Raw genomic sequence first — 57,671 nt, forward strand, 5'->3', positions numbered from 1 at the left:
TACATGTTCGCCGTTGGTCCGCCGATATCGGTGATGACGACCTTTCGGCGGTGATCGTTCTCGAACAGCGTCCGCACTTCGCGCCGTATCGAATCGAGGCTCCTCATCTGTATCGTCTTTCCCTGATGGAGCGAAAGCGAACAGAACGCACAGCCGCCGTAACAGCCGCGATGCGCGGTGATGGAATGTTCGACGACAGCGAGCGCGGGTATCGGCGCGGTGTATCGCGGATGCGGCTTTCGCGTGAACGGGAGATCATACACGGCGTCGAGTTCTTCCGTTGTGAGCGGTATCGCAGGCGGATTGATAAGGACGCCGCGGCCGGCAGCCTCCTGATACAACGGTTTGGCCGAAGAATGACCGTTCTCCGCAACAAGACGGGTCATTGTGAGGAATGCATCCGTATCCTTCGCGACTTCCTCGTACGACGGGAGCACGAGCGCATCACCGATGGATGCACGTTCGCTCGCATTCACCGGCACCGCCGTCCCCCGCACATCGCGTATCGATGCAAGCGGCTTTCCCGCACGCAGCTCTGAAACGATCTCGCCGAGAGGGCGCTCCGCATTGCCGTACACCAGGATATCCGCTTTTGCCGCGAGCAATTGCGGCGGACGTATCTTGCCATGATAATGATCGTAGTGCGCAACGCGGCGCAGGCTCGCTTCAATACCGCCGAGGACCACAGCGACACCGGGGAATATCGATCTGAGCTTGTTCGTGTAGGCAAGCGTCGGGAGATAAGGCCGCCCGAGGGCTTTGCCGCCTGACGCATAGGGGTCATCAGAACGGACCTTCCGCGCTGCGGTGTAGAGCGACACCATGGAATCGAGATTGCCCGCCGTTACGCCGAAAAAAAGTCTGGGCCGCCCGAGGGCGCGGAAATCATCGGCGACATCTATGCGCGGGCGCGGTATGATGCCGACACGCAGATGAAGCGACTCCAGGAACCGTCCGATGATGGCCATGCCGAACGAGGGGTGATCGATGTAATCATCGCCGGTAACGAGCACTACATCAAGCGCATCCCAGCCGCGCGCATGCGCCTCCTCAAGTGTTGTTGGAAGAATATCCATCCGCTGCACGCACTATCGCGTTCGACGCACTGGCAATGACAATGCTCTCACGATATCGTTGACGATAGTTCTTGTCGCGGGCTCATCATGCTCCGCGCTGGCACGCCGGGGCATACGCATACGATGCGAAAGCGCCGATGCAAGGTCCTCGGCAGTGAGCGTTTCCTCACGGAGTATATCCGCATGGCTGAGATCCGCCATTTCCTTTGCATTATAGTACTGATGATCGTCGGTAGCATGCGGGAACGGCACGAAGACGGCGGGGAGAGATGCCACCATGAATTCGCTCACCGTCGATGAGCCGGAACGCGAAAGAGCACAGTCAGCGGCATGGACGAGCATATGCATCTGTGCATGGAATGCGAAGAGGGTTATCCCCGATAATTTCCGGCGCGACACTTCATTCGCGATCACATCATAGTTGCCCCGCCCGGTCACCCAGAGAACGCGCACGCGTGTATCCCGCCTCGACAGGAGGGGATACGCATCGAGGAATATCTCATTGAGCCGTTTCGCACCCTGCGAGCCGCCGGTAACGAGGAGCACACGCGCGTTCACAGGGATGGCGAGCGCCTTTCGTGCGCGGCGTTTCGTCATATGGTAGAAGTCCGCGCGCACGGGGTTCCCGGTGACGATGCCCTTCGCGACATATTCCATCGACTTATTGAACGAGTGATAGACCCCTCTGGCGAAAAGTGCGAGAAAGCGGTTCGCCTTGCCGGGTATCGAATTCTGTTCGCAGATGAATATCGGCACACGGAAGAGCACGCCCGCGATTATCGGCGGCACGGAGAGATACCCGCCGACGCCGATGACGGCGCTCGGGCGAGCGTACACGATATACGAAACGCTTTGGAAGAACGAGATGATTAGTTCCAGAACATGACGCACCTTGCCGATGAAGCCGTACCGCGCGCGCACGATAAGCGTATGATGAGCAAGTCCCTTCGGCAGCATGTCGACATCGCGAGCGCCGACGATAAGCGTCGGTTCGATACCGCGACGCGAGAACTCCGCGGCAAGGGCGATCGCCGGCGTCAGATGGCCGCCCGTACCGCCCCCGGCGATGAATATCCTCATGCGGCCTCCCGTGAAATATTGAGCAGTATGCCCACCATGGCCATGGTGACGATAAGCGAATTATTGCCGTAGCTCACGAAGGGGAGCGTGAACCCCGTCGTGGGAAACACGCCGACGACAACGGCGATGTTCACCAGCGCCTGAAAGGTTATCGAGAATACGATGCCGAACGCGCAGTACTGGCGGAAGGGGTCGCCTACGCGCCGCACGATGCGCATGCCGCGCGCGAGGAACGCGAGGAAGAGAAGCACTATCGCCGTGCAGCCGACAAAACCCATCGTCTGTGCCGCTACCGCGAACACGAAGTCCGTGGTAGCCGCGGGCAAGGTGACGGAACGCTCGAGCAATCCCTCGAAGCTCGAACCGAAGAACCCGCCTAACGCGAACGATTTGAACGATTGCACAAGATGATACCCCTCGCCGCTTTTATGGTCCCAAGGATTGAGGAAGCCGACGATGCGGTACCAGATATACGCCTTCCCGGAAACAATGATGTAGAAGAGCGGTACGGAAAAGAGAACGGTCGATATCAGATACGTCACCGGGACATCAGCGTAGAAGAATATCGCGAATGCGGTAGCCATGATCAGAAGCGATGTCCCCACATCCGGCTCGAGCATGACGAGGAACACCGCCGCTAATGATACGATGAACGGCGGGAGAAAACCCTTTGCGAACGCCGTGACCTTATCGCCTTTGCGCGCGAGTATGCTCGAGAGATAGATGATAAGACCTAACTTCACGAATTCCGACGGCTGCACGTTGAAGAATATAAGATGTATCCAGCGCCGCGATCCGCCCACTTTCTTCCCTATGAACGGCACAAGCACGATAAGAAGGGCGAATATCCCGATGAGTATTATCTGAAAGGATATCGTTTCGATGCGGTCAAGGTCAAAAAATGTGAAGAATATCCCCACGGCGAATGCAAGCGCGATAATGGCGAGATAGCCGGTGAAGAACGCGCCGCTGTTCGCGCGGTATATCGACAGCGCATTGTAGAGGACATTGATGCCGAGTATCATGAGAATGAGGACGATGAGGATGATGCTGATGTCGGGGCGTTTCATGGTAGGTTCACATAATAGCGTGGATCACGGCAAATGCAAGGAGCCTACTCGACCGCCTTCCTCACCGATTCCACATCATGCGCAATGGAAACGAGCGCCCCCTTCTCGTCATAGATGAGCACCGTCGGCACCGAACGTATCTGATGCTCCTCGACGAGCGACTGCGCGCGCGCATCAGTGAGCGCATTGAGCATTTCGCCCTGTATCGGGAGCGAGAGCATGTATGCTTTCATCGACGGACATTTGGGGCAATGCTGCGAATAGAGAAGCGTATACCGCGCTGCTTTTACCGCGGTTGCGGTCGCGCCGGATACCGATACCGTCGACACAGCTGTTGTTGACGGAGCGACAGCGACGATGGTATCGGACGCTACGGACGGCACCTCGTCGCGTATTGCGGAAAGCGGCACCGCGTTCTCCGATGAAAGACCGCTCAAGACCGCGTCATGCGAGAATGCCGGCGCTACGGGGCGGTCGACCTCAAGCGATCCGAAATCCGCATATTCCTGACGTTCCATATATTCGGCGCGTTTGCCGGTGTTCCAGTTCTTTATCGGGCGATAATAGCCGACGATGCGTGAGTACACCTCGGTCTCTTTGCCGCATTCGGTGCATGCGAACTGTTCACCGGCAAGATAGCCGTGGTCCTCGCAGATGCTGAACGTCGGCGTTATCGTGTAATACGGCAGATGATAATTGTACGCTATCTTCTTGACGAGGGCTTTGCATACATCGCGGTCTATCGCCTCGCCGATGAAGCCGTGGAACACGGTGCCGCCGGTGTACTGCGCCTGTATATCGCTCTGCATATCGAGCGCTTTGAAGATATCGGCGGTGTAGCCGACCGGGAGCTGTGTCGAATTCGTGTAGTACGGTGTTCCTTTCGTGCCGGCAGTGACGATGTCCGGATATTTATCGCTGTCGACCTTCGCAAGGCGATACGATGTGCCCTCGCCCGGTGTCGCCTCGAGATTGTAGAGATTGCCCGTTTCTTCCTGATAGCGCACGAGACGGTCGCGCATGAATGAAAGCACTTTCACGGTGAACGCGCGGGCAACTTCGCTCGTAAGGTCCTTGCCGAAGAAATTGAGCGCGCATTCGTTCATGCCGTTAAGGCCTATCGTCGCAAAATGATTGGCGAACGATTTGAGATATTTCCGCGTGTACGGGAATAATCCCTCTTCCATGAGCCGTGAAACGACGGTGCGCTTCGTCTCAAGCGAATCGCGCGCCATGTCCATGAGATTGCCGAGCCGTCCGAAGAATTCAGTTTCATCCTTGCTGAGATATCCGATGCGCGGCAGATTGATGGTAACGACGCCTATCGAGCCGGTAAGCTCATCCGCGCCGAAAAGACCGCCGCCGCGATGCTTAAGCTCGCGCTTGTCGAGCTGGAGCCGGCAGCACATGGAGCGAACGTCGGATGGATTGAGATCGGAATTGACGAAATTCTGGAAATACGGGGTGCCGTATTTACCGGTCATCTCGAACAGAAGGTAAGCGTTTTCATTCTCCCAATCGAAATCGCGGGTGATATTATATGTCGGTATCGGGTACGCGAATCCGCGGCCGTTGGCATCGCCTTCCATCATTGTTTCGAGGAAAGCGCGGTTTATCATGTCCATCTCATGCTGACAGTCGCCGTAGGTGTACTCGGCCTCTTTTCCGCCGACGACGGCTTTGCGCGGTTTCATATCCTCGGGGCATACCCAGTCGAGCGTGATGTTCGTAAAGGGCGACTGCGACCCCCATCGCGAGGGGATGTTCACGCCGAACACGAATGACTGTATCGCCTGCTTGACCGATTCATAGGAAAGCGAGTCCGCCTTGACGAACGGGGCGAGATAGGTATCGAAGCTTGAGAACGCCTGCGCACCGGCCCACTCATTCTGCATGACGCCGAGGAAGTTCACCATCTGCTGCACGAGCGTGAAAAGATGCTTCGCCGGTTTGCTTGAGATCTTGCCGGGGACGCCGCCGAGCCCTTCGCGTATGAGCTGCATGAGCGACCAGCCGGCGCAATAGCCCGAGAACATACACAGATCATGCAGGTGGAAATCACCGCTTTTATGCGCCGCCGCAATATCGGGGGTATAGATATTATCGAGCCAGTAATTGGCCGTCACCGCGCCGGAATTATGGAGGATAAGCCCGCCGATGGAATAATTGACATTGGCATTCTCGTTCACGCGCCAGTCTGACTGCTTGAGATAGCCGTCCATGGTCTTGGATATATCGAGAAGGAGATTCTCCGCATCCCGAAGCCGCTTATGCTGTTCGCGGTACAGGATGAAAGCCTTCGCTACCTTCGCATGACCCTCTTCGATAAGCGTTTTCTCGACGATGTCCTGCACTTCCTCGACGGCCGGTATGGAGTTCTGATGGAATTTCTGCGTCATGAGGGAGATGACCTTTTCCGCAAGCGTTTCCGCCATGCGATAGTCGCTTCCCCCGCAGGCCTTCGCGGCTTTGAATATCGCCTCGGCTATTTTTTGCTTGCTGAAGGGAACAATATGGCCATTGCGCTTTCTAATCTGGACGATCATGTGATTTCCTCCACAGAATTGCAGACATGGCGCGAGACGAACGAGACCCCCGAAGTAACATAATGCCGTCGTACGGGAAATTATGTTAACTCTTACCGGTACCAGTGATTGTATCCAATAGAAATATTCCTGTCAATCCTGTGTTCCGAGAAAAAAGAGCCGATGCCGCGGACATGGGTCGGCGGGCATGCGTTTTATACGACATATTGGACGAACAACGGGAACGGCACCACGTCCCCCGATGTTTTTTTCGTCAGGAAAAGTCCGGAAAATGCCGATATTTCATAGTGTAGCATCATTTCGTCCCTGAAGGAAACAAGCGAACCATGGCGAAAAATCGTACGCGAAAACTGTTTGCCCAGGTCAAAGAGATAGCGAGCCATAAGATATGGCAGGAACTGCTCGGGCTCGCCTTCATTCTGGCGGCGGGCATACTCTTCCTCTCGCTCATAAGCTTTTCCACCGCCGATTCGCCGCTTTTCTCGGCTGCACCCAATAAAATACCCCGTAATCTCGCCGGTGAAGTAGGCATCTCCATAGCGAGCACACTGTACTTCATGCTCGGCATCGCCGCGTTCTTTGCGGTAGCGATAGCGTTCTGGGCAGGGATACATCAGACCTTTCACGGTTCGCTCAAGGGTACGCTCGGCATCGTCGTCGGCGTCATCGTGGCGGCCCTCGTTACTGCAGCGATATTCGACCGCACGCTTGCGTCCAATGAGATGTATTTTCGCGGCGGCATGGCAGGACAGGAGATATCGCGCTTTCTCGCGAGCTATCTCGGTATGGTCGGCTCCTCCGTGCTTTTCGGCTTCATCATCGTGGGCGATATCGTCTTCCTTTTCAAATTCTCGATAAAGGATTATCTCATCGGCATCTACACGAAGGTGAAGGGCACGCCCCAGTCAGCGGTATCGGCAAAGCGTAAAGAAGCGGAGAAGAAGGCAGAGGAAGCGCTCGATGACGCTGCGGATGAAGATGACGCCCCCCGTCCTGCTTCGAGGCAGAAGCTTTCGCCAATGCCGAAGGTCCGCATCGCACCGCCCTTCATACGGCATCGGTCGGTAGGCGAGCTCGGCAAACGCCTTGCCCCGCTCGTCGAGAAAGTAAAGGTACAGACCGTCGTATACAAAAGGAAGAACATCGCCCCGGCGGCGCAGAAAGTACATCGCCCGGCCATGGATATGATACCCCCGTTCGACGTCGGCATATACGAAGAGCAGTTAGACGGCATCATCGACGTGAGCGCCATGAAACCGCGGGAAACCGTACAAGCGCCGAGCATACCGGCCGAAACTGCAGCGGAAGAAAAAACGAGCGATATCGTTGTCAATGAGCTGCCGTCCGCACGAATGCAGGATACACCGCCTGTTGCCATTGAACATAAGGATGTGGCCGCGGATACGGACTACTCTGCGGGATCAGCCGATGATGATAACGATGAAATATCCGACGAGGTGCCGGAAGCGGGAACATCCGTATCGATCGAAGAACCTGCAGAGGAAAAAACGGATGGAACGGGATCGATAGAGATACATTCACCCGCTGCAGATGCAGAGAGAGAAGAAGAGAACGAGCTTATCGCCGAGGTGCGCAACCGTATCGGCTTGGATAACACGCGCGTAGAAACGCTTCCCGAACGCCGTATACGCAATGCGAAGAAGAGCAGCGACGAGGCGGAAGTGACACATGATCTCATACAGACGAATTACGACCCGCGCGTTGTCGACCGCAAATACAAAGGCCCGTCGCTCGATATATTGAAACGCTCCATAGTCGTCAACGACAATGACTCCATGGAATCGATAAAGGCTACCGCAGTACGGCTTGAAAAAACGCTCGCCGATTTCGACGTGACGGCACGCGTGGTCGGCGTTTCACGCGGCCCGGTCATTACGCGCTACGAACTTGAGCTTGAAGCAGGCACGCGCGTTTCGAGCGTGGTCAATCTCACCGACAATATCGCCCTGGCGCTCGCGAGCGAAAGCGTACGGATAATCGCTCCCATACCCGGGCGCTCGGTCATCGGCATAGAAATACCCAACAAAGTGCGTCATGCGGTATTGCTCCGCGACGTGCTTGAGAGCGAGGATTTCCGCTCGGCGAAAGCGGACATACCGTTCGTGCTCGGCAAAGGCATATACGGCAATAACATCGTCGCCGACCTCGCGAGCGCGCCGCATCTCCTTGTCGCCGGCACCACCGGCAGCGGAAAGAGCGTGTGCCTCTCGACGGTCATACTCTCCATGCTCTATCGCTTCCGCCCGGACGAACTGAAATTCATCTTCATCGACAAAAAGCGCGTCGAGCTTTCCATCTATAACGGCATACCCCACCTCATGGCGCCGGTCGTTTCCGATGAGAAAAAAGCGACCGTGGTGCTCCGCCACATCGTCGAGATTATGGAAAAGCGCTACGAGAAGATGGAGAAATTCTACGTGCGCAGCGTAAAGGCATATAACGAAAAGGTGAAGAATCTTGTCGAGGACGGGGAACATGATTTCGAAGGCGAGGCGCTCGAATTCTTCCCGTACATCGTCGTCGTCATCGACGAGCTCCATAATCTCATGATAGTCGCCTCGAAAGAAGTGGAGGACCTCATCTCGCGCCTTGCGGGGATGTCGCGCGCGGTGGGCATACATCTTATCATCGCCACCCAGCGGCCGTCCGCGGACGTCGTTACCGGCGTCATCAAGGCGAATCTCCCCACGCGCATAGCGTTCCAGGTGCCCAATAAGATGAACTCGCGCATCATCATCGACATGGGCGGTGCGGAGCAATTGCTCGGCAAGGGTGATTCGCTCTTCTGCTCGCCGTCGGTGCAGATGCCCGAACGCGTGCAGGGCGCCTTCGTATCCGACACGGAAGTGAAAAAGGTCGTCGATGAAATATCCGCTCAGCTCGACCCGATGTACGATGACGAGGTCATCGCCATGCTCGAAAGCGACGATACCGCAACAGCTGCCGAGGAAGAGACGATAGATGACGTGCTCTGGGAGGATGCGGTATCCATCGTGCTTCGAACGCGGAAGGCAAGCGCGTCATTCCTCCAGCGGCGGATGAAGATCGGCTATAACCGCGCCGCGCGCATCGTGGAGATGATGGAACAGAAGGGGATCATCGGCCCTGAGAACGGGAGCAAACCGCGGGATGTGCTGATGGCGGATAAGACGGCGTAGCTTTCACTCCACCCAATCAAAAGACCGCTTCACCGCCTTCTTCCATGACCGATAAAGCGCATCACGCTTTTTCGTTTCCATCGACGAGATAAATCGCTTATCCTCGCGCCATTGTTTTGCGAGCGTATCCGTATCGTTCCATACACCGACGGCAAGCCCTGCGGCATAGGCGGCGCCGAGCGCAGTGGTCTCGGTCACTTTCGGGCGTATCACCGGGACACCGAGCATATCGGCCTGGAACTGCATGAGGAGTTCATCGCGGACCATGCCGCCGTCCACCTTGAGCAGGGGTATCTTCGCTTTTGCATCCTTGACCATCGCATCGTACAGTTCGCGCGTCTGATACGCGGTGGCCTCGATGACGGCGCGAGCGATATGGCCCTTCGTGGCAAAGCGCGTGAGCCCGGCGATGATGCCTCGAGCGTTCATCTTCCAGTACGGGGCGAACAAACCCGAGAATGCCGGAACGAAATACACATCGCCATTATCGGCGACCGTTCGCGCGAGGGCTTGAATATCCTCGGACCTCTCTATCAAACCGAGATTATCGCGCATCCATTGCACGAGGGCCCCGGCAACGGCTACCGATCCTTCAAGCGCATAGACGGCGGGTGAATTCCCTATCTTGTATGCGGCTGTCGTGATAAGGCCATGCTTCGAGAACACCGGCGTCGTTCCCGTGTTCATAAGGAAGAAACAGCCGGTGCCGTAGGTGTTCTTCGACATGCCTTTCACGAAACACGCCTGCCCGAAAAGCGCCGCCTGCTGATCGCCGAGATCGCCCGCTATCGGGATGGATGCGCCGAACGGGCCGTCGGCCATTGTCATACCGTAAAAATTTTTATCGACTGACGGACGTATCGCTGGGAGCATGGACCGCGGAACATGCATCGCGCGGAGGAGCTCATCATCCCAGGCAAGTGTTCGCAGGTTCATGAGCATCATACGGCTTGCATTTGTCACATCGGTAACATGCGCCCCGCCGTTCACGCCGCCGGTGAGATTCCAGATAAGCCATGAGTCCATGGTGCCGAACAGCGCGTCGCCTTTCTTCGCCGCTTCCTTGACGCCGGGAATGTTCTTCAGCACCCATGCTATCTTCGGTCCCGAAAAATAGGTGGCGATGGGAAGCCCGGTATGCGTACGTATCGTCGCTCCGCCGACACTCTTTTCCAGCGATGCGCATATCGTATCGGTACGCATATCCTGCCAGACTATCGCATTGCAGAACGGCTTGCCGGTGCGTTTGTCCCATATCACCGTCGTCTCACGCTGATTGGTGATGCCGACGGCGGCAATAACCTTACTGGTTATGTTCGCCTTGCCCATCGCTTCGCGTATGACCGTATCAGTGTTCGCGAGCACCTCGAGCGGATCATGCTCTACCCAGCCGGGCTTGGGGTATATCTGTCGATGCTCCTTTTGCGCTGATGCAACAATTGCGCCCGAGTCATTGAAAATGATGGCGCGTGTGCTTGTGGTGCCTTGGTCGATGGAGAGAATGTGATTCATACACTCACCCCATCCCCCGGCCCCTTCCCTTGGCGCAAATCGGCATCCTGCCTCGCGCCAACAGCGGCATCCGTGCCGCACGCGTCTCTCACAGGGAAGTGAGAGAGGGGAAGGGGAGAAGAAGCAAGAGCGCTGATTTTTTTTAATACTTCATCAATATTATTCATTACTTCCTCATTCGAAAAGTGAATGGTGCAAATCCCGAAATTACGCTTCAGCGAGCTCCGCATCCTGTCATACTCTTCCTGGCCGTTATGGATCGAACCGTCTATCTCAACGCATAACTTACATTGAGCGCAATAAAAATCGGCAATAAAGAAATACGCCTTTCCGTCATCAATATACCGAATCGTATGTTGACGAGTGAACTTCATTCCGCCGAGTTTTCTGCCACGCAGATGTTTCCACAATTCCCGTTCAGCGGAAGTCTGTCCAACACGTAATCGCCGTGCTATTACTGTGGATTCTCGTAGCATCATACAATGCCCCTATCTTTTCTTCCCCCTTCCCTCTCTCACTCGTGCAACACTGATGTTGCAGTCGGTGCGAGGCACGGAGGCCGATTTGCACCGATCCCTGTGAGAGAGGGAAGGGGGTGCCGCGTATTTCGCGGCGGGGGATGGGTGAGTGTCTCTACCCCACCCTCTCAATAAATCCCCTCGTTCTCTCCATAATGATGGTCTTATCATAATCCATCGTTGCCACATGGCGCGAGTTCGTGAGCCACACAAGCTCCTTGTCACGTGACGACACACGCTCGTACGTATACGGCGCGCCGTCGACAGGAACGACATGATCATCCTTCGATTTGAAGATAAGTATCGGTTTTCGAATGTCCGCAAGACCGCGTTTGACGATCGATGCCATTTTCATCGTTTCCGCAAGGCCCTTAAGCGGTGTGTGATCGTACCCTATCTCTTTCTGCGTCGGATCCATCATATCGCTCGCTATCGCTTTCACCGCCGGTACGATGAGCTTTAGTATCGGCAGAATGGGGAGCAGCGGATTCTTCAGAATAAGGAGATGATTGACAAGAACGATACCATTGATCTCCCTGTGCCGTTCAGCGAGATAGAGCGAGATCGTTCCGCCCATGGAAAGCCCCGCGATGAATATCCTCTTTGCGCGTCGTTTGAGGAGCGCAAGCGCTGTCTCGGCATCGGCGACCCAGTCCTCCCAGTGCACACGGTTCAAGTCCTGCCAGCGCGTGCCGTGCCCGGAGAGACGCGGTCCCTCTACATTGTAGAATTTCCCGAGATAGTCCCCGAGCGGACGCACGCTGCTCGTTGAGCCGGTGTATCCCTGCAGCACGAGCACGCCGACGTCGGACTTTTTCGTATATGAGAACGGCTCCCAACCCTTCATTAACTCCATGGCTAGTGCTCCGTCCCCGCACTTGTAGGATTGCCCGACTCCGCGACAATGCGCGCCCGATAGGCGATGATGCGCGCGATGATCTCATCGGCGGCCTCACGCGCGATCACCTTTTTCCCGGAGAGCATCGTGATGATGGTGTCCGGCGTCGATTCCATGAATTCGATATCATGGGGATTGATGTATATCTCGCTCTTGTCAAGCCGTGTGATCTTTATCATGGCATAGAACTCCTTTTCCTTGATCTTTCCGGAACCCGATCGGCTTCTTCACTTGATATCGCATTTTGCGACATCAAATTAGCATACACACATCGATTTTTACTATATCCTGCATGTCAAAAAACAGCAACGCCCCCGCCCGTTGGGGCGGAGGCGTTGCTTATGTTATAGTACTTCGAACCTTAGATGAGCGCTACTAGCGCTTGAGCGTGAGTATTTCCTGCAGCATCTGATCGCTCGTCGTTATGCCGCGCGAGTTCGCCTGGAAGCCGCGCTGGGTCACGATCATATCGACGAACTGCTCGGAGAGGTCGACGTTGGACATCTCGAGCGTGCCCGCTTTGATCTTGCCGCGGCCGGAAAGCCCTGCCTCGCCGATATTCGCGCGCCCCGAGTTGTTCGACTCGACGAAAAGCGATTCACCCGCCTTCTCAAGACCGCCGACGTTCGCGAACTTCGCGATGGCGACCTGCGCGAGGAGCTTTCTGTTGCCGTTGGTGTACACGCCGGTCACCTGGCCGTTGTCATCGATGTTAAAGCCCTCAAGCTCACCCATCGTGTAGCCGTCCTGTTCTATCGCCTTCGTTGTCGAGGCCGATTCGAACTGGGTAACGCCGTCAAAGAGGCCGCTCGTGCCGAGATGTAGCTTTATCGACTGCGTCACTTCGCCGTTGGTTCCCGCGTACGAGAACGAAACATTCGCGGAAAGCGCACCGTTATTGAGCGTATCGGCCGTCTGTCCGGCGGCCACCTGATTGTCCGCCACCGCAACGAGCGATCCGTTGTCATTGAACGTAAGATTGATGATATTGTTCTGTCCCGGACCATTATTCCCGGCGACATCGGCCTTCACCGAACCAGCGGTGGCCTTGGGCACATCGACGGTCATCTGCCATTGATTGATCCCGGTACGCTTCATCGTTGCGCGTAATTGGCGCGGGGTGCCGGTATTATCATACGCTTCGATATCGGTCTGATGCGTCTCGTCGGTCTTTCTCAGGTTACAGTGATAGAACACGTTCGCCGTCGCGCGCGCCGGGTCCTTATCGCCGACCGGAATGCGTATATCCGTCGGTGTTGCGGCCGTTTCCACTACCGGACGCCCATCGGCGCCGTTGGCGGACTGCCAGCCCTGCACTTTATATCCATTGGCGGGGTTGAGGAGCGTTCCCTCTTTATCGATGGAGAACGCGCCGTTACGCGTGTAGAACGAGCGTTCGCCGCGCTTCAATATGAACATGCCCTCGCCCATGAGCGCAAGGTCGGTGTTGACACCGGTCACCTGCATGGCGCCCTGCGAATGAATGGTATCGATAGCGGCGACCATCATGCCGAGACCCACCTGCTGCGGGTTCACACCGCCCTTATCCTCGCGCGGCCGCGCCGCACCGGTGAGCGTCTGCGAGAGCATGTCCTGGAACGTCACCCGGCCTTTCTTGAAGCCGTAGGTGTTCACGTTCGCCACGTTATTGCTGAGCACGTCCATGCGTGTCTGATGGTTCTGAAGACCCGAAACTCCGGCATACAGTGAGCGCATCATAAGCGTATCCTCCTATCGAGACCTGATCTATTTATGAACTGCGAGAACGTCTTCGACCTTCGCCGTCGTCGTCATCGCCCCGACCTTCACATTGAGCTTGACCGAATCCTCATCGATGAGGAGCGATGTGACCTCGCCCTTCATCGGCGTGCCCGATTCGCTGATGAAATCAACCGTGCGGCCGAGCATGCCGTAGGCATTGTTCTGTGTATAGGAAGCCTTCATCGACTCAAGGGACTTGTTCATATGCGTCATCTGCTCGAGCGATGAGAACTGCGCCATCTGCGCGATGAACTCTTTGTTCTCCATCGGCGAGAGCGGGTCCTGATGCGACATCTGCACGGTGAGCAGTTTCAGGAACTCGTCGCGGCCCATGCCTTCTTTGGCAGGATCGCGTTTGTACTTGTTGGCGAGATTCACCGCGCCCATTTCTTTCTGAAGCGATTTCGTCTGTTCAAACGACATCTGTGTGTTCAGCTGCATGATGACCGTCCTTTAGATGATAAGATCGAGCGTGCGCCCGTAGAGCGCATACACCGTCTCCGTATCATTCATCGGCACATCCGTTCCTATCGATAACGATTTTTTGGCGAACTCGCGTTCATACGCGGCATAATCCGCCTCGGCATCGTTCTTGAGCGTTACGCTGAACTGCGACACGGTGATGTTCATGTCGCTTAACGACTGTATCACCGAATCGATGTTGCGGTCGAAGATATCCTTCACTGCCGCGCTGTCGACGGTGATATCGCCGACGAGCGTATCACCCTCAAGGGAGAATTTCATCTTCACATCGCCGAGCGCCTCGGGCTTGAGCGTCATCGTTATCTCGCTTTTACCCTCCGACATCATCACCTGCGCGCGATCGACGAGCTGCGGAAGAATATCCTGGAATTTCGCCAATGGCTGAAGCGCTTCGGCCTTCACCTGCGCATTCACCTTTGCATCCGTAACAGGCGTGGTCGCCGGCGTCGTCATGTCCTTCTGCTTTGTGACCGTAAGCTCGGTCGGCTTATCGTTCTCCGTGCGCGGCGCTTCCGCAGTTTCATTCTTTGTCTTTGCTTTTTCAATGCGCTCGCGGGTATTCTTCGTTTCGCCGACGGATGCCTTCGCCTCTTTCACATCATGCACTTCATGTTTCGCCTTCGCGTCCGCCTTCTGTGCATTCTGGGGTGCCGTATATTGTCCTGGCGATTGCACGGTTTTCCCCTCGGTCGCGCGGGACACTTTCGCTTCCTTTGCTTCCATGACGGGTTTTTTCTGCACTTTTACCGTGTTCTGCTGCAAAGCATTCATCACCGCCGCACTTTCCGCGAACGAATGCGTGTGCTCGGCGCTCTTTTTTTCCTGTGAGGCTTTCTTTGCGATCTCTCCGCGGGAAACGCCGCGTTCTGCATGAACGGTCTTTTGCGGCTCTTTTTTCAGTGTTTTTTGTGTAATAGCGATGTCAATGCGTGCTTTCGCGGCTTCGGCCTTATCCGTGGCGGTGCTCGCACGTGCCTCGGGCTTTTCGGCCTTCTCTGCCTCTTTCGATTCCCGAGCCTCTTTGGCGTCTTTTGTATCTTTTTCGCGGGATCTCCGCTCCACCGTCTCGCGTTCCGATCTTTTCGATGCATCGGTACGAGCATTGAGTTCACCCGAAGTATTGGCCGTTTCCTGGCTTTTACTCAGGGCAGCGCTGAAATCGGCGTTCCTTTCCGGTTTCTGCTGCGGCTGCGACGATGCGAAGAATGCGTCGAACGGCGACTGATCGCGTTTTACTGGCGCGAATGCGTACATGTTGCCTCCGAAGTGGAGACTACCCTCATACTCAATTTCGGGATTCCGGGGTTTTACTTGATGCTTTTTTTCCAACTGACATACACATAATACGCCCCCCGCACAAGCGATTCTGATGCTATGAACCGTGCATCCAGATGTGTCGACCCTTCCTGCAAAGCCGCATCGAATACCGCGCTGGGTGAATTTTGTTTTACTTCCATAGTATGCGTTCTGCTGCCGATAGTGAGCGATGCATAGACGAACGGCAGCGCGGTACCGCCCTCGTACTGATATCGCTCGTTCTCGGGCACCGCATCGATACAGTAATCGGCGTTCATCGCGGTGTCGGTCACTCCATTGCCGAGCTCTTTCGGCCAGCGCCTGAGCTCAATGCGGTAGGTCCCCGAACGTTCGACCATTATCTCAAAGTGACCGGTGCCCCCTTTTCCCTGGCGCACCAATCCCTGATTATAGGCGATATGTCCGGTTTCCGCGCGTATATCGTGACAGGTAAGGCATACCTCGCTCCCGTCCGTGCCGATGGGTATCGGTATCTCTTCGTCGAATTGCTTCGATACGATGTCCCACCATCGCTCATACTCGCTGCGGAGCCGTGCAACGACATCGGGATACTTTTCGGCGATATCATATGCCTGTGCGCGGTCGCTCTCCATGGCGTAGAGCTCGCGGCCGTTGATAAGCCGCCAGCGATCGGTCATAACCGATGACTGCTTCCATTTTACCGGCTGTGTGAGCCTTTGCGAATCGGTAACGATGACGCGCTCCCGTGAGCCCGTCTTTTCTCCGGTAAGAAGCGGCTTCACGCTCTCGCCGTGAAAATTCAAACGATCATATTTCGCCGTATCGATGCCGGCAAGATCCATGAACGTCGGCAGAATATCGATATTCGCCGTAAGCGTATCTATATCGCGCGCTTGCGTGAAGCCGCCGCTGGGCCAGCGTATGAAGAACGGCACGCGGTGTCCGCCGTCGTACTCGCTCCCTTTCATCCCGCGAAGACCTGCATTGTTCCCGCCGGAAATATGACAGCCCGTACCATTATCGGTGGTGAACACGAGTATCGTATCATCCTCAATGCCGAGCGCACGGATATGTTCCCGCAACAGCGCGAAATTCTCATCGATATTGGTTATCATGCCGTAGAACGAATCGCGGCCGGTGGGTACTTTCCCGCGATACATATCGCGGTATTTCGGATCGACATTGTACGGCGTATGCGGCGCATTGGGCGTGATGAAGCACAGGAACGGATCTTTTTTATTCCGCTCGATGAATTGCATCGCTTCCGAGAACCATACGTCGGTACAGTATCCATCGAATTTCTTCATCTCTCCGTTCGCGCGGTACGTATCGTCGAAATAATCATTGCCCCAATAGTCCGGTGTATTCGCAATACCGCCGCCGCCGTGCGTTATCACTTCATGGAAACCGCGGTCCTCGGGACGGTAGGGATAATTATCACCGAGATGCCATTTACCGAAGAGCCCCGTGCGGTAGCCGTTCTCCGCGAAAATATCCGCTATCGTCGTTTCATTACCGCGAAGGAGCGACCGCCCGCCCACCGTATGCCAGACGCCCGTCGAGTTCGCGTAATGGCCGGTCATGATGCCGCTTCTGGTCGGTGCGCATGTCGGCCCCACATGATAATTCGTGAACCGAATGCTCTCAGCGGCGAATGCATCGATAGCGGGGGTTTTCAGTACTGGATCGCCGGTACAGCCGAGATCGCCGTAACCCTGGTCATCGGTGAGAACGAAAATGATATTTGGCCGTCGTTTACTCATCCATGCTCCCTGCCGCTGCGCATCACTCTCTGTTGATCGACCGTTTATCCTGTCCGCTCGTCCGCTGCCAATCGGATAATCCTGCATTGGTCGATCTCCCGTTCTCCAGGAACGTGAAGCCGCTGTTCTTTGGCGCGTAGAATTCGTTCTCATCGCCATGATAGTCGGCGATGAAGTGTCCGGCGTTCCGGTGCTCTTTCTCATCTTTCACGAATACATTGATAATTCGAGCACGGGAGTAACCGATGCGGTTCTTGAACAGCGAAAGACCAGACGTAGACATGGCAGACGGCCACCATGCTTCACCGGTGTTCCCCTGTTCCCGCATTTTCATCGGAAAGAGCATATGTTGATGGGTGTGATTGCTGAAGACGGAATCGATAAAAACCATATTTGATGCACCCTCGCTCAGCAGCCCCGTGCTTTGGTCCGCGATGATGCAATTAGAAACGACAAGCCCGATCGACAGTTCGAAATTAAGACCGTAACCGCCATCCTCTATCGTTTCGGTACTGAAACGGTTGCCGCGTATGCGACTGCTCTCGACCATTATCGAATGACAATACACGTCGAACCAGAGCCCGAAGGTCTGATTGCTCGAAAAACTGCAGTTGCGGAATTGCGCATCGCGAAGGCGGACACTTTTATTCCCCGCGATCCCCCATCCCCAGAAGCCGCCGCGTATGCCGCGCCAATTATTGTATTCTGCACATAACCCCTCGACAAGCACGTTCGATGCCCCGCTTATCGCCCCGCCGGTAATACCGTTGCTGATGAAGCCGCAGCCGCGTATCGTGACCGCCGACGAATCGGCGCCGGTATTCATCCCGCCCCAGTTGTTCTGGACGAACGTGCAGCGCTCGACAACGAGATTCGTCATGCCGAGGAATCCGCATGCCATCTCGGGGAACGATGCGTTGCGCGCATGCGTCACCGTCAATCCCCTGACGAGGAGATTGCTGATGTTCTTGAACAGCATAAGCCGATCCCCGCGGTTCAACGGGCGCACAGCTACTTCTATGACATCGTGCGTGCCGTTCGGATCAGCCTTCGTTCTGAGGCAGATCATCCCTGCTGTGTCGTCGATGAAGAATGTGTCGTCACGCGCGGGCATGGCGCTCGCCTGCAGCAATGGTCTCCCATTGACGATGACCATCTCGGAACGCCTGACTATATCCTTCATCTTTACCGTCTCCCACCCCGAGGGCTTCCCCAAAACACTCCAGGCATACGGCCATGGTTTCCGGTACACGCCGTTCTCCCGTTGCCAGCCATTGTTCCATATATCTGCACCGCTTATCATCACTGCACCGATGGCTTCGATAATAATCGGCAGATCGTTCCTCGCCGGCGTATTCGTCATATACACGGAGGCACGATACACACCGGGGCGTATGACCAACCGCGACGGATACCCCGCGGCGTTGATCCGATACAATTCATCAATTCCCCTTTGTATCGAGGCGAACGGGCTCTGTGCGCCGCCCGTGCCGGCATCGTTCCCGGTCGACAGCGCAACATATATATCCTTATACGCATGCCGTTCAAATATCGATCCGTCGGCACCGCGTGCATCAAGATGTGCAATGAGGCAGAAGGCGCACAGGGCGGATGGGATGAAACGTACGATACGCATATAAGTCATTTCAGCGCTCCATGCAAGATCCGATATTCCTTGACTATTATCCTTCAGTAATAGTATAATGGATGATGATTATCGGCAATGATGGGACCATCGATATTCTTAACATTATCACGGATATCCCATGATCGGGGCTGTCGCTATCGATGAAGCGGGAACGGCGACAGTCGATGCTCGCTGGACGAAAAGCTTTTTTCCGTATCCGCATATTCGTCTTTACTATGTCACCGCCGGCGCAGCGTCGATACGGATGCATGTCGGTAAAACAGTGCCGCTCACTCCGGGGAATCTATATTTTCTCCCCGCGTTCCGCATGTTCAGCGCTCATTGCCGTCACACGATGACGCATGCGTATGTACATTTCTCATTTTCATCCCCCGATATGAATTCCCTGCTTTTGAACCATTCGCGCCTGTCTATGCCCGTGGCCGATCCGCGAACGACCGCCGAACGATTTTCCGTGATCATCGCTTCCGGCGGGAATACGATGCTTGCCGCGCGGCTTGCCGGCGAAGGTGCGCTGCTATCGCTCATCGCACCGTTCTTCAGCGATGTGCGATCGAATGAAGGGTCGCGGTTCACTTCGGTACTTTCACATATCGAATCGCATATTGCCGAACCGGTCGACATGGCGACACTTGCCTCGCTTATCCCGCTTGAAACGAATTATTTCTCGAATTTATTCGCCAGGCATTTCGGCATGCCGCCGAAGCAATACATCATCCGGCGGCGCATCGAAATCGCGTGCGATCTGTTGTGGCATACATCGAAGAAAACGAACGAAATAGCCCGCGCAGTTGGATTTTCGAGCGATGTCCATTTCTCCCGGACGTTCCAATCGATAATGCGGACGTCCCCGGGTGATTACCGGCGGTGCTGTTCACGCGAATGATCGGTATGCGGCCAAGAGCCTAGCGGGGCTTGCCTGTCTTTTTCGCCTCTGCAAGACGCGCTTCCAGATACTCGGTCATCTTTTTCATGTTAAGCGTTGTACCCTTCGGCGGACAGTAGCCCACGGGGCTGTCGGGAAGAATGGAATGATCATGGCCGGTCATGCCGACGAATGCGAGTTCCGACGGATTTACAACGATGGACACGCCGTCCTTCGTGAAGACAAGATAATCCGAATCATTGGTGCCGGAAAAATTCCCCGAGCGGTAATCGATGACGCCCTCGCAATGGCAGGTGCCGTGAATGGCGCCGACATCGAAGGTATAGAATTTTGTCCCGCGCACGGATGCGATCGAATTCGGGGTTTCGATCGAAAGCTCATTGTCCACGGCCAGTTTCTTCACCATGGCCCAGACATTTCCCCTGGAAAGATAGAAATTCTTTTTCGCATTGCGTATCGAACGCACATCGAACGATGCATTGTGCTGTATCTCAACGGTGATCACATCGGCGAATGCGATGACGGCAACACCGTTCGTGCCGGTAATGACCGAATCACGCTCATGAACGGCAGAACCGAGCGTGAGCGGCGTTACCTTCCCCGCACGCATGATCGAAGCGTCACCGGCGACAAAGGTCGCCTTCCCCGAGATCAACGCGGCACCCCCGCAGGATAGTGAAAGTAATGCCGCAGCGGCGGCGGCTGTCAATGATTTTTTCATGCGTGACTCCTTGCCAGTACTGTCTGTATTCTACCATAGTCCATGTGCAATTCAAGCGTGCCCACGCACAAAAATCGGCACGTAAGAAAAACCACTAAGGAGCAAAGGCACGAAGAAAGCCGAAAGATCGACCCGTGGGAACGAAGTTGATTATTCATCCAATGGTTGATGTTGTTTTCACGATTTTTCTTTGCGCCCTTTGTGTCTTTGTGGTTGCATTATATTTTTACGTGAAAATATGAGGCTCAGTGTTGTGCCCGATATTTCGCAGGCGGCATACCCGTCTTCTGCTTGAATGCGCGCGAGAAATGATACGGGTCGCGAAAGCCAACCTGTCGCGATACCGCGCGAAGCGTAAGCCCGCGTATCGATAAGAGCGGCTTGCTGTCGCGTATACGCAGATCGATGAGGTGCTGCAGCGGCGAAACGCCGACGGCTTTCTTAAAAAGCGCATGGAGCGTTGCAGGGCTGCCGAGCATACCGAGGGAGCGATTAAGCCGAAAATCCGCATTCCCGATATTCGCTATCAGCATATGTTTTATCGCTTCCACACGCGCGTCCTCGGCCGAATGCGATGCGAGCCGCATGATGTAGCCGATGAAGAGCGAAAGCACATCCATACACACCGGGTTCTTTTCGTTCAGCCGGTACTCATGATAGAGAAGCTCAGCCAAAGAGCGGCACGGCCCATGCGGCGGATCAACGATGATCATTGCCGTATCCCCGGCAACGGCAAAGCCGTCGAACATTATCCACATGCTGTCGTACCCGCGCTTCGATCGCTCACCATGGGCGGCATCGGGCGGGAAACAGCATATCGTGCCCGGCGCAAGTTCGCGGTCACCATCGGAAAGCAGTATGCTCCCCGAACCGCCGGTATAGAGCACTATTTCCCATACATCATGGGCATGCAGGGGGTTCTCACGCCCCGGTGCATGGGTGCGATTGACGGCGATGATGCGTTTCATGGCGACAGCATACCGCATTTGTATCTTTTTTCATCATTTCCATAATTCTCTTCATTGCAGAGGCATGCGCTTCTGTATATACTGATGATACTTCCGGTAAGGAGCGAATGATGGGATCAATAAAGCATTGTTTTCTGGTATTCCTGGCGCTGCCGCTTGCTGCTGCCGTATCCTATCGATATCAGGGCGCGGTCGACTGGGTGGTCACGTGGAAGACGAACGGCACCATCGATATTGAAGCGCGCGACGGCATCGCTGTCCGGGCATCGGCGGGCGTCCGCGGATTCGCCGCAAAGCAGTTCAATTACACGCCGGAAGTGGAAAGCGAGGCATATACCGTATCGCTTACTACCGTCTCGACGATGACCGATGCCTCGCCGGTGCTTTATGTTATGGGGCGCGATGCCTCGGGAAAGACCGTCATGTATCAGAATGTCGGAAAACCGGCGAAAGAGGAACGATCATATAAGATACTGTTCACGCTCAACCGCGCGATAAAGGCGTTCGAGATAGGGTTATCGCTTCCGAACGTGAGCGGCGGCGAGATAATCGTGAAAGACATCGTCCTCGAACAATTCATCCCGCCGGCGGATGCCCTCGCGCAGATAGCGCCGAAGGGGCGGACGCGCTGGGCGGCAACCGCCATCGACCGCACCTACGGGTCGGACGCATTCGATCCGCGGTCACGCGATACGGCATTGAAGCTCCTCGCCTGTGCAGGCGTTCTCGACACGCGCGCAGGGATCACATGGAACAATGTGGAAGCCGAGCGCGGGAAGATAGACCTTACTGATTACAACGATCGCGTCGCCCTTTTCGATCACTACGGGATATCGCTTTCCATCGTCTGTCTCGGCGGTACGCCGTCATGGGCGAGCGGCAAGGTCCCTGAACGAGACATACCTGAGAACATGCGGAAGAGCCTTGGCGCATACAAGGTGGCGCGGTCATATTGGGCGCCGAAGGACTGGAATGACTGGGAGCGTTTTGTCGAAAGCGCGGTGCGTGCCGGCAAGGGGCGCGTGAAAGCGTGGGAGATCATCAATGAGCCCGATCTTCCGAGCGAAGGTTTCATGGGCACGTATGAGGAATACCGCGAGTACGTGAGACATGCGTATATCGCGGCCAAACGCGCCGACCCCGATTGCCGCATATTCCTCGGGGCATTCGTGTCCGGCGAATGGATGCCGCGGCTTTTTAACGACGGCTGGGCGAAATATTTCGACGGCATGTGCACCCACCCGTATGCAAACACCGGTGCCGGTGTGCTCATGAGGAACAATAATGCGCAGTACACTTCGATAGCGCTCGGTGCCCCGAAGGAGACGTGGATAACCGAAGTGGGGTTCCAATTCGGGTGGAAAACAGGTCCCGGACTGGTAACGAGCGAGGAGGAGAAAGCGCGCGAAGGACGCATTGCGCTCGAAGGGCTGGCGAAGCGGTCGAAATTCATCGCCTGGTATACCGCGCAGGAAAAGGGGAATATGTTCGGCTTAAGCCGCATCGAAGCGAATGGATCGCTCCGGCCCATGCCGATCTATTATGAAATGGGGGATATTTCCGGCAGGCTCAAGAAGTCCGGAGGACCGATAGCCGTGCGTGTCGAAGGAACGGGCATCTTCGCGAAGGGGTCGCCATGCTCGGTGAGGCTGACAGTGAAGAATACATCGTCCGCTGCACTCGCGGTGAAGCTTTGGCCGGTGGGATTCATCGATGCGCTCGGCATAGCCAATGACGGACCGAACGCAGCCGATGCTGACGTAACACTTCCCGCCGGTACGGAAAAGGTCATTGAGATGAAATGCACACCGTCCGAGAAGGCGAGCGGGAAATACGCCGTGGGCATCGCCGTCATTTGCGACGGCGGGAATTCGCTCGCGCTCAGTGATATCGAGATAGCGAAGTAGGAGATCATATGCGCGTCATTATCATTATCGCCTGCTGCATTTCATCCGCGTTCGCGGCGGAGAATATCGTACGCGACGGCACGTTTAACGCGGGGGATATTCGTTCGGAGAGCGAAGGGAATACACCGGGCGTGTGGGCGGCATATGTCATCAAGGATGCTGCCGGATCGTTCGCCATCGATGCCGACGGTCGTTCCGGGAATTGCGTGAAATACGTGAAGACAGGCGAGGGAAGCCATAATTTCCATCTGAATCAGGTGATAGAGGTGACACCGAACACCGCCTATGAAATGCGCGCCTGGATGAAGAGCGATGTTCATCTTAAGCCGCTCATCTCAGTCTCCGGCATGAACTGGAAACCGATCGCCACCAACGTGCTCAAACCATCGGGAGAATGGCAGGAGCTTCGTCTCCTTTTTAATTCAGGCACCAACACGCGCCTTCGTTTCGAATGGTTCGCTGGAGCCACCGGCGCCATGTTCACCGGCATCGCCGGGACCAGCCGTCTTGATGATGTTGCAGTCACGGACCTTGCCGGGGAAACGCTCTCGCTCACCGCGCGGGTAGCGGTGAACGATATCGTAAAGTCCGGTATACCCGAGCGGCCCATCGGTGTGTCAGAGAATGTGTTCAATACCTCCGACCGATTTTATCCTGAACGCACGATAAGCCAGGCAAAGACGCTCGCATTGCTCGGCGGAAGGACCGTACGCGGCATGGAGGGCAATATCGGAGATTTTCTCATCTGGTCGGTGCCGCCCTATGATAAACCAGCAATGCGCGCGAGCGCCTATCACCCCAAGCGTGTGTACATGCATCAGTATTTCCGCCCCGACGGCACGCTCGACCGGCCGATGGAATTCGATGAATTCATCGATACCGGCATTGCCGCAGGCGTGAAGGAATTCTTCTATATAATCGGTATCGACGCGCTCAATGCGATAGCCGGCGAATGGGACTACATGCTCCCTGATGTTACGAACGCTATCATCCATGCGGCTGAAGGACAGGCACGGTATGCGAAGTCGCGCGGTGTATCGATGTGGTTCGAGATAGGCAATGAGACCGACCTCAATGACTACAAGGAAAAGAAACTTGTCCCGTGGACGGCGGAGGGATATATCGAAGCATTGAAGCTCATCGCACCGGCGATAAAACGCGGCGACCGCACGGCCAAGGTCGGCGTGAATGCCGGGTTCCGCGAGAACAAGGAGTGGCTTGACCGTATCTTACCGGAAGCGCATGAGCATATCGATTTTTTCATCGCCCATGCCTACAGCCCGCGGGGTACGTATGCGATGGACCGCGTCAATGACGCGATAGCCCGCGCGTCCATTCCTGAAGCGGTGAAAGCGCGCTGGACCATCTGTCTTACCGAGACGAGCTCATACAATCCCGGCTCGCCGATACGCAATGATCTCGCGGAGTCCACACGCAACTTCGTGCGTATGGGTGTGAACCGCCTTCTGCCGCGCGTGACCTATATGCATTTCTGGACCGATCGCGCCGCCGACAATGATTCGATGAGCGGGAAGAACGCTTTCCATCCAAACGGGGGGCTCTTGCCGATGGGACAGGTGCTTTCGGTATGGAACGAACATGGCGGTGAGCGCATGCTCCGCACGGAAACCGAGATACCCGATATGCCGGTGTTCGCAACGAAAAAGAACAATGGTACTGTCAATATATTTCTTGCGAATACCGTCGGTGTACCGGTGCGCTATCTGCTGACCATCGACAACGGCAGGAACGAAGCAGCTGCCTTCGCGTGGACGGGTACGGGGGATGATGATACTGCACCGGTATGGAAGCAGCTTGGCACTGTGCGCGCTGAGAACGGCGTGTTCTCGGTGTCGATACCCGGGACGGGATTTGTCATGCTTTCGTTCAAACAATAGCCGCTAGGCTTAAGCCGTAATAATGCAATTACCGCGTCGGCAGCACAAGCATCGAACATCGCGTGCCGTCGCGGTAGATTCGGTTCGTCTGCGTAACGAAAGCATCGCCGTCCTTCCAGAGCCTGCCCGTCCCGGGGTTCTTCTCAAAGCGCGGATAATTAGACGATGTCACCGCTATGCGTATACGATGTCCTTTGTTGAACACTACGCTTACCGACCAGAGATCGACCTCGATGCGATATACTTTCTCCGGGACAAGCGGTATCGGCTTTTCCAGCGACTCGCGGAGAAGCGCACGCTGCATTCCCTCGGCAATGAGCATGCTCCTGCCGTCGGGGTATACATCGGTAAGGCGCACTGAAACATCGGTGTCGATGGCCGAGGACGAAAGATAGATCACTGCGCGTATACGTCCGGTCGCTTCGAGCGGTTTGTCAAGCACCGGCGATGTATATACCGCCATATCCGCACGGCTTTCAAGGGTACGCTGATCGAAAGGACCGGCCGGCTGCGCAAGATTCTTTCCGCCTTTTGTCGGGCAAGGGTCCTTCGGATCGAAGACGATGGAATCGAACGCATCCGCTTCATTCGGCCGTGACAGCGCTATCGTTCGTGCGCTCAGATAATAATTCTGCGTATTCGTCCACGGCGGCCATGCGTCGGCGCTCTGCCAGCCGCCCGGGGCGTTCACATCATCAACATCGCCCATTGCGTAATAGCGCACCGCGGGAAGCGCCTCAGCATTATTGCTCGCACCTTTGAGATAATGGTCGAACCAATGCATCGTATCGTATTCGGACGGGAATTCCGCTTTTCTGAACGAAAGCTCGCCGCATTTGCCATTGTTGCGGAAACCGCCGTGGGCCCATGGCCCTATCACCAATTTCTGCGTACCGCGTGCGCCCGCCGCACCGCTGTACTGCCTTCCTGCGAATGAATCGATAGTGCCCTGCACAAACGTATCGAACCATCCGCCGATATGGATGGCGGGGATGTTCATCAACGGATGTTTCAGCGTCGAATCGAGATAATGCCAGAACGGACCGTAATACGGGTTCTCACGATACATGTCGAACGACGATGCATCGTACTTATTGCCGGTGAGCCATTTCTCGAGCTGGTCTTTCCTGAGCGCGCCGCCGACATACGCCGCATGATGATAGATGCTCGCCGCGGCGACACGGATGACCTGTGCTTTCACATCGGGCAGTGTGCCTGCAAGAAGGTCCTGCGTAATACCACCCGCGGACGCACCCTCGGTGCCGATATTCCCGTCGCACCACGGCTGCGCCTTTATCCAGTTCACCGTATCAAGCCCGTCATGGTACGGCTCCCATCCGCAGCCGACGAAGGGCATATTGCTTCCTTCCGACGCGAAGCGCCCGCGCATATCCTGCATAACGGTGGCATAACCGAACGTGAGCGCGCTCGTCGAGAAATTCGCGCGATACGGCGTACGCGAAAGAATGACGGGAAATCTCCCGTTCGTCGACGGCCGCGATACGTAGGTGCACAGATGCACACCGTCGCTCATCGGCAGCATGATGCGTTCGGTCACCGGATCGGTGTTCGCTGCATTGAAATAGATGCGCCATTCGTTCGAGCTGATAGTGCTGTTCCCGTCGCTGTCAGCGGCGCGGAATGCAGTGAGCACCGCGGACACATACTTCGCCCCGAAGGTTTTTTCAACGTATGCGGCGATGGAATCCTGCTCGGCGCGCGTGAGACCGGCATCGCTCATGCGCGGGGCAACGATCTCGTTGAGACGAACGAGCGTGGCATTGGAGGCGGAGAGAACAGCACAATACAATACGATCAGAGATACAATGTAGTGAACAGAAGATTTCATATTGTTGTCTCCTTGCAAAACATCTATCCCCGCCAATTGAAAGCCACTGCTGTCATGTATGACTTCCTGGCACCCCGTTCCCTTTTGAAGGGGTCGGGGGGTTATTTCCCTATCCCATCAAGCACGTTCAGATAGAGCTCAACGTACTGAAGGATATCCTTTATCGATACGCTCTCATTGGGCGTATGTGCCGTCTCTTTTCCTTTCCCGCAGACGACAGCTTCGATGCCGCGCTCGCGGAGGAAATACGCGCAGGTGCCGCCGCCGACGCCGTAGACGCGCATGGGGCGATGGAACGTTCTTATCACCGCACCTTTCATATAGCGGAGTGCGTCGCATTTCTTACTGATGGGTTTCAGTGCATCGTGCCTGTTCTCAACGGCCAAACGTATGCGTACGCCGAAACGCGACTCGATGCGCTTTGCTGTGACGCGGAATGCCGCATGTACGGACTGTGTCGAATAACCGGGGAGTACGCGGCAGTCGAACGATAGTGAATGCTCGCCGGGTATCGTATTGATGTTCCCGACGTTCGGTTCCACTTTCGTCGGTTCTATCGTCGTGATGGGAAGATCGAAATCACGGTTCCTCTTCCCGAATCGCTTTTTCGTGAGCTCGTCCATTGCGGTCACGAAATACGCCGCCGCGCGGTGCGCATTGATGCCGTGATCGGGACGGGAACCGTGCGTCTGCTTCCCCGTGATATGCACCGTAAGCCACAGCATCGATTTTTCCGCTATTTCCATATCGGCGCCGGACGGCGAGGACATGTCAGGCACATAGACGATGTCCTGTTCTCCGAACACGCCCTTGTACCGGGAGAGCACGGCGCGTATGCCGTAGCGGCTTCCCACTTCCTCGTCGGCGAAGAAGAACGCGCCGGTATTCACGGGGGGAACGGTCCTGCTCGCGGTAAGCACCTTGAGGAGCACCAGCCCGGCCGCAATGGCGAAATTATTATCGGTAACACCGCGCCCGATGAGCGTATCGCCCTTCACCGTGAGTGTATACGGATCGGTATTCCATAATCGCTTATCGCCTTCCGGAACGACATCGAGATGCGCGATGGTCCACATCGTCCGCGACGCGTCCTTTCCCGGAACGACCCCGGCGATGTTCGGGCGAATGCCGCCCGGCACACGCTTGTCCTTCACCGGATAGCTTCTGCGCCTGACAGAAAGCGACTGCAGTATCGAATCGACATAGGCGGCTTTTTTCGCTTCGCCCACCCCGCCGTTCTCCGGGGCGAACGCCTTGAGCGGCACAAGAGCACGCTGCATGTCGACGACATCGTTCGCAAGCTGCCGTGTGTTCCTTTTAAAATACGCGATGGCCTTTTGCATGATCGCTCCGGGTATGTATCAGTGTCATTATACAGCGATAGGGAAGCGGTGCAAGCATTCCCGATACGCATCGCGATTGACAGAAGCAAGTCCGTCGATATAATCATGCCCCTGGCAGGTTCACTGGAATGAAAATACTTCGCGTACTGATGATACTTGGCGTTGTTTTCACCGCGCTCTCATGCCTGCGTACGCCCGATCGCATTCATCGGCGGTGCTGGCTGGCGTTTCGGGCTGTAAGTGAAATATCTCTCCATGACCGTTCCATACGTATAATTGACATTTGAGTGCCGATTCTTACAACGGCATGTCGCGATCTGCCATACCGTGCAGCGGTGTATTGTATATACTGACGGGAGAGAGTATCTTCGATGCAAGGAGCCATCATGCAGACACGATCGAAACGGTTCGCGGTCATCATCCCGTGCATGCTTGCACTCAGTGCGATAGTGTTCCCTGTATCGCCCGTCTCGGACGGATACACTGTCATTCCGCCGGCGCCGGAGGGAAAGACAGCCGTGGCGAAAGCGCTTATCGATGCGCTTGATCTTTCGCGACCCGGTCTTGAGGCCGTTGTATCGCTTGCGGCCGCCGGGCGTTTTGACGAGGCGCTCGATGCCTGGCGGGACATCACGGTCATGCGTCTGCGCGAACGGGACTTCGTTCAGTTCGGCTGGCATGACAGTACGACCAGCCCGAACTATTACCGCACTGCGGATATGCTTGCAGGATACATCACGCCGGAGGAGTACTATTCGCCGGTATCCAGTGTTCGGTTCATCGATATATGGGAGATGGCGGATGCGGGAAAGAAGCCGGTGTCGTGGTTCGTCGATGTGAATGCGGCGAAGTGGCCGACCGCGGGAATAGCAGCGCTTGATGCATCGGTGCGCTGGTCGCTTACGGGGTACGACACATTTGAGATATTCAAGACCTTCGTGTATCGCTTCTGGGTCACCGGGAGCAACGCCTACGCTGCGAAGTATATCGAGATCGCCGCGGATTTTGCGAGGAGCCACCGGCGCGGGTTCTGGCAGGCGTATGCGCAGAAGGAATTTTCCGATAAAGAAGTGAAGAACATATACCGTGCCGACTGGCGCGTCGGTGTGAATCAGCTCAACACCGGCTGGCGGCTTAAGAACAATATCAAGATGCTTGCCGGCATCGCGAAATGTCTCGGGAAGGATAAGGCCGCGGAATGGGCATCGGTGCTTCTCCCGGTGAACGGCACGCTCACGCGCGGAGAGATGTCGGTACTGTCATCAGAGCGGCTTGCCGAGATAGCGCTTTCGCTCATGTACGATCATCCGGGGCCGCTCATGCGCTTCTGCATAAAGCCGGGTGCTGTTCCCAATCAGCGTTCCGAGGGACTGCTTGCGCTCGTGTATCTTTCGGGGATATTCCCGGATTTCAGACAGACGCCTGCGCTCAAAGATGCTATTACGCGCGGCTATGCTGAAATGCTCGACAGCAATTTTCTTCCGGACGGAGGCAGCCTTGAGCAGTCGTTCAATTATAACGAACAGGATAAGGAAGGGCTTGAGAATATGGTGCGTTTCTTTCCGGGAATAAAGCCGCCGTTCGCCGCACGAGCGCTTCTGAAGGCGAGATCTCGCCGGGGTATCGATACGGGGCTTCGCACGCCGCTCGGCGGCCTCCCGCAGGTGGGGAACTCACACGACGTGCTCGGCAAGAACATATGGGTAAGCGATGATGCGAAAAAGCGTTACATCGAGTCGACCGCGATACGCCACAAGGAGATGCCGACACCAGAGCCGTTCCTCTCATGCGCTTTCCCCTACAGCGGATTCTATGCACAGCGCACGGGATGGGGCATCGACGATCTCTATCTCTTCTTCATGAATGGACGTCCGCAGCGCGGCCATTCCATGCGGGACAATAATGCCGTACAGATGACCGCGTACGGGCGCCAGCTCGTTGTCTGCGGCGGAAGTCCTACCTACGATGTGTTCAAGAGCGATGATGTGCGCGGTGCGCATTTTTTTCTGAGCGAGGCGTCCAGCCTCAAGAACAATACCGTCATCATCGACGGGCGCTCGCAGTCGAAGAACGCCGAGCGTGTTCTGAAAGGGTACAAGACACCGGCAGCGAGCCGATGGCATACCTCGCCGAATTTCGACATCGTGGACGGCCTCTATGATCTCGGTTACGGCGATTTTGATATCAGGAAGAATACGGATATCAACATCGATATGTCGGTCTCGCATTATCGCTCTGTCGTCTTCGTGCGCGCGGCATCGCTTTGGATCATCGAGGACCGGATGATCAATAACGGTACGGCAGGGCATGAGTATTCACAGGTGTGGAATTTCCCGCCGCTCTGCAAAGACGATGTCTACGAACGGGAGATCGCCGGATTTGCCGAAGATCAATTCGTTCTTACGCCCGCAGAAAAGCATTTTTCCACGACTGACAAGGGCGGCCCCAACGTCGAGTTCAGGCATTTCGGACCGAAAGAGATCGAATACCGGAAATGGCACGGCGACAGGAAGCGCTGGCTCGGCTGGTATGCCGCGGGCATCGGCGATGCGCGGCCGGCACCCAATGTGCATGTATCCTGGAAAAGCGATGACAGCGATGTACTCATGACGATGATGATACCCTTGCGCACGGGGCAGTCATCCCTCGTCAAGTCTCAGCGTTCGGCCGCCGCAGCGGCATCACGCGGATTCGATGCGGAACTTACCGACGGCACGACGATACGATACCGCAGCGCATCTGCGCCGGCACCATTGGCGCTTGACAGGATATCGGGTACGGCAAAGAGCATACTCGTTGCAACAAAAGGCGGTATATCAGGAATTGTGATCGGCTGCAGTTCTATGACATGGAATGGCGCCGCGGTCGACCGCACCGGTGATTTTGAATTTGTCGTCGTCGGGAACGAGATGCGCACGACGCCGTTCTTTCTGCCGGAGGTCCCTGCCATTGCCGAACCGCGGCCGTTCGTGTCGATGGCGGATGCACCGAACGTGGTCATCGCGCCGCGTGCCGGCTACGATATACGGTATACCATCGATGGGTCGGAACCCACGATCTCATCGCCGTTCTATTCGGGAGCGTTCGCCATTGACCGGGAAGCCGTCGTGAAAGCGCGTTATTTCCGGGGAAACGATCCGCTGCCCCTTGTATCAGCAGTGGAATACAAGCCGTGTTCCTGGGTTGTACGTGATGCGGATGCCGCTCCGGAGACGGTGATCCCTCGGGGACTATCCTACCGCTTCATACGCTACGTCGGCGGCTATGCACGGCTTCATGAGATCATGATGCGCCCTGTAACCGAACGCGGAAGCAGCGAAGATCTTTCCCTTGACCGCTGGGCGAAAGAAAAGAGCTATTGTGTGATCTGGGAAGGCTCTATCCGCATACCGACGAGCGGTATATACACATTCCATTGTACGGCGCCGAGCGGGGCGAACATCATCATTTATGATCCGGCGAAAGACCTTGTGATGCCGACGGCAGTGAGCCCGACGTATCTGAAGACGAACGATACCGACAGCATTGCGCTCGCCGCCGGATATCATGCGGTACGCATAGAGATGATCAAGTTCAACAATAATCCGAACGTCTTCACGCTCGAGGTGGAGGGACCGAACATGCCGCGGCAGTCAGCGGCGTCAATGCTCTACCGGCGCATGGGTGAATAACGGCTGTTCGTATCTGCCAATATCCGCAGCTCACCAAGGAATTCGCTTCCCTCGTCGTCTAATATAACGAGGAGCTGATATGCGCACCCTAACCCTTCTGTGTCTGGCATTCACCGCGATGATCTGGCATGGATGTACGTCCAATCCGGTGTCGCCGGTAGGGGAGAATACAGTTTCTGCAGTATCGGTCGGATATACGATAGTCGATACCGCCGTGCCAGCATCGGTATCGGTACGGACGGCGGTATGGTATCCCTCCGTATCGGCAGGATCGACCCATACGTATGGTACTGCGAACGGGGGCAACATCAGCGGTACGGTGGCATTGAACGGGAAAGTACGTCCGGGTTCATGGCCTATCGTCGTATTCTCGCACGGATTCTCCGGCGGCGGCGTGGGACAAACGGCGATATGCGAGGCGATAGCGCGTGAGGGCTATATCGTCGCAGCGCCCGATCACTCCGACGCGGTGCTCTGTGTGCGCATTGGCGGCACGGCAACAGGCTCGCTCAACGATGCGCTCTCCTATCTCGAAACGCATCCGTTCAACGACGGATCAACCTATTCCTATCGCGTTCGCGAGATCCGTGCGGTCGTCGATGCAATGCGTGGCCGCACGGACCTGCATGTCGATCCGGCGTTGTTGATCCTGTCGGGGCATTCCATGGGTGCGTGGACGGTGATGTCCGCCATGACGAACGGTATGATACCTTCGGCGATGCTGCTGTTCTCGATGGGAGAACTCAACTGGCTTTACGCCGGGCAGCGTTATTTCAACGCATCCGTGTTCACGGCAATGACATTTCCTACGATCTACTTCTACGGGAGCAATGAGCTCGCATCCGCAATTACAGCCGGGCGCACGAACGTGTATGCCGCCTTCTGTTACTATTATTCCCCCTCTCCGAGCTACGGCGTTGAAATTGCAGGGGGTAATCATTTCGTATATAATACGGTACCGGTCGCCGGCGCGAGCGGGGGAACGACGGGGCAATTCGCCCTGATAAACGCTTCCGCAACAGCGTTCCTTACGCGGCATATTCGGGGAAGCACCGTGATCGTTCCGGCAAAAGTATCGAAGTGACCCATGGAGACCAATGCGTGCAGATGGACGGACGGGAGACTACGGATGATGCGATATCTGTCCAGGCGTTCCGCAGGGGCGATACCGCTGCCTTCACGACCATCGTCCATCGCTATCGCGAGCGGCTCTACGGGCTCTTGTACGGCATGCTCGGCTCACATGATGCGGCGGACGATGCGCTCCAGGAGACATTCGTGAAAGCATATCGCAAGATGGATTCATTCCTCGGCAGGGCGAAGTTCTACACCTGGCTCTACCGCATCGCAGTGAATACGGCGCGTGATCATCGCAAGCACGAGCGGCGCCGTTTGCGGCACGTCACATCGGCGCAAGCGGATATCGCCGAAAGCGACACCATGAACGAACAGAGCGAACTTCGTGCGGACATCGAGGATATGCTTTCCTCGCTTCCCGAAGCACAGCGGCTGACGCTTCTGCTCGTGGCCCGCGACGGATTATCGCATCGCGAAGCGGCACGGATACAGGGGTGTTCGGAAGGTACGGTATCGTGGAGGATACATGAAGCGAGAAAAACGCTCAGGGGGAGGATGCATGGAACGATATAGAAGGACATCGATCATCACACGGTGCGCTGTTTTCTGTATAGCAGCCGCAGTATGTACCGGACATCTATTCGCCGCAGGCGGTGCACAGGTCTGCTCCATCGTCGTCGGCGATCTGAAACGCGAGTACACCATCTATCTTCCAACTGCGTATGACGGCGAAAAATCCCTTCCCGTCGTCATCATGTTCCACGGCGGGGGAGGCACGTCGAAAGCGGCTATGGCGGAGACAGGCTGGGATAAAAAAGCCGAGAAAGAAGGATTCATCGCCGTGTTCCCGCAGGCGACAGCGCCCGATCCGACGCGTCCGGCGAGCTTCCGCGGCAATTCGGCGATATGGAATGACGGCTCAATGCGTTTTCATGCGGGGAAGGATGGTGTCGACGACATCGCCTATGTCAACGCCGTCATAGATGAGTTGCTATCGAAATTCAAAGCGGACCCGAAGCGCATCTGCGCGACAGGTTTCTCCAACGGCGCATCGATGACGTTCCGTACCGGGCTCGAACTGTCCAGGCGCATCGCCGCCATCGCTCCCATGTCAGGAGCGCTTTGGATCACGAATGCCCCGATCGCGGAGCCGATCTCACTTCTTTATATTCACGGCACGGCCGATCCCATGAACCCCATCAACGGCGGCGTGCCGACGAGCGCGGGCGGGATAAAAATGGGCGAGGGAAAAGCGAAACCGCCGGTGAAGGATCATATCGCACGCTGGGCGGCGCTTATCGAATGTCAGCCATCGCCGATATCGACAGAAAGCGTGAACGGCGTGACGACACGGAAGTATGCACAGGGAAAAGGCGGCACCGCGATCGAATGGATAACCATCGATGACCTTGGGCATACGTGGCCGGGCGGAAAAAGCCTTTTGCCCGCGTCGATAGTCGGGAACATGACGGACAAGATGATAGCGGTTGATGTGATCTGGGATTATTTCAAGCGGCATGTAAAACCCTGACGGGAGGTACACGATGGAACATCTATCCGAAAGAAAAATATCCGATCATATTGATGGGGCGCTCTCCACAAGCGAGTCGTCGCGTATTATGCGGCATTGCGAACACTGCGTATCGTGCAGAGCGCTTGTCGATGCGTATCGGCGCATGAACGGGAGTATTGCATCGTCCGTTGCCGCACCGAAGGGATACTGGGCAACATTCGACGCGCGTCTTGCCGAGCGCCTCGCTGACGAGAAAAAACGCATCGTCTTCCCTCTGCGTGTGCGCATACCGCTCGCGATAGCTGCCGCGCTCCTGCTTACGGTCGGTATCGGCATCCCGCTCAGTATGGCGAACGGCACCGCGGATGCCGATATGCTTTCGATAGGCATCGGCGGCGAGGAAGCTCTGGAGCCCATCGTCACGGCGATGGATGATGATGAGCGTTCGAATTTCCTTAGACGCATCGATGAAGAAATAGCCGTGATACGCGGGAGGCGCTCATGATACGCATGGCATACCTACTATTTGTTATCGCGCTCGCAGCCTCGCTTCATCTCGGCTGCGCACGTACGACTGCAAGCACGGGCGATATCGAAAAACGCATCATCGTGCTGTATCAGGAGCGGCTTACGCAGGAATGCCGCGTGAGCGAGACACAGATGACGAACATCCGTTCATCCATCGAGCGTGTCATCGCGGCAAATCCGGTAACCTATGCGGATATCAATGCGAAAGAAAAAGCGCTTCGGGCGGCGCTTGCACGCTCCCCGTCCGACCCGGCTGCCGTTGAGACTGCCCTGGCCGGCTATAAAAAAGTCCGCGAACGATACCGCCTGCGCGGCGAGGAATTCAACCGTGCCGTGGAAGAAGAGTTGACCGCCGAGCAAAAAGCGCGATTCGTGCTGTTCCAGAAGGATTTCTTCCGGCATTTGAGGTCGGTAGCGGCAAAAGCGAAAAAACAGAGAACGACCGCTGCTTCGGATGAGCCGTGAGCACACAGAACGGAACATCCCGCAGACGTTTTGCGTTCGTCGCAGCATCCCTCGCATGGGTCGTGGTGCATGCATTGTATGCCGGAACGCCCGCAGCTGCCGGTGAAGTACCGCGGATGAATATCGGTTATACCGTGCTTGATTTTAAATACAAAAGCGGCACCGAGGAAAAAACCGTCACCACAGCCGTATGGTATCCCACGGATGCGCGGACAAAAATACATGTGTACGGCGGGAGCACCAGCGGGGAGCTCGCCGTTGACGGAGCACTGAAACACGGCGGACCGTATCCGCTCCTGGTATTCTCCCATGGCTATGGCGGCGGCGGCCTGACCGCTGTTTTTCTCACCGAGGAACTTGCCGCACGCGGCTGGATTGTAGTATCGCCCGACTATAACGACCGTCACAGCGCAGTGCGCATCAGAAAGGGACAGCAGGGGTTCGACCGCGCTGGTCTTTTCTCACACGCGCGGGAGATTGCCGATTCGACCATCGATGACCGCAATGCGTATCGATACCGCTACGATGAGCTTCGCACCGTGCTCAATGGCATTATCGCATCCCCTGGGTTCGGACCGAGCATCGACACGGGGAAGATCGCGCTCGGTGGGCACTCGTTCGGCGGATATACGGCGCTCGGGCTCTGCGGAACGTTGCCGGAACTGAAGGACAGCCGTATCAAAGCGGTAGTGCTTTTCTCCACCGGTACCGGCACATGCCTCTATACGCCGGAGGAAATGGCCGCGGTTAAGATGCCGGTAATGCTTTTCCTCGGTGAGCGTGAGCGCGATGAGAAGCGCGGGGAGAGGACCATGGCGGACCTCGCCGATGCCGCGTATCGCTGTTTTCCGGCAACGAAATATTATCTCGAGGTCAAAGGGGCGAGCCATTTTTCGTTCAATAACAGGTTCAGTGATAATACGGGGGCGCAGCGCATGAGCGGCACAGAGACGGAATTCGGCGTGATACGGAAATACTCCGTTGCCTTCCTCGAGCGGCATATACTCGGGGATGAGCACGCCGTTGTGATACTGTCAGGGAACGACACACGTCTGACGCGCTACGAGCATCGTGAAACGGATCGGTAAAAAATTTATCTCTATTCATGCAAAGGAGGCCGTCGATGGAACGAGCAACAGCAATTCTGCTTTTCACGATCGTGACCGCTGGGATACTCTGTGCCGAGGACAGGAGTACCGCTCGCGCGCGGTACAATGAAGCTATTGCCGTCAAACTCAGCTGGGAGATCGTTACGGTTCCAGTCGGAAACGCGGAGCGCAAACTTATCTGGAAAGGGCCGAAGCAGTGGACGAAAGGTGCGATCATCGTCATGCATGGCGGGAGCGGCACCGCTGTCGACTGGTGTTACGCGACAAAGACCGGCATAGCGAGCATCGATGCATCCATGCAGGCGCAGGTCGCTTTCAGCCGCGATGCGATAGAGCAGGGTTTTGCCGTGTTCTCACTCGATTCAAGTACCGACCTCGTCACCGACGACAAGGGACTTCCGTGCGGGAAGCGCTTCGATGCCACCGTTGTCGACGGCCGTGAGAACATCGATCTTCCGTTCATCGAAAAGGTGATACGCGAGGTGATGACATCAAAGCGCCCGAAGGGGAGCAGTCCTTCCGTTTTCATCACCGGCGAATCGACGGGCGGTTTCATGACCGTGCGTGCATCCACGCATTTCGACGGTCTCGTCACCGCATTTGCGCCCGGCGCAGCCTGCGATCCGTACGGCACTTATTTCGATGCGTCAGTGGATACCGGGCGGGAAGCGCGCGGTGTGGGCATAGACCGGGACACGGGAAAGCAGATCACTCAGGATGGCGCAGGCGGAGCACCTGACGCATCATATCCGAACGAAAAGAAATGGGAAACGATGAACCCTGCGAAGAAGCCGCCGTTCATCGGGATACATCATCGCGATGACGGCATCGTCGATATCACCTGTCATCAGAAACTCGTGCGGCAGCTTGTTGCGCACGGATATGCTATGGAAGAGGATTTTATCATTCCAAGCGTCGGCAAGAAGAACGTTCTCGCGCATCTGTGGCAGGCGGAGTACAATCCGCGCATACTCGCGTTCTTCTCAAAATATGCGGCGTCGCATGGGGAATGATTGATGCTGCGTATTGTCATACTGTTCGCAAGCGCCGCTTTTCTGTTCGGCGCTGGTCTCGAGAAAAGGACTATCCGTGTCGGCGCGATGACACGGGAATATCTCATCTATCTGCCGTCCGTATACAATGGGGAAAAACCGCTTGCTGTCGTCATCATGCTCCACGGCGGCGGCGGAACAGGAGAAGCCGCGCGCATCGAAACCGGCTGGGATAAAAAAGCGGAACGTGAGGGATTCATCGCCGTGTTCCCGGAAGGGAGCCGCCCCCATCCGGGAAAACCTGCAAAATTCGCGGGAAATCCGCAGGGATGGAATGACGGCTCGGGTCGGTTCTACGCCGGGGAGAACAACATCGATGATGTTTCATTCATCGGTACGCTCATCGACGAATTGGTACGCATCTTCGCTGCGGATATAAATCGTATATACATCACCGGATTCTCGAACGGTTCATCGCTCACCTACCGGCTCGGCATAGAACTCGCGGAAAAGATCGCCGCGGTAGCACCCGTCGCGTCTAGCGGCCTTCGCGTGAATACAGCGCCGAGAACGAAGGCGCCGCCGCTTATCAGCATACAAGGTTTAGCGGATCCGCGTAATCCGCCCGACGGCGGGGCGATAGCGCATCACGATTTCGGTCTGCCGGCCGACCCTCGGCCGCCGATCATCGACTCGATCAGACGTTATGCCGCGCATGCGGGATGCGGTGCCGAAGCGAAAACAATCGTGAACACGAACGGCGTTACCGCGATACGATTCACCGGCGGCGGCTCACAGGAAGTTGTGTCCTATACTATCGACGACATGGGCCACACCTGGCCGGGGGGACGATCTCTGCTGCCGAGCTCGGTCGTCGGGGCTATGACAAAGAAAATGAACGCTACCGATGTTCTATGGGATTTTTTCATGCTGCATGCCCGATGACAATTGTTGCGGGGATGCATACACAGGGATGCGCATACACTTGTTATTACGCCGGATAGAGCTACAATTACCTGTCATCGAAGGAGGTATTCTCATGAGGCTCATGCTCGCCGTCATCGTATTTTCGGGATGCCTTGCCGCTCAGAACGCCGACTGGAAAAGCACCGCGGAACAGAACTATCAGGATGAAGTCAACGAGAAAATGGTCATCCTGAACAAGGGCCGCGCGCGTGAGGTCGGGGCATCGAAATACCCCGTCATCCTCGAGCTCGTTGAAAAGCAGAACAAGTATCTGACCAAGGCCACGAACATGCTTACGATGTTCCGTGAAAAAGTGGACCGCGATGAGAAACAGCCGGCACAGCAGGTGTGGCTCAATTATCAGTACGTCGACCTATTGACCGATGTGCTCGATCAGGCGGTACGCGCGGGCATACTGCTTGAGACCACGAAGGCGGGCAAGAACGATACGTTCACGGCGATGAACGCAAAGGCGTTCGAGTCGCTCAAGACCGCTGCCGGTGTATACGAGGCCATCGTATCGACGATGCGGTAAAACGCTGCCATGCCGGCGCACCTTCGTCCGGACCGCATGGTGAAAATTGTATATCATTTTCCTGAATAGTTATAAGGACATGGTCGACCGAAATGGCGTATACTCGATACTGCCGTAGAAGATCCCCTGGGGGCCCGAATGAAGCATGAACGTATGCTCTGCATCCCGATGCTGTCAGCCATGTTCGCCGCTTCGGTGATGGCGTACGGCGAGGCGGCTCTCTCTGCACGGTATATCCGCGTCGAGCAGGCGAACGGCGTTCTCGCGCTTGCCGAGGTGGAAGTGTTCTCCGGCACGGCGAATATCGCGCATAAAGGCACGCCGTCGCAGTCATCGACCGCATACGGCGGCGAGGCGGCGCGGGCAGTTGACGGCAATACGGCCGGATCATGGGCGGGCAATTCCATCACCCACACATCCGATGCGACCAATGCGGTGAGCGCATGGTGGGAGGTCGATCTCGGAAAGGATACGGTCATCGATTGTATACGCGTGTGGAACCGCACCGACCCCTGCTGCAGCGGAAGGCTCAAGGGCGCGTCGGTCATCGTATTAAGCAGCGCACGTGCGGTACTCGCAAAAGCCATTATCAATGATACCGATGATACACCGTTCATCAAATCGTTCTCAGCGCTCGGCGCGTCCAATGCCCTGCGCGGTGTTGTCGATGAATATCCTTCCGTCACACTGACCAACGGGTCCGTTGAACTTATCGTGTATCTCCCCGATGCGGAAAAAGGTTTCGGCCGCGGACCGCGTTTCGACCGTTCTGCGATGGTGGGGCGCGCGGGCTATCGCGGGCATACGTGGTTCGGGCAATGGCTGCCGGGGAAGCATGATCCCGTTGATGCGAACGCGAGCATCGGCATGGGCGGCGATTTCGGCACCGGGCAGGCGGGGGCATACGGTGCGCTCGGTTATGACGAGGCGAAACCGGGCGAGACCTTCGTGCGCATCGGCGTGGGCGAACTTCGTAAGCCGATGAAGCCGGAGTACATAGAATACAATTCGAACGCGGTGTTCGGCTACCGCATCAGTTTCCGCTACACAATCGTGCGCGTATTCCCCTGGGAGATACAGCTGGCCGGGCGCTTTATCGAGTTCCGGCAGGATGTCCGCGACGTATGCGGCTACAGTTTCCGATATACACGCCGCATCGAGCTCACGCCGGATGCGCCGGGTTTCGTGTCGAAGTGCATGCTTGAGAATACCGGCGGCAAACGGATAATACAGTCGTACTATAATCACAATTTCATCATGATAGACGGAAAGCCCATCGGCCCTGACTATCGCCTCACATTCGGTTTTACGCCGCAGCTGAAAGATGTGAAGAAAGATGCGGCAGCACTGTTCAGCGGGCGCACTCTTTCCTTTTCGCGGCTGCTTCAGGCGAATGAAAGCGCCGGGTATCTCCTTACCGGGTCCGATGCGTCCGCTGCCCACAGCGCCGCTGATATCTATAATTCCCGTACGAAGGCGGGGCTGCGGATGACGATGGACGCGCCGCCGGTCATCTATAATCTCTACATCACGCCGAAAGTGATATGTCCTGAACCGATTATCACCATCGATGTCCCGCCGGGCGGGAAAAAGGAATGGCAGACGCGATATGAATTCCGCGCCGACAGCCCGCTTGGAAAATAGATAGACCGAATACTGAGCACTACCCAATGGAGGAACATATGCGCATCGGGAAATATCCTCTGGCCAAGGTCATGGTACTACTCGTGTCCGCGGCGTTCGCGCACGGTGCGCTCATCGGCGATGGAACAAGCTGGTCATCGCTCTGGAAGCGTATAGAAAAACCCGCGTTCACCTTCGATATGAACCGCACCGGCTCGGGCAGCCTCTATCTTACCGATGATGCCGAGCGCAAAATTATCGGCCAGAGCCCCGCGCCCATGTTCATCGTTGATGGAAAATCAGGAAGACGCAATTTCATCGGCGACGGTACGGGCGGCTGGACGGAAGTGAAGGGCGATGTGACCGCTGAACGCGTATCGGTGAACGGCATCATCGAAGGCATTGATATAGCGCAGACGATAACGGTTTCCGACAGCGGTCTTCGCATGAGCGCGGTCATGACACTTCGTCCCGGCCAAGCGAAGGTACGGAGCTTCTATCTCAATGCAGGTTTTCACCGCCGCGCCGAGGGCATTCCCTTTAAAGGCGAGACGATGACAGGTGCCGCGTTCTCAGGCGATCTCTGCAGACCGTTCGAGACCATACGCGATGTGAAATGGTTCGAGGTTGAAACAAAAACGAAGTCGACGGTGCGCTACGAATTCATCAAGGCTGCCCGTGTCGATCTTCAGCGCTATCAGGCGAGCGATCCGAACTATCCGGTGGCCGCCGAGTTCAATGTATTTCCCGACGGCGCTGCGCCGAGCGCCGAGGTCGTGCCTGAGAAGGCGATGTCCTATGAGATGCTTGTTACCGTCGTTGCGAAAGGCAAGCCCGTTGCTTCGACAGTGCCGGCGCGCACCGAATATGTATACGACAGGGACCTCCCTGATTTCGGCATCGGCGTATACCCGCTCGCGGAACAGACATGGCGTTCGAAGACGATGATATATCCCGAAGCAGTGAGCGACAAGGACCGCGTCTGGTCAGGCGATGATTTCTTCACCTGGGAATACGGCGCACCGCTCGATTTTTCGAAGGACGCTATCGCGCTGTACGGCTACGCCGAGGGCGCATACACGGCGGGCGGCGGAGCACTGACCGCAGCTACCGGTCCCAAGGGTTTTACGTTCGGGTTCGGTACCAAAGTGGGGGTAACGGATACGCCCGGCATACGCTACGGCCTCAACTGGGTGCATGCGATGAAGGATAATATTCGCCTGCGTATGGTGATCGAGCAGGACAGGGAAACCGAGTGGCGTTTTCTCACGGCGAATTGGCGCGGATACGAGGAGTCAAAGCGCTTCAAGATATTCGGTACCGGCAGACAGGAGTTCGAGGTCGATGCCGGTCTCGTGCGTGTTGCGCTTTCCGGATACGCATCGGTCACCGGACTGCGTTTCGAATGCCTGACACCGAATGCGTCGATATCGATACGCGAGATGAAGCTTGCGCCGTCGTCGGCGAACGTCTATTTCCGAAAAAAGATAGCACTGCTCTCAAAGCCGGTGTATGCGCCTTTGTCCCTGCGCGATCATGAGTGCTTCGATCTAGTCATCAACGGCACGACGGTGCTCTCCGGTGCGAAGGTATATCCTGTCGGTGCGATGCGCCACATCGATATCGCGCAGTATCTCATCGCCGGAGAGAATACGATATGCTATCGCCGTGAATTCCTCATGTGGTCGGGCGATGCCAACAAGACCTGCCTCATTGAGTGTGCCGCCGTCGGGCGCGACGGAGCGGTCACGCGCATAATCGGCGACGAAACATGGAAATGCAGTCTCAGGGCTGAAAGTGCCTGGACGGACGCATCGTTCGATGATGCGTCATGGAAGACGCCGAAGACCGAACGCGCGGCGGTCACAAAGCTCGCCGACTACAAGACCGAAGTGTCCGAGGGATATGAGCCAAAGCATATGGGCATGCTCGACAGCAAGCCTTCCGACCGGATGTATCCGGTTTTCGAACGTACTGCAGCGCCGGCATTCAAACTGCGCATACCCGCCGGCATCGCCTTCACACCGGAGGTCATCGGTACGGTATACAAGGCCGGCACCGCTCTTGAGGCGGAGCGTATCAGCGTATCCTCTTTCGCTGCCCGCGGCGACTTCCTCATCAGTACGGCCGCGTTCCGAACGCGCACACCGGGACCGTACCGCATCGAATGGACGCTCCTGTCGAACAAACAGACGATAGAGCGCAAACGAGAGGAGCTTATCATCACCGGGCCTGTCGTGCAGGACACGGTATCGCTTGCGGATTTCGAGCGCACGCTCACCGAACGCATGAAACGCGTCTGGAGCGTGGAGTGCACGGCAGCTGGGAGCGAGACCGATTTTATCGATCATGCCGGCATGTACAATGCGCCGAAGATGAACAAGGGGCGGGTGACAACGAACGGCACGCTCGTATACCGCGAGACGGGGTCGGGCACCTGGGATTATTTTGCCTACCGTATGCGCGGACTTGCCGCGGGCGAACCGCATATCGTCGAGGTCATCGTTCCCGATGATGATGACCGCTATATTTATTCCGGCGTCATGCAGGCAGACCCGATAGTCTATCCCTGGAATCTCCCCGGATTCGGACGTTTCGCTTCTACGGGTGCGTGTTTTACCGGCGGGCGGTATCCGCTTACCGGAAAAACGAGAGCGATACGCTATGTGCATTGGCCGCGCGCTGCAAGTGAAGCGGTCGTGGTGATGAGCGGAAGGACGGACAGCCGAGGGGCGGCATGCCGCATCATCGTCTACCGTATCGAGGGCGACCTCCCCGCACTCGCCGTGCCCGCCACCGGACGGCTTTTCGGGGATCACCTTGAACGCATCAGCCTCATATCGCCCACGGTCGGCTGTGAGAATGCGCTTGAGAACGATCCGTTCCATGCATTGAACGGGCACCGCGACGCCTGGTATCACTGGTACCGCATGTTCGAGCGCAAGATAAAGCTCTACCGTTTCCTCGGCAAGAACATGGCCATCGAGGGACTCTACATGTATTCCGATGCGCATTATCCGAGCGAACGTGCGAGCATCGGCGTTTCATCGCATGATTTCGATAAAGCGCATCTTTTGATGAAAATGTACGCTGAGAACGGCATACGCATCATGCTCGGGCTCGAATACATCGCTTCACCCGAGGCGCGGCTTGCCGGCGTGGATGCCGTGAGCGATAGGCGCATGTGGCAGGGTGCAGGTACGGCGCAGCTCGTTGACCGCTACGGACGGCAAGCGTGGTCGCGTACACCCGGCGGGAACGGCGACTTCATGCATCCGGAGACGAGAAAACATTTCCTTGCCGTTGTCCGCGATATCTACGACCGATACGCAGCCGTCGCACCGGTCGAGGGTCTCTTCCTTGTTGAGGGCATGTGGTGGATGCCGACATTCGCGTCAACCGGACACGGCAGCATCGCATCGACCGATGTAGGATACGGCGACCGTACCGCAGCGCTGTTCGAGGAAGAAAGCGGGATAAAGCTCTCGATCGATGCGCAGGATACCAAGCGATTTGCAAAGCGCTTCGATGCGCTCATGGGTACGCACCGCGACCAATGGATAGCCTGGCGCGGAAAAAAGGTGAAGGAGATGCATGATGATATCGCCGAGGTGATCGCCTCCGGTACGCAGAAATGGAAGCTCATGATATATCCTGCGTTCCAATCGCTTACTGCCGGGAATCCGTTCACCGGCGCGGCGACGCGTCAAGACCGCGACCGTTTCCTTACGGAGACACTGCGTACCGAATACTCGCTCCCGCTCGAACGCTACCGGGACGATGCGCGCATGCAGATAGTCACGCCGCTCATGGCAGTGGGTTGGAAGGGCAGGCGCAAAGAGGAGTTCGTTACCGACCGTCTCGGCTTCAACACCTGCGAGGGAACGCGCGCGGCCGTTGCATCGCTCGGTACGCTCTACAGCACGGGTCCCCTCGATGAAGTTGACTGCCCCACCGGCGCCGCGGCGAAATGGCTCTGGACGAAGGGTCTTCGCGGCGTGTTCATTCCGCGCGGCGTCGAGGATAATGCGATGAACGACTATGTGAGCGTGATGCGCGATACGACGCCCAACCTCATCGTGACCGCATGGCTTGACTGTAATCTTGAGACAGGTTTCGGGGAACAGCAGCGGCGTTTCACGAAGGCATACTATGCCACGCCGGCACTCGACTTCGCTCCGCTCCCGGCGGACAGGGTTCGCGGGGCTGCTATGCAGTATGCGAAAGGCTGGGTGCGTTTGGTCAATCACTCGCCGTATCCTGCGAGCGGTATCCTTACCGGCATCAGCAGAGTCCACGACGCTGTGTATGACCGGGATATCACTGCGGGGCCCAACGGCATTCCCATCGAACTGAAACCCAACGACATACGTTTGTTCCGCACCGAAGGGGCTGAGCACGCCGGCTGCGATCTTTCATTCCCTGCAGCTGTCGCTGACGGCATACGGCAGGAAGCGAAGAAGATAATCGACAGTCCGGGCATGAAGAAGGAATTGCCCGAGGATATCATGGTGAAGATGAACACGGCGTATTCCCGCTCGGACGCGTTCGCACTCTACGCCCTGCTCGATGATTTCGAGCTCAACTCGGCGAGAAAGAGCGCGCGGATGGCCGATATGCAGGCGCTTTTCCTCGATGACCTTGCGAAGACAAAGCATGCGCGCATCGACTGCGCGGGTACGGCGGTGTACGTCGACCGCGCGGGGAAGCGCTGGCTGCCCGATCAGGCGTTCGGCAACGGGAATGCGTACGGCAATGTGAACGCCAATTTCGCCGACCGCGGCACCGATCTCGCCATTGAGAATACGGAGGCGCCGCGCATGCATCAGACCGAGGCGTATGGCGATGCGGTATTCTATCGGATACCGGTGCCCAACGGCGCATATCATGTTCATCTGCATTTTGCGGAGACCTATGTGAACAATAAGAGCGCCGGTAAACGGGCCATCGCCGTGGCGGTGAACGGCCGCGCGTGGGATAAGCGCGTCGATCCGTTCTCGGAGGCGGGCGGTTTTGCAAAGGCGGTCGTGCTCTCCGAAAAGAACTGCAATGTAGTGGACGGGATGATCGTCATTGAGATGAAGTACTCGGTGGGCATCAACGGCATCGAGATAGAGCTGGTGCAGTAGATCAGAGGAAGACCTGAGACCGTCCTATGGAATGAACGTATCGCGTGCCTTGCTGCTAGACTATCTCTTCACGATCGAATTTTATCACGACGAGCACGGCGAGGGCGATACAGTACACTGCCATGCTCACCAGCGGTATGAGCATATCGTTCACGGCAATGACCGCTGTCGGGTCGATGAGTGATGCGGCATTCGCACCGAGCGTGCCTGCTTTCGGCCATATCCAGTACACGACCTTCCACCACGTGAGCGAATCGAGCCCGGCTGCCTGAGCCCCGGACTGCGAAAGTATCGACTGCACCGCGGATGATCGGGCGGCCGCGGCGATGCCGTCGAAAATGAAGGCAAGTGCGGTCACGCCGAACGCAGCAAGGAACGCGAATATCTCGGGAATGAGAAGGCTTAAGAGCGATACGGCGAGCACGGCGAAAAGCACGTTCAAGACGCTCATGGACGATGCGGCGAGATAGCCCGCGGTCACTTCGCCCGCATGCAGGAAATGGATGATGAGTATGGCGCCGTGAAGTAAGAACATGAACGCGGTCATGATGAGCACAAGACCGCCCACCTTGCCGGTGATGTACGAAAGCCGCGTTACGGGCTTTGACAGCACGAAGGCCTGCATGCCCTCGTCGCGGTCGCGCCTGAAAAGCCGCATCGCAAGGAGCCCGGCTATGAACATGACCATGGATGATATCACGAAGAACACGGTCTGCAGTATCTGGAGTGCGAACTTCCCCCCGCTCATCACCTGTCCGTTCACGTTCATCTTCATACCCCAGCAGCCGCGTACAAGGAGAAGGAAAAGCACGGCGATGATAAAGAGCACAATGAAGCTTTTCTGGCGTATGATATCGGACATCGTCATGCGCGCCACGGCGGCGATGCGCTTGATCGTCTGTTTCATGATACCCTCCCCGGCGCAACAAGGCGCACGAACACATCTTCGAGGGTTTCGCCGTCCTTGACTATCGATGCTATCGTATCTTTCACTATCACTGTGCCGCGGTCGATGATGAGCGCAGCATCGCATACCTTCTCCACTTCCGAAAGGAGATGTGAGTTGAGGAGTATCGTCATCCCTTTCAACTTGAGATTTTCCAGTATCACGCGTATCTCGCGTATGCCGATGGGATCAAGCCCCGAGGTCGGTTCATCGAGTATGAGAAGACGTGTATCCCCGATGAGCGCTGCGGCAAGCGCGATGCGCTGCGACATCCCTTTGGAATAGGTTTTCACGGCGATGTTCTCTTTGCCGGTCATCCCGGTGAGCGCAACGGCCTCGCGGCATCGGACCGCAGCATCTTGTTTCGTCATGCCGAGCAGGTCCGCACAGCGCATGAGGTACTGCAGGCCGGTAAGATGTCCCGGCATGCGCACATTTTCCGGAAGATATCCGACGCCCATACGCGCACGGATGTCAGAACTGGGGGTACCGTCGACGGCGACAGTGCCGGCTGATGCGCGTGTGAAATCGAGGAGAAGCCGCACGAGCGTGGTCTTTCCTGCGCCATTGGGTCCGAGGAGCGCTATGCATTCCCCGGGAGCGACCGTGAACGAAACATTATCGACGGCGGTCACCGCCCCGAAACGTTTCGTTACTTGTGTGTACTCGATCTTTGCACCATTCATAGTCCCATCATCCCCTGTCGATATCCCGTTCCATTATCGGCGATCGTGACGCCATGTCCCGTTTGATCCGTTTACCGACGACATTATCCCATTCCCCGGCGGGGATACCCGTGCATGGCCGAAGCGCAACAATGTCCTTCTCGGTGATACTGTCGCCTTTGCGAAGGTCGTGCGCGGCGAAAATGCCCCGGCGTGCGAACACGAGCTCCTTCTTTTCCTGCAGAGTGAGATGTTTCTCACCGTCGCCGGCCGCTGCACTTGCCGACCGCACCAGCGACACCATCGCGGCGAACTTTTCCGGCGAAAGGCTCATCGCATGGTCGCCGCCCTTTTTCTCCGGCGTTACCGTGAAATGCTTTTCGATGATGCGTGCGCCGTGGGCGACCGCAAGCGCAGGCGTGAACGTATCCGTGGTGTGATCGGAGTACCCGGCGATGACGCCGTAGCGTTCGGCGAGCGTTCCGATATACGAGAGCGCCGCGCGTTCGGCGGGTGCCGGATATTCTACGACACAATGGAGCAGTGCCATCTCGTTCTTTTTAAGGATGCCCTTCGCGCGGCGGATGTCCGTGTCGGATGCGAGGCCGGTGGACAGAATGACCGGCTTTTTCGTTCCTGCCGCGGCACGCAGGAGCGGCAGATACTGTATGTCACAGGAGGCTATCTTATAGCAGGGCACGTATTTCGCCATACGAAGCGCTGCCTCGGGCGAGAACGGCGTTACCATGAAGTGAATGCCGGCACGTTTTGCTTCCCGCGAAAGAACATCATACCACTCGTCCTTGAACGCTATCGCATCAACGCCGAGAAGCGCGCCTTTCTTGAGCTTGAGCGCGCGCTCATATTCCGCTTCGGCGAAAAGCGTGTCCCGCGTGAATGCTTGGAACTTCACCGCGTCGGTGCCGGACGCAGCCGCTTCGCGTACGAGCTTTTTCGCGGTATCGAGATCGCCGTCGTGATTGCTTCCCGCTTCGGCGATGATGAATACGCCCTTCTTCGCGATATGGTCTTTCAGCGAGAACACCGTCAGTCTTCGCGGCGCGACATGAGTATGAAACGTATGAGCGTGAGTATCGCAGTTAGCGCGGCAGCCACATAGGTAAGCGCCGCGGCCGAGAGCACTTTCTTTGCACCGACAAGCTCCTCGCCGGAGAGCATATTCCCGCCTTCAAGGAGCTTTATCGCGCGCTTGGACGCATCGAATTCCACCGGGAGCGTTATGACCGTGAATATCACGGCGAACGTGAAGAGAATGATGCCGATGAGAATGAGCGGCTTCATGAATCCGAGCACGAACCCGATGATGACAAGTATCGGCCCGAGATTGGTACCGAGCGCCGCGACGGGATACATGGTATTGCGGAGCATAAGCGGGGCATAGCCCTTTGCATGCTGTATCGCGTGGCCCACTTCGTGCGCGGCGACGCCGAGCGCGGCTATCGTAGCGCTGCCGTACACATCCTTCGACAGGCGCAGCACCTTCTGCTTGGGGTCGTAGTGATCGGTAAGCGTTCCCTGTACTTCCTCTACCGGCACATCGTTCACTTTATAAGCGCGAAGTATCTCGCGCGCTGCATCGGCCCCGGTGATGCGCTTGGCCGTTTCTATCTTCTTATACTTGGCGAAAGTGCTCATCACCTTTATCTGCGCCCAGAACGAAAGCACAACGGCGGGCAGTATGAGCCACCAATAGCTGAAACCGAAATCGAGCATCCTTATCTCCTCAGCGCACATGCTATACAGTTACTAGAACAAATTGTATGAATGTGCGTTAAAAAGTCAAGGAGCGGCAATAACATCTACCCCCTGGCCCCGCTATCAGAGAATTATCGACCCGCCCCTCTCCATCATCGAACGCAGATCCTTCACATCGACAGCATCGCATGATGTCCCGCCCGAGAGCGCACAGTACGCGGCAACACCCGCCGCCTCGCCGGTCTGATTCATGTTCACCATCACGCGCACGGCGCCGTACGCGCCGGTATCCGCATCGAGCGCGCGCCCCGCGATGATGAGATTATCACAGCCGCGCGGAAGGAGCGAGCGATAGGGGATCTGATAGTACGTCGGGTTAACCGCCGACACTTCGCGCCAACGCCCCCGCGTCCATCCTTTTCCCTCTTCGAACACATCCTCTCTTCCATCAAGATACCGGAATGTGATGCCGGGTCTGTCCTCATGATGCACATCGACGCGATAGCTCCCGAACGCTATCGCATCATCGAATTTTTTCCCGGTGAGCACATCTTTCTCGGTGAGCGTATACGCACACGATATATGCCGCGTTTCGCGTATGCCTATATGCGATGCAAGATGCGCGAGCACCGGCTTCGCATCGGTGTATTTTCTGACAATATCCATGAACGCACGCACATGGCGCCGGCCCTCTATCTCCGCATGGGTAAGGTCGGCCGCGTCGGCACAGTTCACATCGAAGACATGCGTTTCCGCGTGCATGACAACGCCGGGAAGACCCACGCTCGGCGCCCGCCAGCCCCAGTCCTTTTTCAGGTCAAACTCATCGCGATGCTGCTCGATCAGCTGCGCTACCGGTATCTTTCCCGTACCGAGTATCGTAGCGCACATCGTCGGCGGCTGGAGGTGCTTTTTCAGCGTGAACGGGAGCATAAGCCTCGCGGCGACATCGCCGTCGCCGGTGGCATCGATGAAATACTTCGCGCGTATCGCCCCGCGCCCCGACTTGTTTTCCACGACAACAGCATCGATCTTCCCTTCAGCCGCTATCGCCGAAACGAACATCGTGTGGAGCATCGGCGTCACACCGCTATCGACGATACGTTCATCGAGCTCTATCTTCAACTCCTCGGTGTTCAGAAAGAATGCCGCGCTCTCGTTCTTCGCTTCCTCGACGACGGCATCGCGCTTCGTAAGCCGGTCTATCGTCTCGCGTGTCAGGCCGGCAATGATATCGCGTTTATATTCGGTATCGCTAAGCGAGTGCCAGATATTCACAAGCCCCTGCGTCGCCACACCGCCGAACGAATTATGCGCTTCGACTATGACGACCTTCGCACCGAGGCGGGCAGCACGCACGGCGGCGAACACACCGGTACAGCTCCCCCCGAGCACGCAGATATCAGTTTCACGGATGACGGGGATGTCACGGGCTGCTTCATGTATCGTGCTCATACATTTCCCTCTTCCAGATACGCAATGACAGCGTCGGCAAAATCTCGACCGAAGTCCACGAACGCTTCCTGCGAATATCCGCCCGTCATGCCGAAATATGCGAGCTCGAACGTGAACGCGCACACGGCTCCCGAAGCAAGGAACATCTCCGCTGCCGTCGGCGAGGCGCGCGTATTCCATTCGACGCCCTTCTCGATATCCTGCCCCGGCTCATAGCGCACGGCATTCCCCGGGCGATTTGCTGTCGCCGCATGAAGATGCCGAGCAATGCGTTCCATGCGCTCCTTCACGGGGCTGTCCTGCTTGACGAAGAATGGGTAGTCGTTTCGGCCGCCCCATTTGTACGGGGCATGGCAGTCAATGGCGAGCACACTATGAATCTCTCGCATGTATGCGGTGAGTGCCCTCGTTTCGGGATAAAGCGGCGCATCGATGTAATCACGATTGTGATCGTGCGGGATGCGCGACTTCCCCTGATCGCCGTTCTCAACGCCGTCGATATCGACGAAGGGGATGAAATGGAAGCGATGGGTGCGGAGGATATCATTGCCGATGAGACGGTCGATGATGCCCTCGAGCTGATATGACGCCGTCGATTCGCAGGCGTGATGCCGCGCGGTGAAAACAATATCGCGGTGAGCGGACGCATCCCCGAGGGTAAGGAGCGGCACCTCGCGACCCTGACGGGAACGCGTGAGTGCCGTGCGCTTGACGGCGGCATATTTCGCAGCAGAGAGGAAGCGGTCAAGATCGCGCACAAGATAGGGAATGCAGAAACAGAAATATACCGCAGCATCGTTCTGAAACGTGTACGTGAACGCCTTCTCATCGACGACAGACAATGTTCCCGCCCATTCCCATCGTATCCCATCGCGGCTCACCGCCGGGCCGTAACGGCCCACGATATCCTCGGTGAAACGGAAAACGAGCGTCCGCGGGGAAGCGTTCTCGATACGGAAATTCCAGTAGAACCATGTCCCGTTCGTATCGCGGAGGTCCTGTCTCAAGAATACCGTATCGCCCTCGATGCGGTCGAGAATGATATTCCCGCCGGAATGGTCGGCGCGTATGACGACATCACGCATTGAGAAGCACCCCGCTTTTCACAAGATCGTCCCTGATGAGCGCATAGGGCACATCGTTCGCGGCGCGTTTTTCCGCTAGCGCATGCGAGGCTATGATACCCGCCGCCTCGCCGAGCGCCATGCATGTCGCCATGAGACGGAACGTGGTTATCACGCGCGGCTCGCTCGAGATATTCCGTCCTGCGGCGATGACATTCGTGAGCGTTGCGGGAAGCATGGCCTTGTACGGAACGGCGCGAACACCGCCCGTCCTCGCCCATGACGCGCTGAAGCTTTTCGAGTAATGATCGCCGTAATAGCATTTTGAGTTCACGACGGGTTCAGCGACCGCTTCGTTCGCGAGTATCGCCTTCTCGGTCACGGCCGCTTTCCCGATGATGTTCCGCGCAGCGCGTATGCCGATGGAATCCGCGATGTCGGCGAGGTATGCGTTCTCAAACCCGTCGAAATTATTTTTGAACCACTCGGAGCCGGCGAAGGCCTGTCGGCGAAGCTCCTTGTCCATCTCGGTCAATGATGCCGATGTTGTCGCAACACCCGATGTCATCGTGAAATTAAGATGCGTCTCGCCCGGATGCATGGGAATGGAGAACCCCATGAAATTATCCTGCCCCTTGACCGGCACCGCTCCCTGTGCGGACAATTCCTTGAAGCGCTTCGCTGTGATTGAGCGTTTGAAATCCCGTACGCCGCCCATGTGCATGAGAAGCGTTTTTGTCATCGATTCATCAGCGCCGTGCTCGCGCGTTTCGCCGCCCGCACGATACACAAGGTGTGCGTCGCCCGTGGCATCGATGAATACCTTCGCGGGTATGCGCATGATCCCTTCGCGGCAATTGACGAACACAGCGGCGACCGAATCCCCATCGCGCTCAACGGCGATAAGCGATGCATAATAGAGCGTCGTCACGCCCGCTGTATCGAGCATGCGGTTCATCGTGAACTGTATCGCCGGCTTTGTGGTGATGACGCTTGCCGTAAGGGGCTTATCCGCAATGGGCATGATGTAACTATCGCCATTATTGATCGCCGCACAACTGATGCCATCGAGCGAACGGGCGAACTCATCGGCAATGCCGGCGACTATCTGTTTCCCGTCATCCACATAGCCCATGATGTTCGGACAAAGCGAGGCGCTCCCGACACCGCCGGGAAAACCGTACTGCTCAATGATGAGCGTCGTAAGCCCGCGACGCGCGGACGACAGCGCCGCGCCGAAACCGGCGGGACCGGCTCCTGCCACTATCACGTCGAATGAACCGATGGTATTCTCGACTTGTGCCTGCCGGAATGCGTCCATACACTGACATCCTTATCATATATTTCGAGATGAGCAATCGCTTCCGACGCGATCGGTATGGATATCAATATATGCCATTTTTGACGATTATCTATACCACAATGTGCTGAAAATGTTTAAAATAGTGCCGTTTTGTCCGGATGTTTTCCCGTGCATACATTGACACAGAGGCGCATCGGCCATACCTTGTAGAGCGAGGAGTTCGATATGATCATCATTCAGGCGGACCTCTACGACCGTGCGAAGGCTGTTTTCGACGCATCCACCCTCGAGCTCACCCCCGTTGCCTACGGGAATGAGAAAACCATGCTCGACCTTGCGAAGGCGAAGGGTGTGCGCGTATTCATCATCGGTGCCGAGAAGTATTCCGACGATTTCTATAAAAGCATCGATGCATCATCGCTCATCGTGCGCTTCGGTGTAGGCTACAATGCCGTCCCCATCGCGCTCTGCAAAGAACGCGGCACACGCGTCGCTTTCACGCCGGGCACGCTTGATGCGTCGGTTGCCGAGCATACGATGGCCCTCATTCTCGCCTGTGCCCGTCACGTTGCGAAAAAGCACGCGGAAATGCGCGAGAATACATGGGCGTTCGAAACGGGCATGGAATTGGCCGATAAAACGATAGCCGTCATCGGCTTCGGGAATATCGGACGCCGTGTGGCATCCATTGCCAGGAACGGTTTCGGCATGCGCATACACGCGTTCGACAGAATGAGCGCGCTCGCACCCGAACACGCCCCCCTCGCGGACGCCTATTTCTCATCGTGGGAGGAGGCTGTCAGTGAAGCGCATATCGTCTCGCTTCACCTCGCGGTCACCGACACCACAAAAAAGTTCCTTGACAGCAAGCGTATCGACGCCATGCGTTCCGATGCCATCCTCATAAACACCGGACGCGGGGCGCTCGTCAATGAAGCCGATCTCTACGATGCGCTCGCTGCGAAACGGATTGCCTCCGCCGGCATCGATGTGTTCACCGAGGAGCCGTATGCGCCGGTGCCGGGGAAAGACTTCCGGACATTGTCGAATATCGTACTCACGCCGCATCTGGGATCGAATACGGACGCAGCGAACCGGCGTATGGCGGAAGCGTGTGTTAAGAGCGCGAAGGCGTTCATCAGCGCTGATATGGGCGGGGTGACGCTTATCCCTGAGATGAAATAATAAGGGATAGCACATTGCATTTTTAGCACCCATGCCTGCGAGTATACCACCCGGCGTTATCCTATCTCAGTAGTGTTGCATCGCCCGCGCGCTCCTATCAGCCCTGACCCTGTCCACCTCCATCGCTCATTGGTCTTTATGAGTATGGGTGATGAATATTGCATCGATTGGATTGGCGGCAGGGGCAATATGGAACAGACAGGGTACAGGGGGAAGAGTGGGGTTCGGAGGCGACTTCGATGAGGTTGCCGCCGATTCTAGCAGGAGAGCTATATAAGGACTACAATCATTTGTTAATCGGAACAAATCTATTCTGTAAATAGTTCTCATACGGCAATCGGATCACTTCAAAACCGAATTGTTTTTTAAACTCATGATCATCGATTTTCTCTTTAGCATTCTTGAGCCGAATTGGTTTTTCATCTTTAAAAGAAAAGATAATCAAGAAGTTATCAATTATTACTTTTGCATCGATTTTCATCTTTGCAACAAGGTCATTAAAGGTTGTAGATAATTCTGAATCAACGGGTGGTTTTGTTTCCCCTAATATGAGTTTTACAAATGCACTGTGACGTTCTAATTGGTCTTCGTCAATCAATATTGATGCGTATTTGCCAAACCCATCCCACTTTGATTCTCCAAGACAAACTTTCTTCAGATTCCCTGAAATCCCCCCAACGATAAAATCAAACTCCCCATAGCAGCTTACACCTCTCCCAAAACTCGGTCGATAAAAAATAGTCTCGATTTTCGATAAATACAGGTGTTTTTTCATGTTGGCTTCATTTTTTAAAAAATGAAGACTGAGCGCATCTTCGCCATAGCCAAGAATTTCCATTCAACGCCTCTTTGATAAATGATCTGGAAAGCTTTTTCTATAAAATGCACCAAGGGTTAGCAGAAATTTTCTCAAAGACTCAGGCTTTTTAACAGCAACGCATTCCCCCCATGCTTGACAGTATACCACCCGGCGTTATCCTGTCAAATCCGACCTCGTCTCAGTAGTGTCGCATCGCCCACGCGCACCTATCTGCCCTGACCCTGTCTACCCTCATCCATCGCTCATTGTCAATTCGCCCGAATTCACCGACATAGTGGTCATCAATATCACTCGGCAGTGATCTATACCCGTACATACCGCTCGCGCATCTTTTGTGCCTCATCGGCATCATTCACCCATTGTATTATCGCCAGCCCCTGAGGCGGGAGTTCCAAGAGCGTACGCATGTCTTCATCGCCGATATGCCCCCAGATAATGAGCGGCATCTTTGCAAGAATAGCCTCATGCACCGGACGGAGCTTCTTCGCCGACGGACCGCCGTCATCGATATGTAGTTCGAGCGCCGTCATTCCCATCTTCATGTACGCTTCGTACGGCATATATCCTGTCGGGTGTTCGTGCATGATGCAGCCGTTGAACGCCTTGACCATGCGCTCATCGTACGGGCGTATGAATTCGTTAAAGAGTTCGGGTGAGAGTAGAGCGGCCGCGTCCTCCTGATGCCAGATGGTGTTCGCGGGTGCCCAGATATTATAGTAGAACGATCCGACACCGCCATGGAACGGCGGTATATGTGCAAGCTGCATTTTCCCGAATTCTATCCAGAGATCGGTCAATCGTTCACAGACGGCATGGACCTCTTCCGGCGCATCCATCATTTTGAAGACGAATTGCTCGCCGCCATACACAGCCGAAAGGAGATCGCTTATGCCGCGCATGCGCGTCGTGCCGATGGGATAGCGCCCCGCACTTTTTTTCGCTATCGCTTCGATCAGCTCGCGCGCCTTCATTACCCAGGGGTCGTTCTTTGAAAAAACGGGGATATCCTTCGCGCCCCCGAACGACGGGGGGGCTTCGCTGTACAGGGAGCCGCCTGCGTGATTTGCGTATATCGGACAGCCGAGCATCGCTTCCATCCACGGTATGCCCCAGAACGCGCTCGCCGACCAGATCGAATCGCCTCCGCATGCTTCGTGTATCTGAAATAACCGCTCGCAATCCTCGACATAGCCATCGACGGGGAAATCGTCGGGAGTAAGCGCTCGTCCCTCCGGAAGCTGCTTCGCCGCCTCGTAGCGATGCAACGGGAATTCAGTTTTTGCGGAAAAACCGAACAGTACGCGGCTGTTCTTTCGCGCGTAGAATTCGCGGGATAGCAGTACGCGTTCTTCAATGGTGCTCATAGTGTCCTCGCTCATGCAGATGCTATACTATACATCCCGTTCCCGGTATTTTCCATGGAGAAAAGGGAACTATCATGCATATCAAAGCACCGTGTGCATCGCAGCTTGCCGCTCAGTACGCCGCATGGGCATTCCCCACTGCCTCCGATACGCGAAGCGCTCGGCCGTATATGCGGAAAAGATCGCACTCGCCGACACATGACAGGTGTATGACATCGCCGCTCACATCGGTCATTGACGGATGGATACGCCCCCAGCCGAACTGGCGCTCTTCACCGCCGTCGCATAATTTTCCATCGATGACGAACATGATGATATTCGGCCCGCCGTCGACTATCGCTGTGATATGATGCCATGCGCTGGGGGTGATGAGTCCGCCGTCGCTTTCCCAGGACGATTCATTGTGCCCGTCGCTCAGGAAAAGGGAGATGGTGCCGCGGTCCGTGAGTGTAAGCGCGGTGCCGCGTCCGGCGCTGTCGCGTGAATTGAAGAGCACGCCATGCGTACCCGCTTTGACCCGGATGCGCATTTCAATTGAGAAACCGCTGGTGAAATTCTTCCCGCCCCATTGATGCGGATGCATGTGAAGCGGCGGCAGTTTTATCGCATCGGGCAATCGCTCGTTCTTCTTTATTTTCTTCGATTCGAAAAGAATGCCCTCGCTCGCAGATTTTTTGTTCGCCGCCTGCGCCCACAATCCTTCGATGAGCGTTTTGTCTACATGGTGCACACGCGCTACCGTTTTCTGCGTCTCGGTCACATAGTATTCCCCGCCGTCCTCGACGAGGTCCGGATAGCTCATGCGCGATGCAAGTTCGTCATCGTACAACAGCACTTCGGGCTCTGACCAATGGATATGTCCGTCCTTCTCGATACCGCCGGTTATCCATGCGGGATTGCGGTCGGCATACGGCACCCAGCCGGCTTTGTTCGCGATGAATTTCGCCCCGCCGTGATTGTGATACCAGTAGAGATACTTCCCGTTCTCACATTTCCAGACGAAATTCGCCGCGCGCGGATGTTTTATCTTTTTCCCGTTCGGCGTATAGCGTGCATAGGCGGGCTTTGTCCAGGTATGACCGCCGTCGCGGCTGTAGGCGCATGCGGGATAGCCATCGATAGTGCGATACACCGAGTAGAGCGATCCGTCGGAGAGTTCTA

General features: G+C 56.3%; 44 protein-coding genes (1 of these 44 running past the window's edge). 17 read left to right on the forward strand and 27 right to left on the reverse strand.

Annotated elements, in window-relative coordinates:
- The 4 genes from AABZ39_13900 to AABZ39_13915 form a co-directional block, all read right to left on the reverse strand.
- Positions 1–1,076 (reverse strand): YgiQ family radical SAM protein (locus AABZ39_13900; protein ID MEK6795870.1); only part of this gene is annotated, 1,076 nt, incomplete at its 3' end.
- A gap of 12 nt (positions 1,077–1,088) precedes the next feature.
- Positions 1,089–2,156 (reverse strand): UDP-N-acetylglucosamine--N-acetylmuramyl-(pentapeptide) pyrophosphoryl-undecaprenol N-acetylglucosamine transferase, encoded by a 1,068-nt coding sequence (locus AABZ39_13905; GenBank protein ID MEK6795871.1) that lies wholly within the window; start codon positions 2,154–2,156, stop codon positions 1,089–1,091.
- A complete protein-coding gene (locus AABZ39_13910) occupies positions 2,153–3,226 on the reverse strand; it encodes a putative peptidoglycan glycosyltransferase FtsW (GenBank protein MEK6795872.1) in 1,074 nt (357 codons plus the stop codon). The genes AABZ39_13905 and AABZ39_13910 overlap by 4 nt, the downstream gene beginning before the upstream one ends.
- A 44-nt stretch (positions 3,227–3,270) precedes the next feature.
- Positions 3,271–5,769, reverse strand: coding sequence for a ribonucleoside triphosphate reductase (locus AABZ39_13915; protein ID MEK6795873.1), 2,499 nt, complete (start codon positions 5,767–5,769; stop codon positions 3,271–3,273).
- A 329-nt stretch (positions 5,770–6,098) separates the two neighbouring features.
- On the opposite strand from AABZ39_13915, the gene AABZ39_13920 reads away from it, so the two are divergent.
- The gene (locus AABZ39_13920; GenBank protein MEK6795874.1) at positions 6,099–8,951 is read left to right on the forward strand and encodes a DNA translocase FtsK 4TM domain-containing protein; all 2,853 of its coding nucleotides are present in this window, start codon (positions 6,099–6,101) and stop codon (positions 8,949–8,951) included.
- Positions 8,952–8,954: 3 nt separating this feature from the next.
- Here the strand turns inward: AABZ39_13920 and glpK are convergent, their stop codons facing one another.
- The 9 genes from glpK to AABZ39_13965 all read right to left on the reverse strand — a co-directional run bounded on the left by glpK (position 8,955) and on the right by AABZ39_13965 (position 18,809).
- Entirely contained in the window at positions 8,955–10,463 is a 1,509-nt protein-coding gene (glpK, locus tag AABZ39_13925) for a glycerol kinase GlpK (protein ID MEK6795875.1), read from the reverse strand.
- Positions 10,460–10,942 carry an endonuclease domain-containing protein gene (locus AABZ39_13930; GenBank protein MEK6795876.1) on the reverse strand — a complete coding sequence of 161 codons (483 nt, stop codon included), beginning with the start codon at positions 10,940–10,942 and terminating at the stop codon, positions 10,460–10,462. The genes glpK and AABZ39_13930 overlap by 4 nt, the downstream gene beginning before the upstream one ends.
- A 154-nt stretch (positions 10,943–11,096) precedes the next feature.
- Positions 11,097–11,837 (reverse strand): alpha/beta fold hydrolase, encoded by a 741-nt coding sequence (locus tag AABZ39_13935; GenBank protein ID MEK6795877.1) that lies wholly within the window; start codon positions 11,835–11,837, stop codon positions 11,097–11,099.
- A gap of 2 nt (positions 11,838–11,839) precedes the next feature.
- Entirely contained in the window at positions 11,840–12,058 is a 219-nt protein-coding gene (locus AABZ39_13940; protein MEK6795878.1) for a flagellar FlbD family protein, read from the reverse strand.
- Positions 12,059–12,254: 196 nt separating this feature from the next.
- Positions 12,255–13,598, reverse strand: coding sequence for a flagellar hook protein FlgE (gene flgE, locus AABZ39_13945; protein MEK6795879.1), 1,344 nt, complete (start codon positions 13,596–13,598; stop codon positions 12,255–12,257).
- A gap of 27 nt (positions 13,599–13,625) precedes the next feature.
- Positions 13,626–14,081 carry a flagellar hook capping FlgD N-terminal domain-containing protein gene (locus tag AABZ39_13950; GenBank protein MEK6795880.1) on the reverse strand — a complete coding sequence of 152 codons (456 nt, stop codon included), beginning with the start codon at positions 14,079–14,081 and terminating at the stop codon, positions 13,626–13,628.
- A 12-nt stretch (positions 14,082–14,093) separates the two neighbouring features.
- On the reverse strand, positions 14,094–15,377 hold the full coding sequence (locus AABZ39_13955) for a flagellar hook-length control protein FliK (protein MEK6795881.1): 1,284 nt from the start codon (positions 15,375–15,377) through the stop codon (positions 14,094–14,096).
- Between the two features lie 53 nt (positions 15,378–15,430).
- Positions 15,431–17,164, reverse strand: a complete 1,734-nt coding sequence (locus tag AABZ39_13960) for an arylsulfatase (protein MEK6795882.1) — start codon at positions 17,162–17,164, stop codon at positions 15,431–15,433.
- 22 nt (positions 17,165–17,186) lie between these two features.
- The gene (locus AABZ39_13965; GenBank protein MEK6795883.1) at positions 17,187–18,809 is read right to left on the reverse strand and encodes a right-handed parallel beta-helix repeat-containing protein; all 1,623 of its coding nucleotides are present in this window, start codon (positions 18,807–18,809) and stop codon (positions 17,187–17,189) included.
- A gap of 121 nt (positions 18,810–18,930) precedes the next feature.
- Between AABZ39_13965 and AABZ39_13970 the strand changes: the two genes are divergently transcribed.
- Positions 18,931–19,698, forward strand: a complete 768-nt coding sequence (locus AABZ39_13970) for an AraC family transcriptional regulator (GenBank protein ID MEK6795884.1) — start codon at positions 18,931–18,933, stop codon at positions 19,696–19,698.
- Between the two features lie 19 nt (positions 19,699–19,717).
- On the opposite strand, the gene AABZ39_13975 is transcribed toward AABZ39_13970, so the two are convergent.
- Together AABZ39_13975 and AABZ39_13980 are read right to left on the reverse strand one after the other, a co-directional pair.
- Positions 19,718–20,419, reverse strand: a complete 702-nt coding sequence (locus AABZ39_13975) for a FecR domain-containing protein (protein ID MEK6795885.1) — start codon at positions 20,417–20,419, stop codon at positions 19,718–19,720.
- A gap of 245 nt (positions 20,420–20,664) precedes the next feature.
- Positions 20,665–21,387, reverse strand: a complete 723-nt coding sequence (locus tag AABZ39_13980) for an AraC family transcriptional regulator (protein ID MEK6795886.1) — start codon at positions 21,385–21,387, stop codon at positions 20,665–20,667.
- A 110-nt stretch (positions 21,388–21,497) separates the two neighbouring features.
- Between AABZ39_13980 and AABZ39_13985 the strand changes: the two genes are divergently transcribed.
- Positions 21,498–23,294 (forward strand): hypothetical protein, encoded by a 1,797-nt coding sequence (locus tag AABZ39_13985; GenBank protein MEK6795887.1) that lies wholly within the window; start codon positions 21,498–21,500, stop codon positions 23,292–23,294.
- Between the two features lie 8 nt (positions 23,295–23,302).
- Complete coding sequence (locus AABZ39_13990) at positions 23,303–25,192, forward strand: hypothetical protein (protein ID MEK6795888.1); 1,890 nt, start codon at positions 23,303–23,305, stop codon at positions 25,190–25,192.
- 28 nt (positions 25,193–25,220) lie between these two features.
- Here the strand turns inward: AABZ39_13990 and AABZ39_13995 are convergent, their stop codons facing one another.
- Together AABZ39_13995 and AABZ39_14000 are read right to left on the reverse strand one after the other, a co-directional pair.
- A complete protein-coding gene (locus tag AABZ39_13995) occupies positions 25,221–27,041 on the reverse strand; it encodes a CocE/NonD family hydrolase (protein ID MEK6795889.1) in 1,821 nt (606 codons plus the stop codon).
- A gap of 101 nt (positions 27,042–27,142) precedes the next feature.
- Positions 27,143–28,384 carry a M20 family metallo-hydrolase gene (locus AABZ39_14000; protein ID MEK6795890.1) on the reverse strand — a complete coding sequence of 414 codons (1,242 nt, stop codon included), beginning with the start codon at positions 28,382–28,384 and terminating at the stop codon, positions 27,143–27,145.
- Between the two features lie 386 nt (positions 28,385–28,770).
- Between AABZ39_14000 and AABZ39_14005 the strand changes: the two genes are divergently transcribed.
- The 12 genes from AABZ39_14005 to AABZ39_14060 all read left to right on the forward strand — a co-directional run bounded on the left by AABZ39_14005 (position 28,771) and on the right by AABZ39_14060 (position 45,992).
- Positions 28,771–32,055: a chitobiase/beta-hexosaminidase C-terminal domain-containing protein gene (locus AABZ39_14005; GenBank protein MEK6795891.1), complete on the forward strand. Its 3,285-nt coding sequence runs from the start codon at positions 28,771–28,773 to the stop codon at positions 32,053–32,055.
- Positions 32,056–32,134: 79 nt separating this feature from the next.
- A complete protein-coding gene (locus AABZ39_14010) occupies positions 32,135–33,139 on the forward strand; it encodes a hypothetical protein (protein ID MEK6795892.1) in 1,005 nt (334 codons plus the stop codon).
- Positions 33,140–33,162: 23 nt separating this feature from the next.
- Positions 33,163–33,705: a sigma-70 family RNA polymerase sigma factor gene (locus AABZ39_14015; protein MEK6795893.1), complete on the forward strand. Its 543-nt coding sequence runs from the start codon at positions 33,163–33,165 to the stop codon at positions 33,703–33,705.
- Positions 33,692–34,663 (forward strand): PHB depolymerase family esterase, encoded by a 972-nt coding sequence (locus tag AABZ39_14020; protein MEK6795894.1) that lies wholly within the window; start codon positions 33,692–33,694, stop codon positions 34,661–34,663. Before AABZ39_14015 ends, AABZ39_14020 begins: the two co-directional genes overlap by 14 nt.
- A 13-nt stretch (positions 34,664–34,676) precedes the next feature.
- Positions 34,677–35,150: a zf-HC2 domain-containing protein gene (locus tag AABZ39_14025; protein MEK6795895.1), complete on the forward strand. Its 474-nt coding sequence runs from the start codon at positions 34,677–34,679 to the stop codon at positions 35,148–35,150.
- A gap of 5 nt (positions 35,151–35,155) precedes the next feature.
- A complete protein-coding gene (locus tag AABZ39_14030) occupies positions 35,156–35,638 on the forward strand; it encodes a hypothetical protein (GenBank protein ID MEK6795896.1) in 483 nt (160 codons plus the stop codon).
- A complete protein-coding gene (locus tag AABZ39_14035) occupies positions 35,635–36,726 on the forward strand; it encodes a hypothetical protein (GenBank protein MEK6795897.1) in 1,092 nt (363 codons plus the stop codon). The genes AABZ39_14030 and AABZ39_14035 overlap by 4 nt, the downstream gene beginning before the upstream one ends.
- Positions 36,727–36,761: 35 nt before the next feature.
- Entirely contained in the window at positions 36,762–37,760 is a 999-nt protein-coding gene (locus tag AABZ39_14040; protein ID MEK6795898.1) for a hypothetical protein, read from the forward strand.
- 3 nt (positions 37,761–37,763) lie between these two features.
- The gene (locus AABZ39_14045; GenBank protein MEK6795899.1) at positions 37,764–38,684 is read left to right on the forward strand and encodes a PHB depolymerase family esterase; all 921 of its coding nucleotides are present in this window, start codon (positions 37,764–37,766) and stop codon (positions 38,682–38,684) included.
- Between the two features lie 94 nt (positions 38,685–38,778).
- Complete coding sequence (locus AABZ39_14050) at positions 38,779–39,240, forward strand: hypothetical protein (protein ID MEK6795900.1); 462 nt, start codon at positions 38,779–38,781, stop codon at positions 39,238–39,240.
- A 138-nt stretch (positions 39,241–39,378) separates the two neighbouring features.
- Positions 39,379–40,884, forward strand: coding sequence for a discoidin domain-containing protein (locus tag AABZ39_14055; protein MEK6795901.1), 1,506 nt, complete (start codon positions 39,379–39,381; stop codon positions 40,882–40,884).
- A gap of 38 nt (positions 40,885–40,922) precedes the next feature.
- The gene (locus tag AABZ39_14060; protein ID MEK6795902.1) at positions 40,923–45,992 is read left to right on the forward strand and encodes a malectin domain-containing carbohydrate-binding protein; all 5,070 of its coding nucleotides are present in this window, start codon (positions 40,923–40,925) and stop codon (positions 45,990–45,992) included.
- A gap of 55 nt (positions 45,993–46,047) precedes the next feature.
- Here AABZ39_14060 and AABZ39_14065 read toward each other — a convergent pair whose 3' ends face one another.
- The 7 genes from AABZ39_14065 to AABZ39_14095 all read right to left on the reverse strand — a co-directional run bounded on the left by AABZ39_14065 (position 46,048) and on the right by AABZ39_14095 (position 53,159).
- Positions 46,048–46,899, reverse strand: a complete 852-nt coding sequence (locus AABZ39_14065; GenBank protein ID MEK6795903.1) for an ABC-2 transporter permease — start codon at positions 46,897–46,899, stop codon at positions 46,048–46,050.
- Positions 46,896–47,624, reverse strand: coding sequence for an ABC transporter ATP-binding protein (locus AABZ39_14070; GenBank protein MEK6795904.1), 729 nt, complete (start codon positions 47,622–47,624; stop codon positions 46,896–46,898). The genes AABZ39_14065 and AABZ39_14070 overlap by 4 nt, the downstream gene beginning before the upstream one ends.
- 7 nt (positions 47,625–47,631) lie before the next feature.
- Positions 47,632–48,648: an N-acetylneuraminate synthase family protein gene (locus AABZ39_14075; protein MEK6795905.1), complete on the reverse strand. Its 1,017-nt coding sequence runs from the start codon at positions 48,646–48,648 to the stop codon at positions 47,632–47,634.
- Between the two features lie 2 nt (positions 48,649–48,650).
- The gene (locus tag AABZ39_14080; GenBank protein MEK6795906.1) at positions 48,651–49,337 is read right to left on the reverse strand and encodes a zinc metallopeptidase; all 687 of its coding nucleotides are present in this window, start codon (positions 49,335–49,337) and stop codon (positions 48,651–48,653) included.
- 105 nt (positions 49,338–49,442) lie between these two features.
- Positions 49,443–50,774 (reverse strand): FAD-dependent oxidoreductase, encoded by a 1,332-nt coding sequence (locus AABZ39_14085; GenBank protein MEK6795907.1) that lies wholly within the window; start codon positions 50,772–50,774, stop codon positions 49,443–49,445.
- Positions 50,771–51,859, reverse strand: a complete 1,089-nt coding sequence (locus AABZ39_14090; protein MEK6795908.1) for a M14 family zinc carboxypeptidase — start codon at positions 51,857–51,859, stop codon at positions 50,771–50,773. Before AABZ39_14090 ends, AABZ39_14085 begins: the two co-directional genes overlap by 4 nt.
- Complete coding sequence (locus tag AABZ39_14095; protein MEK6795909.1) at positions 51,852–53,159, reverse strand: FAD-dependent oxidoreductase; 1,308 nt, start codon at positions 53,157–53,159, stop codon at positions 51,852–51,854. Before AABZ39_14095 ends, AABZ39_14090 begins: the two co-directional genes overlap by 8 nt.
- Positions 53,160–53,366: 207 nt before the next feature.
- Between AABZ39_14095 and AABZ39_14100 the strand changes: the two genes are divergently transcribed.
- Positions 53,367–54,326: an NAD(P)-dependent oxidoreductase gene (locus AABZ39_14100; protein ID MEK6795910.1), complete on the forward strand. Its 960-nt coding sequence runs from the start codon at positions 53,367–53,369 to the stop codon at positions 54,324–54,326.
- Between the two features lie 286 nt (positions 54,327–54,612).
- Here AABZ39_14100 and AABZ39_14105 read toward each other — a convergent pair whose 3' ends face one another.
- The 3 genes from AABZ39_14105 to AABZ39_14115 all read right to left on the reverse strand — a co-directional run.
- Positions 54,613–55,164, reverse strand: a complete 552-nt coding sequence (locus AABZ39_14105; protein ID MEK6795911.1) for a hypothetical protein — start codon at positions 55,162–55,164, stop codon at positions 54,613–54,615.
- Positions 55,165–55,448: 284 nt separating this feature from the next.
- Complete coding sequence (locus AABZ39_14110) at positions 55,449–56,510, reverse strand: hypothetical protein (protein MEK6795912.1); 1,062 nt, start codon at positions 56,508–56,510, stop codon at positions 55,449–55,451.
- Positions 56,511–56,622: 112 nt separating this feature from the next.
- A protein-coding gene (locus AABZ39_14115) for an exo-alpha-sialidase (protein MEK6795913.1) crosses the window boundary here: on the reverse strand, positions 56,623–57,671 show its 3' portion. 721 nt of this gene lie beyond the right edge of the window; only the last 1,049 of its 1,770 coding nucleotides appear in the window; the start codon falls outside the window, past its right edge — the gene reads right to left on this strand; it ends in the stop codon at positions 56,623–56,625.

Source organism: Spirochaetota bacterium (assembly GCA_038043445.1).
GTDB lineage: Bacteria > Spirochaetota > Brachyspiria > Brachyspirales > JACRPF01 > JBBTBY01.

Bases quoted from the DNA above. Each gene is read 5' to 3' on its own strand.
- AABZ39_13905 (MEK6795871.1), bottom strand. From the start codon at position 2,156: ATGAGGATATTCATCGCCGGGGGCGGTACGGGCGGCCATCTGACGCCG.
- AABZ39_13910 (MEK6795872.1), bottom strand. From the start codon at position 3,226: ATGAAACGCCCCGACATCAGCATCATCCTCATCGTCCTCATTCTCATG.
- AABZ39_13920 (MEK6795874.1), top strand. From the start codon at position 6,099: ATGGCGAAAAATCGTACGCGAAAACTGTTTGCCCAGGTCAAAGAGATA.
- glpK (MEK6795875.1), bottom strand. From the start codon at position 10,463: ATGAATCACATTCTCTCCATCGACCAAGGCACCACAAGCACACGCGCC.
- AABZ39_13930 (MEK6795876.1), bottom strand. From the start codon at position 10,942: ATGATGCTACGAGAATCCACAGTAATAGCACGGCGATTACGTGTTGGA.
- AABZ39_13935 (MEK6795877.1), bottom strand. From the start codon at position 11,837: ATGGAGTTAATGAAGGGTTGGGAGCCGTTCTCATATACGAAAAAGTCC.
- AABZ39_13940 (MEK6795878.1), bottom strand. From the start codon at position 12,058: ATGATAAAGATCACACGGCTTGACAAGAGCGAGATATACATCAATCCC.
- flgE (MEK6795879.1), bottom strand. From the start codon at position 13,598: ATGATGCGCTCACTGTATGCCGGAGTTTCGGGTCTTCAGAACCATCAG.
- AABZ39_13950 (MEK6795880.1), bottom strand. From the start codon at position 14,081: ATGCAGCTGAACACACAGATGTCGTTTGAACAGACGAAATCGCTTCAG.
- AABZ39_13955 (MEK6795881.1), bottom strand. From the start codon at position 15,377: ATGTACGCATTCGCGCCAGTAAAACGCGATCAGTCGCCGTTCGACGCA.
- AABZ39_13960 (MEK6795882.1), bottom strand. From the start codon at position 17,164: ATGAGTAAACGACGGCCAAATATCATTTTCGTTCTCACCGATGACCAG.
- AABZ39_13965 (MEK6795883.1), bottom strand. From the start codon at position 18,809: ATGACTTATATGCGTATCGTACGTTTCATCCCATCCGCCCTGTGCGCC.
- AABZ39_13970 (MEK6795884.1), top strand. From the start codon at position 18,931: ATGATCGGGGCTGTCGCTATCGATGAAGCGGGAACGGCGACAGTCGAT.
- AABZ39_13975 (MEK6795885.1), bottom strand. From the start codon at position 20,419: ATGAAAAAATCATTGACAGCCGCCGCCGCTGCGGCATTACTTTCACTA.
- AABZ39_13980 (MEK6795886.1), bottom strand. From the start codon at position 21,387: ATGAAACGCATCATCGCCGTCAATCGCACCCATGCACCGGGGCGTGAG.
- AABZ39_13985 (MEK6795887.1), top strand. From the start codon at position 21,498: ATGGGATCAATAAAGCATTGTTTTCTGGTATTCCTGGCGCTGCCGCTT.
- AABZ39_13990 (MEK6795888.1), top strand. From the start codon at position 23,303: ATGCGCGTCATTATCATTATCGCCTGCTGCATTTCATCCGCGTTCGCG.
- AABZ39_13995 (MEK6795889.1), bottom strand. From the start codon at position 27,041: ATGAAATCTTCTGTTCACTACATTGTATCTCTGATCGTATTGTATTGT.
- AABZ39_14000 (MEK6795890.1), bottom strand. From the start codon at position 28,384: ATGCAAAAGGCCATCGCGTATTTTAAAAGGAACACACGGCAGCTTGCG.
- AABZ39_14005 (MEK6795891.1), top strand. From the start codon at position 28,771: ATGCAGACACGATCGAAACGGTTCGCGGTCATCATCCCGTGCATGCTT.
- AABZ39_14010 (MEK6795892.1), top strand. From the start codon at position 32,135: ATGCGCACCCTAACCCTTCTGTGTCTGGCATTCACCGCGATGATCTGG.
- AABZ39_14015 (MEK6795893.1), top strand. From the start codon at position 33,163: ATGGACGGACGGGAGACTACGGATGATGCGATATCTGTCCAGGCGTTC.
- AABZ39_14020 (MEK6795894.1), top strand. From the start codon at position 33,692: ATGGAACGATATAGAAGGACATCGATCATCACACGGTGCGCTGTTTTC.
- AABZ39_14025 (MEK6795895.1), top strand. From the start codon at position 34,677: ATGGAACATCTATCCGAAAGAAAAATATCCGATCATATTGATGGGGCG.
- AABZ39_14030 (MEK6795896.1), top strand. From the start codon at position 35,156: ATGGCATACCTACTATTTGTTATCGCGCTCGCAGCCTCGCTTCATCTC.
- AABZ39_14040 (MEK6795898.1), top strand. From the start codon at position 36,762: ATGGAACGAGCAACAGCAATTCTGCTTTTCACGATCGTGACCGCTGGG.
- AABZ39_14045 (MEK6795899.1), top strand. From the start codon at position 37,764: ATGCTGCGTATTGTCATACTGTTCGCAAGCGCCGCTTTTCTGTTCGGC.
- AABZ39_14050 (MEK6795900.1), top strand. From the start codon at position 38,779: ATGAGGCTCATGCTCGCCGTCATCGTATTTTCGGGATGCCTTGCCGCT.
- AABZ39_14055 (MEK6795901.1), top strand. From the start codon at position 39,379: ATGAAGCATGAACGTATGCTCTGCATCCCGATGCTGTCAGCCATGTTC.
- AABZ39_14060 (MEK6795902.1), top strand. From the start codon at position 40,923: ATGCGCATCGGGAAATATCCTCTGGCCAAGGTCATGGTACTACTCGTG.
- AABZ39_14065 (MEK6795903.1), bottom strand. From the start codon at position 46,899: ATGAAACAGACGATCAAGCGCATCGCCGCCGTGGCGCGCATGACGATG.
- AABZ39_14070 (MEK6795904.1), bottom strand. From the start codon at position 47,624: ATGAATGGTGCAAAGATCGAGTACACACAAGTAACGAAACGTTTCGGG.
- AABZ39_14080 (MEK6795906.1), bottom strand. From the start codon at position 49,337: ATGCTCGATTTCGGTTTCAGCTATTGGTGGCTCATACTGCCCGCCGTT.
- AABZ39_14085 (MEK6795907.1), bottom strand. From the start codon at position 50,774: ATGAGCACGATACATGAAGCAGCCCGTGACATCCCCGTCATCCGTGAA.
- AABZ39_14090 (MEK6795908.1), bottom strand. From the start codon at position 51,859: ATGCGTGATGTCGTCATACGCGCCGACCATTCCGGCGGGAATATCATT.
- AABZ39_14095 (MEK6795909.1), bottom strand. From the start codon at position 53,159: ATGGACGCATTCCGGCAGGCACAAGTCGAGAATACCATCGGTTCATTC.
- AABZ39_14100 (MEK6795910.1), top strand. From the start codon at position 53,367: ATGATCATCATTCAGGCGGACCTCTACGACCGTGCGAAGGCTGTTTTC.
- AABZ39_14105 (MEK6795911.1), bottom strand. From the start codon at position 55,164: ATGGAAATTCTTGGCTATGGCGAAGATGCGCTCAGTCTTCATTTTTTA.
- AABZ39_14110 (MEK6795912.1), bottom strand. From the start codon at position 56,510: ATGAGCACCATTGAAGAACGCGTACTGCTATCCCGCGAATTCTACGCG.